The 56,799-nt window shown below is 49.0% G+C and carries 59 protein-coding genes and 1 pseudogene (2 of these 60 only partly in view); 33 read left to right on the forward strand and 27 right to left on the reverse strand.

Annotated elements, in window-relative coordinates; all coding sequences use genetic code 11:
- A protein-coding gene (locus AC0L4K_RS01610) for an efflux RND transporter permease subunit (RefSeq protein WP_473267997.1) crosses the window boundary here: on the reverse strand, positions 1-1,193 show its 5' end (the start). 1,963 nt of this gene lie to the left of the window's left edge; the window shows 1,193 of its 3,156 coding nt (coding positions 1-1,193); its start codon is at positions 1,191-1,193; its stop codon lies off the left edge, out of view.
- Positions 1,194-1,196: 3 nt separating this feature from the next.
- Entirely contained in the window at positions 1,197-2,528 is a 1,332-nt protein-coding gene (locus tag AC0L4K_RS01615; RefSeq protein ID WP_473267998.1) for an efflux RND transporter periplasmic adaptor subunit, read from the reverse strand.
- Positions 2,529-2,633: 105 nt separating this feature from the next.
- Here AC0L4K_RS01615 and AC0L4K_RS01620 point away from each other — a divergent pair, with 105 nt between their 5' ends.
- From AC0L4K_RS01620 to AC0L4K_RS01630, 3 genes are read left to right on the forward strand one after another with little or no spacing between them, the layout of a single operon-like run.
- A complete protein-coding gene (locus AC0L4K_RS01620; protein ID WP_473267999.1) occupies positions 2,634-3,488 on the forward strand; it encodes an alpha/beta fold hydrolase in 855 nt (284 codons plus the stop codon).
- 11 nt (positions 3,489-3,499) lie between these two features.
- A complete protein-coding gene (locus AC0L4K_RS01625; protein WP_473268000.1) occupies positions 3,500-4,498 on the forward strand; it encodes a hypothetical protein in 999 nt (332 codons plus the stop codon).
- A 19-nt stretch (positions 4,499-4,517) separates the two neighbouring features.
- Positions 4,518-5,162, forward strand: a complete 645-nt coding sequence (locus AC0L4K_RS01630; RefSeq protein ID WP_417225144.1) for a DUF2959 domain-containing protein — start codon at positions 4,518-4,520, stop codon at positions 5,160-5,162.
- Between the two features lie 52 nt (positions 5,163-5,214).
- Here the strand turns inward: AC0L4K_RS01630 and AC0L4K_RS01635 are convergent, their stop codons facing one another.
- From AC0L4K_RS01635 to AC0L4K_RS01650, 4 genes are read right to left on the reverse strand one after another with little or no spacing between them, the layout of a single operon-like run.
- Positions 5,215-5,916: a hypothetical protein gene (locus AC0L4K_RS01635; protein WP_473268001.1), complete on the reverse strand. Its 702-nt coding sequence runs from the start codon at positions 5,914-5,916 to the stop codon at positions 5,215-5,217.
- Positions 5,913-8,555, reverse strand: a complete 2,643-nt coding sequence (locus AC0L4K_RS01640) for a PqiB family protein (RefSeq protein ID WP_417225141.1) — start codon at positions 8,553-8,555, stop codon at positions 5,913-5,915. Before AC0L4K_RS01640 ends, AC0L4K_RS01635 begins: the two co-directional genes overlap by 4 nt.
- The gene (locus tag AC0L4K_RS01645) at positions 8,552-9,214 is read right to left on the reverse strand and encodes a paraquat-inducible protein A (protein WP_417225139.1); all 663 of its coding nucleotides are present in this window, start codon (positions 9,212-9,214) and stop codon (positions 8,552-8,554) included. The genes AC0L4K_RS01640 and AC0L4K_RS01645 overlap by 4 nt, the downstream gene beginning before the upstream one ends.
- The gene (locus tag AC0L4K_RS01650; protein WP_417225137.1) at positions 9,207-9,842 is read right to left on the reverse strand and encodes a paraquat-inducible protein A; all 636 of its coding nucleotides are present in this window, start codon (positions 9,840-9,842) and stop codon (positions 9,207-9,209) included. Before AC0L4K_RS01650 ends, AC0L4K_RS01645 begins: the two co-directional genes overlap by 8 nt.
- A gap of 307 nt (positions 9,843-10,149) precedes the next feature.
- Between AC0L4K_RS01650 and pdxH the strand changes: the two genes are divergently transcribed.
- From pdxH to AC0L4K_RS01670, 4 genes are read left to right on the forward strand one after another with little or no spacing between them, the layout of a single operon-like run.
- Complete coding sequence (gene pdxH, locus AC0L4K_RS01655; protein WP_417225135.1) at positions 10,150-10,803, forward strand: pyridoxamine 5'-phosphate oxidase; 654 nt, start codon at positions 10,150-10,152, stop codon at positions 10,801-10,803.
- A 22-nt stretch (positions 10,804-10,825) separates the two neighbouring features.
- Entirely contained in the window at positions 10,826-11,509 is a 684-nt protein-coding gene (locus tag AC0L4K_RS01660) for an alpha/beta hydrolase (RefSeq protein ID WP_473268002.1), read from the forward strand.
- Positions 11,510-11,971 (forward strand): FKBP-type peptidyl-prolyl cis-trans isomerase, encoded by a 462-nt coding sequence (locus AC0L4K_RS01665; protein ID WP_417225131.1) that lies wholly within the window; start codon positions 11,510-11,512, stop codon positions 11,969-11,971.
- A 40-nt stretch (positions 11,972-12,011) separates the two neighbouring features.
- Entirely contained in the window at positions 12,012-12,203 is a 192-nt protein-coding gene (locus AC0L4K_RS01670; RefSeq protein ID WP_417225129.1) for a YqaE/Pmp3 family membrane protein, read from the forward strand.
- A 166-nt stretch (positions 12,204-12,369) separates the two neighbouring features.
- On the opposite strand, the gene AC0L4K_RS01675 is transcribed toward AC0L4K_RS01670, so the two are convergent.
- A complete protein-coding gene (locus tag AC0L4K_RS01675; RefSeq protein WP_473268003.1) occupies positions 12,370-12,630 on the reverse strand; it encodes a hypothetical protein in 261 nt (86 codons plus the stop codon).
- A gap of 663 nt (positions 12,631-13,293) precedes the next feature.
- On the opposite strand from AC0L4K_RS01675, the gene AC0L4K_RS01680 reads away from it, so the two are divergent.
- From AC0L4K_RS01680 to AC0L4K_RS01700, 5 genes are all read left to right on the forward strand, one after another.
- Entirely contained in the window at positions 13,294-13,416 is a 123-nt protein-coding gene (locus AC0L4K_RS01680) for a hypothetical protein (protein WP_417225126.1), read from the forward strand.
- A 351-nt stretch (positions 13,417-13,767) separates the two neighbouring features.
- Positions 13,768-14,352, forward strand: coding sequence for a TetR/AcrR family transcriptional regulator (locus tag AC0L4K_RS01685; protein WP_417225124.1), 585 nt, complete (start codon positions 13,768-13,770; stop codon positions 14,350-14,352).
- A 67-nt stretch (positions 14,353-14,419) separates the two neighbouring features.
- Positions 14,420-14,956: a hypothetical protein gene (locus AC0L4K_RS01690; RefSeq protein ID WP_417225122.1), complete on the forward strand. Its 537-nt coding sequence runs from the start codon at positions 14,420-14,422 to the stop codon at positions 14,954-14,956.
- A 113-nt stretch (positions 14,957-15,069) separates the two neighbouring features.
- Positions 15,070-15,987 carry an SPFH domain-containing protein gene (locus AC0L4K_RS01695; RefSeq protein WP_417225120.1) on the forward strand — a complete coding sequence of 306 codons (918 nt, stop codon included), beginning with the start codon at positions 15,070-15,072 and terminating at the stop codon, positions 15,985-15,987.
- 2 nt (positions 15,988-15,989) lie between these two features.
- Complete coding sequence (locus AC0L4K_RS01700; protein ID WP_473268004.1) at positions 15,990-16,454, forward strand: NfeD family protein; 465 nt, start codon at positions 15,990-15,992, stop codon at positions 16,452-16,454.
- Positions 16,455-16,536: 82 nt separating this feature from the next.
- On the opposite strand, the gene AC0L4K_RS01705 is transcribed toward AC0L4K_RS01700, so the two are convergent.
- From AC0L4K_RS01705 to bufA2, 3 genes are all read right to left on the reverse strand, one after another.
- The gene (locus AC0L4K_RS01705) at positions 16,537-17,343 is read right to left on the reverse strand and encodes an HvfC/BufC N-terminal domain-containing protein (RefSeq protein ID WP_473268005.1); all 807 of its coding nucleotides are present in this window, start codon (positions 17,341-17,343) and stop codon (positions 16,537-16,539) included.
- Complete coding sequence (bufB, locus tag AC0L4K_RS01710; protein ID WP_473268006.1) at positions 17,343-18,194, reverse strand: MNIO family bufferin maturase; 852 nt, start codon at positions 18,192-18,194, stop codon at positions 17,343-17,345. The genes AC0L4K_RS01705 and bufB overlap by 1 nt, the downstream gene beginning before the upstream one ends.
- 95 nt (positions 18,195-18,289) lie before the next feature.
- Entirely contained in the window at positions 18,290-18,754 is a 465-nt protein-coding gene (bufA2, locus tag AC0L4K_RS01715) for a BufA2 family periplasmic bufferin-type metallophore (protein WP_417225112.1), read from the reverse strand.
- A 330-nt stretch (positions 18,755-19,084) separates the two neighbouring features.
- Between bufA2 and AC0L4K_RS01720 the strand changes: the two genes are divergently transcribed.
- Positions 19,085-20,053: a DUF6635 family protein gene (locus AC0L4K_RS01720; RefSeq protein WP_473268007.1), complete on the forward strand. Its 969-nt coding sequence runs from the start codon at positions 19,085-19,087 to the stop codon at positions 20,051-20,053.
- A 34-nt stretch (positions 20,054-20,087) separates the two neighbouring features.
- Here AC0L4K_RS01720 and AC0L4K_RS01725 read toward each other — a convergent pair whose 3' ends face one another.
- On the reverse strand, positions 20,088-20,459 hold the full coding sequence (locus AC0L4K_RS01725) for a YacL family protein (RefSeq protein ID WP_417225108.1): 372 nt from the start codon (positions 20,457-20,459) through the stop codon (positions 20,088-20,090).
- A gap of 373 nt (positions 20,460-20,832) precedes the next feature.
- Between AC0L4K_RS01725 and AC0L4K_RS01730 the strand changes: the two genes are divergently transcribed.
- Positions 20,833-21,789 carry a diguanylate cyclase gene (locus tag AC0L4K_RS01730; protein WP_473268008.1) on the forward strand — a complete coding sequence of 319 codons (957 nt, stop codon included), beginning with the start codon at positions 20,833-20,835 and terminating at the stop codon, positions 21,787-21,789.
- A 202-nt stretch (positions 21,790-21,991) separates the two neighbouring features.
- On the opposite strand, the gene AC0L4K_RS01735 is transcribed toward AC0L4K_RS01730, so the two are convergent.
- Both AC0L4K_RS01735 and AC0L4K_RS01740 read right to left on the reverse strand, forming a co-directional pair.
- Positions 21,992-22,579 (reverse strand): CBS domain-containing protein, encoded by a 588-nt coding sequence (locus AC0L4K_RS01735; protein WP_417225104.1) that lies wholly within the window; start codon positions 22,577-22,579, stop codon positions 21,992-21,994.
- 55 nt (positions 22,580-22,634) lie between these two features.
- Positions 22,635-22,970: a hypothetical protein gene (locus tag AC0L4K_RS01740; protein WP_473268009.1), complete on the reverse strand. Its 336-nt coding sequence runs from the start codon at positions 22,968-22,970 to the stop codon at positions 22,635-22,637.
- 387 nt (positions 22,971-23,357) lie between these two features.
- Between AC0L4K_RS01740 and AC0L4K_RS01745 the strand changes: the two genes are divergently transcribed.
- From AC0L4K_RS01745 to AC0L4K_RS01770, 6 genes are all read left to right on the forward strand, one after another.
- A complete protein-coding gene (locus AC0L4K_RS01745; RefSeq protein ID WP_473268010.1) occupies positions 23,358-23,819 on the forward strand; it encodes a hypothetical protein in 462 nt (153 codons plus the stop codon).
- A gap of 381 nt (positions 23,820-24,200) precedes the next feature.
- A complete protein-coding gene (locus AC0L4K_RS01750; protein ID WP_473268011.1) occupies positions 24,201-25,835 on the forward strand; it encodes a methyl-accepting chemotaxis protein in 1,635 nt (544 codons plus the stop codon).
- Between the two features lie 236 nt (positions 25,836-26,071).
- On the forward strand, positions 26,072-26,686 hold the full coding sequence (locus AC0L4K_RS01755) for a hypothetical protein (RefSeq protein ID WP_473268012.1): 615 nt from the start codon (positions 26,072-26,074) through the stop codon (positions 26,684-26,686).
- 172 nt (positions 26,687-26,858) lie between these two features.
- Positions 26,859-27,443 carry a DUF2726 domain-containing protein gene (locus tag AC0L4K_RS01760; RefSeq protein ID WP_473268013.1) on the forward strand — a complete coding sequence of 195 codons (585 nt, stop codon included), beginning with the start codon at positions 26,859-26,861 and terminating at the stop codon, positions 27,441-27,443.
- Between the two features lie 53 nt (positions 27,444-27,496).
- Positions 27,497-27,712 (forward strand): hypothetical protein, encoded by a 216-nt coding sequence (locus tag AC0L4K_RS01765; RefSeq protein WP_473268014.1) that lies wholly within the window; start codon positions 27,497-27,499, stop codon positions 27,710-27,712.
- 165 nt (positions 27,713-27,877) lie between these two features.
- Positions 27,878-29,335 (forward strand): hypothetical protein, encoded by a 1,458-nt coding sequence (locus AC0L4K_RS01770; RefSeq protein ID WP_473268015.1) that lies wholly within the window; start codon positions 27,878-27,880, stop codon positions 29,333-29,335.
- Positions 29,336-29,465: 130 nt separating this feature from the next.
- Here AC0L4K_RS01770 and AC0L4K_RS01775 read toward each other — a convergent pair whose 3' ends face one another.
- The 3 genes from AC0L4K_RS01775 to AC0L4K_RS01785 all read right to left on the reverse strand — a co-directional run bounded on the left by AC0L4K_RS01775 (position 29,466) and on the right by AC0L4K_RS01785 (position 34,664).
- Positions 29,466-32,321, reverse strand: coding sequence for a valine--tRNA ligase (locus AC0L4K_RS01775; RefSeq protein WP_473268016.1), 2,856 nt, complete (start codon positions 32,319-32,321; stop codon positions 29,466-29,468).
- A gap of 294 nt (positions 32,322-32,615) precedes the next feature.
- Complete coding sequence (locus tag AC0L4K_RS01780) at positions 32,616-33,047, reverse strand: DNA polymerase III subunit chi (protein WP_417225089.1); 432 nt, start codon at positions 33,045-33,047, stop codon at positions 32,616-32,618.
- A 120-nt stretch (positions 33,048-33,167) separates the two neighbouring features.
- Positions 33,168-34,664 (reverse strand): leucyl aminopeptidase, encoded by a 1,497-nt coding sequence (locus tag AC0L4K_RS01785; protein WP_473268017.1) that lies wholly within the window; start codon positions 34,662-34,664, stop codon positions 33,168-33,170.
- Between the two features lie 178 nt (positions 34,665-34,842).
- On the opposite strand from AC0L4K_RS01785, the gene lptF reads away from it, so the two are divergent.
- A complete protein-coding gene (gene lptF, locus AC0L4K_RS01790) occupies positions 34,843-35,946 on the forward strand; it encodes an LPS export ABC transporter permease LptF (protein WP_417225085.1) in 1,104 nt (367 codons plus the stop codon).
- Positions 35,936-36,997 (forward strand): LPS export ABC transporter permease LptG, encoded by a 1,062-nt coding sequence (gene lptG, locus AC0L4K_RS01795; protein WP_417225084.1) that lies wholly within the window; start codon positions 35,936-35,938, stop codon positions 36,995-36,997. The genes lptF and lptG overlap by 11 nt, the downstream gene beginning before the upstream one ends.
- A 142-nt stretch (positions 36,998-37,139) precedes the next feature.
- Here the strand turns inward: lptG and AC0L4K_RS01800 are convergent, their stop codons facing one another.
- The 3 genes from AC0L4K_RS01800 to gloA all read right to left on the reverse strand — a co-directional run bounded on the left by AC0L4K_RS01800 (position 37,140) and on the right by gloA (position 39,280).
- Positions 37,140-37,577, reverse strand: a complete 438-nt coding sequence (locus AC0L4K_RS01800; RefSeq protein WP_417225082.1) for an RDD family protein — start codon at positions 37,575-37,577, stop codon at positions 37,140-37,142.
- Positions 37,578-37,763: 186 nt separating this feature from the next.
- Positions 37,764-38,570: a tetratricopeptide repeat protein gene (locus AC0L4K_RS01805; protein ID WP_417225080.1), complete on the reverse strand. Its 807-nt coding sequence runs from the start codon at positions 38,568-38,570 to the stop codon at positions 37,764-37,766.
- A gap of 329 nt (positions 38,571-38,899) precedes the next feature.
- Positions 38,900-39,280, reverse strand: coding sequence for a lactoylglutathione lyase (gene gloA / locus AC0L4K_RS01810; RefSeq protein WP_473268018.1), 381 nt, complete (start codon positions 39,278-39,280; stop codon positions 38,900-38,902).
- A gap of 147 nt (positions 39,281-39,427) precedes the next feature.
- Here gloA and AC0L4K_RS01815 point away from each other — a divergent pair, with 147 nt between their 5' ends.
- Together AC0L4K_RS01815 and fldB are read left to right on the forward strand one after the other, a co-directional pair.
- Complete coding sequence (locus tag AC0L4K_RS01815) at positions 39,428-39,754, forward strand: phasin family protein (protein ID WP_417225076.1); 327 nt, start codon at positions 39,428-39,430, stop codon at positions 39,752-39,754.
- Positions 39,755-39,788: 34 nt separating this feature from the next.
- Entirely contained in the window at positions 39,789-40,307 is a 519-nt protein-coding gene (gene fldB / locus AC0L4K_RS01820) for a flavodoxin FldB (RefSeq protein WP_417225074.1), read from the forward strand.
- 23 nt (positions 40,308-40,330) lie between these two features.
- Here fldB and nhaD read toward each other — a convergent pair whose 3' ends face one another.
- Positions 40,331-41,791: a sodium:proton antiporter NhaD gene (nhaD, locus tag AC0L4K_RS01825; protein WP_473268019.1), complete on the reverse strand. Its 1,461-nt coding sequence runs from the start codon at positions 41,789-41,791 to the stop codon at positions 40,331-40,333.
- Positions 41,792-42,003: 212 nt separating this feature from the next.
- Between nhaD and prfB the strand changes: the two genes are divergently transcribed.
- From prfB to AC0L4K_RS01860, 7 genes are all read left to right on the forward strand, one after another.
- Positions 42,004-43,098, forward strand: coding sequence for a peptide chain release factor 2 (gene prfB, locus AC0L4K_RS01830; RefSeq protein WP_417225070.1), 1,095 nt, complete (start codon positions 42,004-42,006; stop codon positions 43,096-43,098).
- A 165-nt stretch (positions 43,099-43,263) separates the two neighbouring features.
- Complete coding sequence (gene lysS / locus AC0L4K_RS01835) at positions 43,264-44,766, forward strand: lysine--tRNA ligase (RefSeq protein WP_417225068.1); 1,503 nt, start codon at positions 43,264-43,266, stop codon at positions 44,764-44,766.
- Between the two features lie 252 nt (positions 44,767-45,018).
- A complete protein-coding gene (locus AC0L4K_RS01840) occupies positions 45,019-45,180 on the forward strand; it encodes a hypothetical protein (protein ID WP_417225066.1) in 162 nt (53 codons plus the stop codon).
- Positions 45,177-45,626, forward strand: coding sequence for a hypothetical protein (locus AC0L4K_RS01845; protein WP_417225065.1), 450 nt, complete (start codon positions 45,177-45,179; stop codon positions 45,624-45,626). Before AC0L4K_RS01840 ends, AC0L4K_RS01845 begins: the two co-directional genes overlap by 4 nt.
- A 28-nt stretch (positions 45,627-45,654) precedes the next feature.
- The gene (gene ung, locus AC0L4K_RS01850) at positions 45,655-46,341 is read left to right on the forward strand and encodes a uracil-DNA glycosylase (RefSeq protein WP_473269192.1); all 687 of its coding nucleotides are present in this window, start codon (positions 45,655-45,657) and stop codon (positions 46,339-46,341) included.
- A gap of 50 nt (positions 46,342-46,391) precedes the next feature.
- A complete protein-coding gene (locus tag AC0L4K_RS01855) occupies positions 46,392-46,946 on the forward strand; it encodes a hypothetical protein (RefSeq protein WP_417225063.1) in 555 nt (184 codons plus the stop codon).
- A 120-nt stretch (positions 46,947-47,066) separates the two neighbouring features.
- Complete coding sequence (locus tag AC0L4K_RS01860; RefSeq protein WP_473268020.1) at positions 47,067-47,993, forward strand: alpha/beta hydrolase fold domain-containing protein; 927 nt, start codon at positions 47,067-47,069, stop codon at positions 47,991-47,993.
- A 3-nt stretch (positions 47,994-47,996) separates the two neighbouring features.
- Here the strand turns inward: AC0L4K_RS01860 and efpL are convergent, their stop codons facing one another.
- The 7 genes and pseudogenes from efpL to rsgA form a co-directional block, all read right to left on the reverse strand.
- On the reverse strand, positions 47,997-48,563 hold the full coding sequence (gene efpL, locus AC0L4K_RS01865) for an elongation factor P-like protein EfpL (protein ID WP_417225059.1): 567 nt from the start codon (positions 48,561-48,563) through the stop codon (positions 47,997-47,999).
- A 97-nt stretch (positions 48,564-48,660) separates the two neighbouring features.
- Positions 48,661-49,698, reverse strand: a complete 1,038-nt coding sequence (gene ygfZ / locus AC0L4K_RS01870; protein WP_473268021.1) for a CAF17-like 4Fe-4S cluster assembly/insertion protein YgfZ — start codon at positions 49,696-49,698, stop codon at positions 48,661-48,663.
- Between the two features lie 82 nt (positions 49,699-49,780).
- Positions 49,781-50,623 (reverse strand): archaetidylserine decarboxylase, encoded by an 843-nt coding sequence (gene asd, locus AC0L4K_RS01875; RefSeq protein WP_417225055.1) that lies wholly within the window; start codon positions 50,621-50,623, stop codon positions 49,781-49,783.
- 136 nt (positions 50,624-50,759) lie between these two features.
- Entirely contained in the window at positions 50,760-51,569 is an 810-nt protein-coding gene (locus AC0L4K_RS01880) for a sulfurtransferase (protein WP_417225054.1), read from the reverse strand.
- Positions 51,566-53,137: an HDOD domain-containing protein gene (locus AC0L4K_RS01885; protein WP_473268022.1), complete on the reverse strand. Its 1,572-nt coding sequence runs from the start codon at positions 53,135-53,137 to the stop codon at positions 51,566-51,568. The genes AC0L4K_RS01880 and AC0L4K_RS01885 overlap by 4 nt, the downstream gene beginning before the upstream one ends.
- On the reverse strand, positions 53,026-53,304 hold the full coding sequence (locus AC0L4K_RS01890; RefSeq protein WP_473269261.1) for a hypothetical protein: 279 nt from the start codon (positions 53,302-53,304) through the stop codon (positions 53,026-53,028). Before AC0L4K_RS01890 ends, AC0L4K_RS01885 begins: the two co-directional genes overlap by 112 nt.
- A gap of 18 nt (positions 53,305-53,322) precedes the next feature.
- Positions 53,323-54,344: pseudogene (gene rsgA, locus AC0L4K_RS01895) on the reverse strand (small ribosomal subunit biogenesis GTPase RsgA).
- 97 nt (positions 54,345-54,441) lie between these two features.
- On the opposite strand from rsgA, the gene orn reads away from it, so the two are divergent.
- Positions 54,442-54,987, forward strand: a complete 546-nt coding sequence (gene orn, locus AC0L4K_RS01900; protein ID WP_473268023.1) for an oligoribonuclease — start codon at positions 54,442-54,444, stop codon at positions 54,985-54,987.
- A 174-nt stretch (positions 54,988-55,161) separates the two neighbouring features.
- Positions 55,162-56,799 carry the 5' portion of an EAL domain-containing protein gene (locus tag AC0L4K_RS01905; RefSeq protein WP_473268024.1) on the forward strand. 195 nt of this gene lie beyond the right edge of the window, so 1,638 of the gene's 1,833 nt are visible here — the first part of the coding sequence; the start codon lies at positions 55,162-55,164; its stop codon lies off the right edge, out of view.

Here is a 56,799-nt window from a genome sequence, read left to right on the forward strand (position 1 = left end):
ATGCCGAATAGACTGATCATATTGATACTGCCACCGATCCCGTAAAGTACCGCCAGAGTGGCCATAAAGGAGACGGGAATGCCGATGGTAACCCAGAAGGCCACACGGGCATTGAGGAAGAGAAAGAGAATGGCGATCACCAGAATCAGGCCACTTACCCCGTTTTTGACGAGAAGATTAATACGATCCTGAATCGCTTCATAACCCTCATCGAAGGCGATCAGCTGAATGTCCGGTGGCAAGGTTGGCGTCCGTTCTGTTAGCCACTCGCGCATAATGGCGGCGGCTTCTAGGGTGTCATCGTTTTCAGTACGGCGCAGCAGCAGTTGAATCGCAGGCTGGCCTTGGTAGCTCAGATAGGTCTGGTTGTCCTGATTACGCCAATCGATGCTGGCAATATCTCCTAGCCGGAGCAACTGGCCGTTGCTATCGGTGATCAAAGGTAACTGCTTGAAGCCGGTCACATCCCGTTGCTGGCTAAGGCTACGGATCTGCCGAGAACCATCTCCTTGCGCCGCAGTGCCGGCGGGTAGGTCAACGCTGCGTTGATTGATAATCTGGGCCACGTCACTCAGACTGAGATTTAGCTCATGGAGGCTGCTGGAGCCGATTTGAATGGCAATCTCTTCTTCTGGCAGACCGACAAAGTCGATTTTGCGAATGCCACGCTGCAGTAGTTCTCGCTCATATTCGCGGGCCAATGTTCGTAGTTCTTGTTGGCTGGCGGTGGGGCTGGTGATGAGTATGCGGGCAATATTGTCATAACGGATCACCTGCTGCACGATCGGTTTTTCTGCATCGGCGGGCAAGTTTGTGATGCCGTCGACCTTTTGTTTTACCTCATCGAGGATGTAAGCGACATCGCTATCCTCTTCCAGTTCGATACGAATCGAGGCTGAACTTTGCGTGGCGGTTGAGTAGAGGGCATCGATACCGTTAACCGATTTTAATTCCCGCTCGATGGGCAAAATGATAGAACTTTCGACATCTTCGGCCGCTGCGCCACTCCAGGGGACGGCGATGGTGATAATGTCTAGCTCAAAGGTGGGGAAAAACTGGGTGTTCAGTTTTTTTAATCCCCAGATACCGGCCAAAATCATTAGCATCATCAATAGGTTGGCGGCGACCCGGTGTTCGGTAAACAGGGTGATTAGATTTTTGAAAGGCCCTTGATTCCCTTGATTGATCGACATCGCTTACTCCGTCGCTGCCGCTTGGGGCTTATTGCTGGCGACTTCGACTAGGAGGCCGGTGATCGCATTGGGTAACTGGGTCGCTAAGATCAGGTCGCCGGCTTGTAGTTGGTCGCTCCGGACTAATACCTTGGCTTTACCTTCATTGTCACGCATATCGCCCACGCGGGTAATCTTGTTCGCCTGTAATCGGTTGTCCTCCACGGTATAGATTCGATCGGTGCCGAAAATCGCCTGTGGTGGCAGTGCTAGTAAATTGTCCTGAATCGGCATGGTCAGATCGAGGGAGATTGAACGGCCCGGCTCGCCGCGATAACTGTCGGCATTGATCCGAAATAGCGCATCGACACCGGCGCTGCCACTAGTGACCGCAGCGGCAAAACGTTCAAGGGTCAAGTCGAGGGTTTGGCCATCGAGCCATGCGGTGGCGCTAATGAGTTGGCCGTTATTGAGTTGTTGGTGTAGTTGTGGCAGATAGCGGCTAGGGATCTGTGCTCGTACTTCTAGCGAGCGGGTGTTGTAGAGGGTTAACAGTGTATCGCCGCTGCGAACTCGTTCACCCGCCGCAACACTGATATCGGCAATACGTCCGGTAAAGGGGGCGCGGATTTGACTGCGCTCTAAATCGAGGGCGGCACTATCACGCAGGGCAATAGCCTGATTTAACTGGGCGTGGAGCTGGGCTTGTTGATTGGGGTGATCATCGATCGCCTGTTGCCGGCTGTTGAGGGATAGCGCTTGTTGCTGTTTGGTGCGACGAGCATCATCTAACTGGGTCTGGCTGGCGAGACTACGCTGGCTCAGGTCCTGATAGCGATCGAGAGTACGCTGGGTAAGGTTGACGAGTTCCTGTTCAATTTTTAACGCTTTAATATTGGCTTGATAGCTGACTTTTTCGGCGGCAATCAGGGCGGTAATACGATCTACATCGGCTTGTTTCTGAGCCAGCAGCAGTGATGCGTCGCGGTTATCCAATTGTACTAACAGCTGCCCAGCGGTGACGTTTTCGCCCTCGGCGACTAGGCGTTTTTCGACAAAGGCATTAATCGACGAGGATAGTGTGCTGCTGGAGGGCGATTCGATCCGGCCATAGAGGGATAACTGGGGGGCATAACGAGCCGGTTCGGCGGGGAGAACCCTGACTGTCCAGACTTTCTCTTTAGCGGGTCGGGCGGGCGCTGTCGGTTTAGTCATTTTCAGTATCACAAAGATTGCCACGGCCGCTGCTAAAATGACCAGCGGTAGTAACCAGCGCTTGTTATGCTGATACCAAGATAAAGGTTGCTGTTCCGCCATGACGTGTCCATCGGTAATCTTTGGTGAGAGATTGATCATAATACATCTGGTTTAGACAGTAAGCAGAATTGTTCTCCTCTTTACAATTCTTTAGTAGATGTTAGCTTTACAGCTTAGCTGCGTTTCAGATAACAGGAGAGAGTGATGCGAACCCGATCGGTAATGGCGCTTAACCCTTTAGGGCTTCACCGGGTGGTTTATCACGAGTGGGGCAGTGCGGATAACGAACGTGTGTTGGTCTGTGTGCATGGCTTGGCGCGCAATAGCCGTGATTTTGATGCCTTGGCCCGGGCTCTATCGCGAGATTACCGGGTCGTTTGTCCAGATATGCCCGGCCGTGGGGAAAGTGATTGGCTGCCGGATGGTGTGGCTTATGATATTCCTCGTTATATGAGTGATATGGTCACATTACTGGCGCGGCTAGATGTCGAACAGGTCGATTGGGTCGGCACCTCAATGGGCGGCATTATCGGTATGTGTTTGGCGGCCCTACCCAATTCACCGATCCGTTCCTTGGTGCTAAATGATATCGGCTGCTTTATCGATAAAGCAGCCTTACAGCGCATCGCCCAGTATTTAGGCGATCACCGGTTTAGCTCGGTGGCTGAGGTCGAACAATATATGCGCCGTACTTATAGCGCCTATCAAGGGTTGGATGACGAGCAATGGCAACATCTGGCGAAATATGGCCATCGGCGTATCGCGGAAGATCAATATGGATTGCATTATGACCCGCGGATCGCAGAGCAGAGCGCCGCGATACAGGATCAGGATATTGACCTAGAGCCGTTTTGGCGACAGGTGAGTTGTCCACAGATGTTGATTTGGGCAGATCAGTCGGATGTGCTCCGTGAGGCTACGGTGACGCGGATGCAGCAGATACGTCCGGATATGGATCTCTACCGTATTCCGGGTATGACTCATGCTCCCTCGTTGATGGAAGCTGAACAGATCAATGCAATACAGCAGTGGCTGCGAGATAATCGGGTCAATAATTAGGAGACCGTATCATGAGTGCACTGTGTCAATGGCCATCGGATCAGCTTTGTCTGACGAAGGATGCACGTGAGGAAGCGATCCGCCGGGTTGAACGTGCTTTTGCCTCAACCCTAGAATCTTTGAAAGTCGATATTGGGCTAGTGGAGTTGCTGGAATCGATCTATGTGCCTTTAGGTGCTTGGTTGGTGGCACGAAAAGATCAGCAGCAAGGGCCGTTGGTGGTGGGTATCAATGGTGCTCAGGGCGCCGGTAAATCAACCCTGTTTAATCTGTTGGAAGTGATTCTCGAAGAGGGTTTTAATCTTAAGGTGGTGGGGTTGTCGATTGATGATCTCTATAAAACCCGTGAATCTCGTGAAGGGTTAGCGCACTCTATTCACCCGTTACTCAGTACTCGCGGAGTGCCAGGCACCCATGATGTTGAACTGGGCATTGAACTGATCCGCGGCTTGAAAGGCGAATTCGGCGAAGAGGGACGTAATGTCAAAATCCCGGTGTTTGATAAGTCGATCGATGATCGCTGCCCTCCGGTGTTATGGCAGGAATGGCACGGTGAAGCGGATGTGATTGTGTTGGAGGGTTGGTGTGTTGGCGCATCGGCTCAACCGGAGGCGATGTTGGCCGAATCGGTTAATGATCTGGAGCGTAGCGAAGATCCGTTGGGCTTCTGGCGAAGCTATGTTAACCAGCAACTTGATGGTCGCTATAAAGAGTTATTCGATATGATTGATGTGTTGATTATGCTCAAAGTGCCAAGCATGGAGTCGGTGTTTGAGTGGCGTTCTCAGCAGGAGAAAAAACTGGCTGAGCGCGTGCGTTATTTTTATGATACTCAGCAACCCACCCAGCACCTGCGGATTATGAATGAACGGGAAATTAGGCGATTTATTCAGCATTATGAACGGCTAACCCGTAATATGCTCGAAGAGATGCCGGGCCGGGCGGATGTCTGTCTCGAGCTGAATGAAAATCATAAAATCAGTCATATCCGTATTAATAAGCCGCTGTAAATCGATGTAAGGGAAATAGATGAAACGTTTAATGCTTGTTGGTGTGTTGTCGCTGCCATTGGTGTTGAGTGGTTGCCAGAGTGCTTACTACTCCGCGATGGAGCAAGTAGGGATTCATAAAAGAGATATTTTGGTGGATCGAGTTGAAGACACCCGCAGTGCACAGGATGACGCCCAGCAGGAGTTTGTTTCGGCGTTGGAACAGTTTCGCCAAGTAGTTAACTTCGATGGCGGTGAACTGGAGTCGGTGTATAACGATATGCAGTCGGCCTATGATGATAGTGAGGCGGCGGCTGAATCGGTGAGTCATAATATTCGTCAGGTTGAAGAGGTGGCCGCGGCACTGTTTGAGGAGTGGCAGGAGGAGTTGGATCAATACACTAGTCGCAAGCTACGTAATCAAAGTGCGCAATCCTTAAAAGAGACTAAAGCCCGCTATAACAGCCTACATACCCGCCTTAAACGCTCTGAATCGAAGATGCAGCCGGTGCTCGCAGCATTAAAGGACAATACGCTGTTCCTCAAACATAACCTGAATGCGCGGGCGATAGGCTCATTGAAAGGTGAGTTTGGGGGCATCAAACGGGATATCGATCGCTTGCTGGTGGAGATGCAGCGCTCCATACAGGCATCGGATCAGTTTATTAAAGAGATGCGCCAGTAGGGTAACTCATGCCGTTGTGCTGGCTCAAATGAGCCCGCCCCGGCGATTAGCGTCAGATGGGCAAGAAGGTCATCGAGGCAGCGCTTTGCACCACCCGGGTGATATTACGGTTGGTTGTATCGGCAATGAGCAGGGCCATCATATCCTGCAGGCTGATCATCTTACCAAATAGTCGTTCATAACTGAGGTTGCGGATGCCGTTTGTGCCTAAGCCATTACTAAGAATATAACGTTCGCCGCGATCATCTTTACGGTTATTCAGCTGCCAAGAGACGGTCTCTAAATTGCGGGCGCTGTTATACAGTTTCTGCTGATCGATCTCATCGAGTAGGTAAAACTCGTCCTGATAGTTATAGGCGGCATACAGCATACTGCTGATCCCCGCCATTAAAGCAAACACTCGGTCACCCTCAAATGCCTCATTAAAACTCAGTGAGATGGCGGCGGTGCTTTTAGCACCGTTGAGTTCGCCAAAGCCTTTAATGCGCTGATCACTGAAAATTTGATCTAAACGTTTTTCTACCGTGGTGCCTGGTGGTGCTTTGGCCAGCTCCCGAGGGTTACGTTTATACAGTTTTATGGTTAGTTGGCGACAGAGTTTGCTAACCTCTTGGATATGCATATCGGTGACACTGTCGATATCACTTTTAGCCAGATGGCTCAGTTTGAAGTTATTCGCCGAGTTAGTGGCGCAGCCGGCTTGTAATAGGCATACCGTTACTAGGCTGAGCTGTAGTAATTTAATGGGCTTCACTGGTCAGGGTCCTGCTCATAAAGCTCAAATTGAAAGCCAGAACTGACGGGCTGATTGTTTTTGGCTGGGGTGCTAAAGGCGATGCCTCCCTGTACCAAGCTTTCCAAATTGGTTGTTTCCACTTTTAATCCTTTAAAAATGCCAAATTCTGCATCAATACCGCCGATGTTCCAGAATTTACTGTTTTTGCTGACCAGCGATTGATAGCGCGGTTTGATATTAACAAACAGTTTTACGCTCTGGTTATCGTCGCTGAGTTCATATCCCGAAACATAACCGACCGGCATCCCACGGAAGTAAATATTACTATTAATATCAATAGAACCGAGCTGCTGTGTTTGCAAGACAATATTGAGTCCGGGTAAGTTTCGGGTCGCGGGGGCTTCGGCTAGTCCGGTAAAGCTGAGTTGTTGATCGCCATCACCGGGCAGGGCTTCGATATGGTTACCGGCGATCAATGTTTCGGGATAATCGATACCCGAGAGGTTTATGCGTGGCGCGGCAACCCAGAAACGCGTGCCTTGCCGGGCCAGTAAACGGCCTTCCTCGGTAAGGGCGATACGGGTTTCAGCGCGGCCTTGGCTATCAAGCAGTCGTACCTGCTCGACAGTCCCGAGGATCACTCCTTTAAAATAGACCTTGGCGTCGACGGTGATATTGGGGCCGGGTGGGAAGGTGACGGTGATATCTGGCCCCCCTTGTAGAGCCTTATGTTGTTGATTATAAAGTTTAAAGAGTTGGCGAGGCTTGGCTGTATGGCCACCGTCGCTGAGATTAGCGAAGGCGATACCGCCGCGTAGTAATGTCTGTACCGATTCACTGTGAATTTTAACGCCATTGCGGCTGAGGCTAGCGTCAATGCCACTGGCATTCCAGAAACGACTCTGATCGGTGACTAGGTGGCGATAGGGTTTATCGATCAGTAGGTGGATGATGACACTGTCATCCTTAGCGAGAGCGTAATGGCTGACGGTACCCACAGGTAGCTGCTTATACAGCACCGGTGCGCCGCTGCTAATTGAGCCGAGACTATCGGCCTTGACCCTCAGGGGGAGTTTATCGGCGTTTTCCCGATATAACAGACGGCCCTGTTGGCTGGCATTATCGAAGTTACGGAACAGGTGGAAAGGGTGTTCCTGCTTGACGGCTTTCTGGTCTTCGGTATCGGGGGTGAAAAATGCAATGCCGCCGTTAATGACGCTGCTGAGCGAGCCGCTATCGAGTTCCACGCCATCGACCCCGGCAGAGACTTTAATACCACTCTCTTCCCAGAAGCGGCTGTTGTGTTTGATCAGTGAGGCGTACTGTTCTTTGATGGTGGCATAGATCATAACGTGATGACCATCGTCGCTCAGCTCATAGCCGCTCACTTCACCCACCGGAATTTGGCGATACATCACTGGAGAGCCGTAATCCAACGAGCCTAAGCGGTCGCTTTCTAGGCGAATATTCAATCCGTCAATCCCTGGCCGATAGGCGGGTGGGCTGTTGAGGGCGGTGAAATCAAACTGCGTTTCACCACTACCCGGTTGCAGAACAATCGCCGCGCCTTGAATGAGATCGCCAATGTTTTGTAAACGATTCAGCGACAGCTTCGGTGTGGGCAACCAGAACTGGCTACCGGCGCGTAACAGTGGCCGGGCTCGTGGATCGATAAGCAGGCGGGCGTTGAGGGTTTGCAAGTCTTCGCTCAGCTGCAGATGTTGTACGCGACCGATACGAATGCCTTCACTGATGACTCGAGTGCCTTTGCGTATATCGGTGCGGGCTGGAAACTTCACATTGACCACGATGCCATCTTCCGCCGCTTCAAAGTCAGGAAATAGGTGGAACTGATGCTCTGGCGTGAGTTTGCTCTCATCCCCCGGTGGGGTATAGAAACTGATGCCCCCGGCGATAATGGCGGCTAATGAGCCAAAGCGTAGGTCGATACGGGATAGGTTAGCCTTCAGGCTAATACCACTGGCATTCCAAAAGCGCGTACTATCGGTGATCAAGTGGCGGTAGGCTGGCTCTATAAACAGCTCAATGCGAATCCCTTCGGAGTTGTTAGCTAGACCGAAGTTAATCACTTCACCGACCTCAACCTGACGGTAATAGACTTTTGCGCCGCGCTGAATCGATTGCGCCGAATCGGCCAACAGAGATAGGTAAAGCCCCTGTCGGTTCTTCAGCGGTGGCGGTGGCTCATTGTCAGCAATAAAACTGTAGCGCTCATTGCCTTTGCCGGGCTGTAGTTCAATGTAATAACCCGATAGTAGGGTATCCAGCCCTTTTACGCCGCTGAGGGATATCTGTGGTTTGACCAACCAAAAGCGGCTGCCTTCCACTAGAATCTCTGCCGCTTCTTTCTCCATTTCGATCATGGCGGTGACGCTCTTCAGATCTTCATTGAGCTTCAGCGTTTTGATCATGCCCGCTGGGAGGCCGCGATACATGACCCGGGTGACGCCGGCTTCCAACCCTTCTGCGGTTTCAAACTGAACCTCGATCATGATCCCGGCATCTTGGTAGCTTTTGACCACTAGCCAGCCGGCAATAACGGCGGCGAGAAAGGGTAACAGCCAGACCACAGAAGGCGCGCGATGGCGTTTGACCAACGGCGTCGCGGGGGTGTTATCAGTTTGAGAGGTGCTCATGGTGTGTCCTTTTGATCGTCGTTAGCGGGTAGATCCGTAACGCCGTTATCCCAAATCAATCGTGTGTCAAAGACGATAGCAGAAAACATCGTTAGCAACACGACCACCGCAAAAGCGGTGGCCCCATCGTTGCCTTCGATGTGGGCAATATTACCCAGTTGTACCAGCGCCACCAAGATGCCGATGACAAAAATATCCAGCATTGACCAGCGTCCGATCCACTCAACGATGCGAAACATCAGGGTTTTCTGTCGTAAGTTGGTTTGCAAGCGAAACTGCACCGTGCACAGCAAAATAGTCATGGCGATGATTTTTAATACCGGCACCACAATACTGGCGATCAATACAATCAGGCCAATCAACAGCATATCTTGATCTAGTAGATGGAGAATGCCGCTCAGAATGGTGCTCGGCTCGCCCTGACCAAAGGATTTAAAGGTCATAATGGGCAACAGGTTGGCCGGCAGGAATAGTAAAACTGCAGCAATGAGGCTCGCCCAGCTCAGGTTCATCGAATTAGGTACTCTACTGTGCAGTCGGGCACCGCAGCGATCGCAATGCTCGCCCTCTAAGCTGAGTGGGTGGAGTTTTTCACAATCAATACAGAGCAGATAACCGCTCTCTCGGGCGCTCCTAAATTGCGGTCGTTGATCACTCATTAGACGCTGCCTTTTGCCGGTATAGGTCGATCTCGTGCCAGATCTGGTGAGGGTTAAAAAACACACTGCTGAGGGTGGTGATAACAATCAACGCAGCCAAGCTGTAAAGTCCTAGGCCAATTTCAAGATCGGCAATATCTTTCAATTTGATAATCGATATCAATACGCCGAGCAGAAAGATCTCCAGCATGCCCCAGCCGCGTAGATGTTGATAACCATGCATCGCTTGACGTAGCAGCCCGCCACTCCGGTGATAGTGCAGGGAAAAGCTGATATAAAACAAAATCACTAGCTGAAATAGCGGCACCACAATAGCGAACAGTAAAATCAGCAGCGCCACCAATACCAGTCCGCCATCGAAGAGGGATAAGGCGCTTTGAAAGATAATTTCACTCTGGCTCTGACCAAACACCTGTAAGCTCAAAATAGGAAAAATATTGGCAGGAATAAATAAAATCAGGCCGGCGATTGATAGTGCTAATAGGCGCTCAATGCTGTTGATGGTGGTGTAATAGATACGGGCATGGCAGCGGGGACAGATAATATCCTCGTTGGGTTGGTTTGCGACCCGTTCCATCAGCAGATCACATTCGTGACAAGCGATCAGTTGTTCAGGTGTGCCATGCATTGCGATATAAACCGTTGCCGAAAAACAGAACTCAGAGTATGCCAGATTTGTGGCTGCAACCCATAGTCAAATGGTGGCAGCGTTGAATCGTTAAATTAACTGTCTCAAATCGCGGCGTTAGGGTTCGCTATGCTGTGGCTAAGAGCGAGTCGCCTTGAGTTTTTACGGTGATGTCTTACGGGGCGGATCTCCGTGATGTTGGCGCCATTGTGCAGTATTATAACGGCTAAAGGGTCTGCGGTTGTGTTGTGATATCCGCCCGCTAGCGCAGATGATCCATTCGTATGAATTAATTGTCAGGTTATCTATGAGTCAATCCGATCAGGGTGATTTTAAAGCCCTGCGCCGTGAATATGTGGCGCACCCTCTTAACCGGTCAGATTTGGCGGCCGATCCGGTACAGCAATTTGCAGACTGGATGCAGACGGCCACCGAATATCGTCCCGATGATGCGACTTCCATGACGCTGGCGACCGCCGGTGCGTCAGGGATGCCTTCGGCGCGTATTGTGTTGCTGAAACATTTTGGTGCGGACGGCTTTGCTTGGTATACCGATTATCGTAGCCATAAAGGCCAGCATCTCGCAGAAAACCCTCAAGCGGAGCTGATGTTCTACTGGTATGGTCTTGAGCGGCAGATCCGTATCCAGGGGCGGGTAGAGAAACTGTCACCTGAACAGGGTCGTAAATATTTCAATGAGCGCCCCGTCGGCAGTCGCCTGAGTGCCGCTATCTCCCATCAAAGCTCGGTGATCGACAGTCGAGAAAGCCTTGAACAAGCGGTCGTTGAACTGCAGCAGCAACATCCCGATGGTGATATTCCTTACCCTGAATGTTGGGGAGGTTATCGTTTAATACCCAGTCGTTTTGAATTCTGGCAGGGGCGGGAAAGCCGCTTACATGATCGCTTCAGCTACACGCTGATGGATGGTCAGTGGCAGATCGATCGACTCGCCCCTTAAGTGCTAACGGAATATTAATAACATGACTGAACAATTCTTATCCTGCGTTGAAGTTGAACCGCCCCAGCCGCCGGTTGCCAGTGTTATCTGGTTACATGGGCTGGGCGCCGATGGCCATGATTTTGAGCCGGTAATTCCGGCACTCAAGCTGCCGGCAAACCTGCCGGTGCGCTTTGTCTTCCCCAATGCCCCGGTGCAGCCGGTTACCGTCAATGGAGGCTGGGAGATGCCTGCTTGGTACGATATTCTGGAAATGAAGCTGGAGCGCAAGATCGATGTTGATGGCTTGTTGCAGTCTGTCAGTCAGATAAACCGTCTAATTGAGCGGGAAATTGCCCGGAGTATTCCGGCGAATAAGATCGTCCTCGCTGGTTTTTCTCAGGGCGGAGCCGTGGCCTATCATACCGCGCTCTGTTTTCCACAGCGGTTGGCGGGCTTGCTCACTCTCTCAACCTATGTCGCAACGGCGGAATTAATAGCACAGCATCGCAGTACGGCTAACCAAGGGATCGCCATTGCGATTCATCACGGTACGGCTGACGATGTTGTGCCGATGGTGCTTGGCCAACAAGCCAATGAATTATTGCAACAGTTAGACTATAAGCCCCAGTGGCATAGCTGGCCGGTTGATCACGGTCTGTGTGTGGCCGAGATTGAATCGATCGGTGCGTGGCTGACTGGACTATTAACGATGGAAACTATTTAAATGAATATCAGTAACAACTGCTATGTCGAGATTCACTATGCCCTGTATAACGCTGCCAAAGAGGTGGTTGATAGCTCCCGTGATGGCGAACCTTTGCCGTATATTCAGGGCAGGGGGAAAATTATCCCTGGCTTAGAAACGGCGTTGGAAGGCCGCGCTGTTGGGGATAAGTTTAGTGTCACCATCGCCCCTGAACAGGGTTACGGCGAGCGGGATGAAGAGCGAGTGAGCATTATCGATGCCGAATCTTTTGCCGGATTTGATGACATCCATGAAGGCATGCTGTGTCAGGTTGAGGGCGAAGATGGCGAGCCGCAACTGGTGACCATTATGCAGATCGACGCTGAAGAAGGCGAAGTGACGATTGATGCCAATCACCCTTTTGCTGGCCAGACACTGGACTTTGAAGTCGAGGTTATCTCTGTACGTGATGCGACAGAGGCCGAGCTGCAAGCCAGCTGATACGCTTTCCCCTAGTTAATAGATAAGAGGAACATAGACTATGCGACTACTGTTAGCGCTGCTGTTACCTTGGTTACAATTTTTTACCATTGGCAGACCCTTTGCTGGCATTATCTGCCTGCTGCTACAAATAACGATTGTTGGTTGGCTGCCCGCCGCTATTTGGTCTGTTTATGCTCTGAGCCAATATAAAACAGATCAGAAAATAGACGCTGCCTTAGGTGGCAAATAACCTCGCCATCGTTATCTCGATGCATTAATGCACCGGTGCTTCTTTCGATCATCGACTGAAGTGCCGCGCACCATCCCGCCTGTCATCATCCTTTTGGCATTATATGCTGAGATCATTACTACGCCGATGCTTCTGTCTCGGTGATCTGGGCTGTTATCTGTCTTACTTATACCTTTTCTTGCCATTCCATATCGCCAATTTGAACATTCAGCCATTCAAAGCCGATACGTCGAGCCACCGCCGCCGCGCCATCGAGGCTCTTAAATTCCCGTTCTTTACGTGAACGTTGCAGATCCAGCGTTAGCACTTCGTTCTGTTTTGTAATGAATTTTAGACGCCAACCCCGAGCAATAGAGACCGGTGCCGCCTGGCAGGAATCAAACACGCCCGCTTTAAATAGGAGCTTAATTTCTCTTTCTTGCATCATCAATACCTTCTTTAGTGATGTTAAAAATAGATTAAGTTAATTATATAATAATTTTTGATTTATCAAAAGTTTATAAGGATATTCGTTAGTTTTTAACTCATTGTTTATTAAGGATTTTTTTGTGATTTTGTGATAGCTTTCCAGGATGGTATTTTTGTTGTTTAAGTTGCTGATTTTAAAAGATATTTTTATTTTTTTTCGTGATTGTATTTATCAATACCTACAGCGTAAATGGATGGTTTTAACTATCGTAAGAGAATTATGATTATTCATTATCTATTTAAGCGTCTTCTATACTCTGTATTGTTATCTGGAGGATTGGTTTCTCACGAGGAAGAAGGATGGGCCTAGCACCTGCACCAAGGGATTGGCTGTTTTACCGGGGTAGAACTCAGCCTGGTGTGGTGCTATTAAGTATTGATATCAGTCTTGGTGTAAGTACTGCTGGCCTAGCGGTTATATAGCTGTGAGGTGATGGTTCTAAAGAAATACTGTATAGGCTCGGCATCAGATAATTATGTCGGCGCAGTGTGGGACGGCGTTAAAGGTATAGATGATCGGTAAAATCAGTTATGAGAGTACTTATTGAGTTATATCAATATTCTCTTCGGATATCAGGAGTAATATCAGTCTTAAGGTTGAAACACAAAAAAGGTAACTGTTATGGATCCGTATACGTTCGAAACGCTGTGGCCTAGTTTGCTAGGAGTTGCCGCAATGGCTGGCACCATGATCTGGGCGTTTATCAAAATTCGCAAACTCATGAACGAAGACGGCAAGAAGTAATTGCTGGTCTGAACAGCATGATTGAATCACAAAGGGGCCGCATAGCGCGGCCTTTTTAGTGCCTGAAATAAGCGCATTGTTGGTAGCCTCAGGCTGGTAATCATCAACGGGCAATGGTTGCCTCTTTCTTTATTCCCCATAAAGAGCTCTACTTGTCGTGCATTTAATGCTTGTACTTCACAACTATCCACTCAATGGTTATGGCAACGATTGTATTGTCTCGACCTGTTGTTAAGGTAGGAGCTGATCCCTATCGGCTGATTTAAGGGGGCACGGGTTAGGGATAAAGATTGATTTTGAACAACTGTTCAGATTAATATCTGATCACAGGTCCAGTTTAAAGGTGCCGCGATGGCAAATGTAGCAAAATACAATCGAGAAGACGTGATTCATAAGGCAATGTTGCTGTTTTGGGAGCGAGGCTATAATGGCACCTCTACTCGAGATCTGCAGCAGGCGATCGATATGCGACCGGGCAGTATCTATGCTGCGTTTGGTAGTAAGGAGCAACTCTATCGCGAAGCGTTAGTCTGTTATTCCAAAGAGATGGCCGATGTATTAGCACAGCGGATCGCTAGTACGGGTTCCCCTTTGGCGGGCCTTGAGATGTTTTTCCGCAATGTGGTGATCGACCAGTGCAATACAAACCCCAGTGAAGTCTGTATGTTGGTTAAGACGCTGACGGAGGTGGGTGATGATCACCCGGAGCTGATGGCCTTATCACGGGAACTGCTTAAACGTACCGAGGATCGTTTTGCTGATATTCTGCAGCAAGCGAAAGATCAAAACGAGATTGCTGAACATGCGAATCCACGTATTTTGGCCAGGCATCTGCAAGTACAGATGATCGGTTTGCGGATCTATATGAAAACCAGCCGTAACCCCGAGAGTCTTAGCGAACAGATCACGACCATTTTTTCTCATTTGAAACGTTAATGATTCAGGGTTTGGTTTATTAAACGATAGTGGGCACATTAAGTTAGCTCAAGGTTGAAAGGCACAGATGAAACGTATCAATAGGCGATGGATCGCAGCCCTTATGGCGCTGTTACTCAGTAGTTCGGTGTTACTGTTATCCGGTTGTAATGACGCTGAGCCCGAGCAAAAGAAGCCAGTATTGCTGATTGATGCGGCAGACCCTCAAGTATTTGTACGTCATATCGTCGGTGAGTATCTGACGATTAGCGATGAGCTTGTGACTCAGTATCAGCAGTTTAAAGCGGCGCAAGATTCTAATGGTTTTGTTCTCTTTCGTAACCGTCATTGGACGCCTGCTTATATCGAGAGCAAAGAGAGCTACGGTAAAACACTGTTCAATCAAAAGGCTTACATCTACCGACATCAGCTCAATGGATTATTTGATCTGTTTTTTGAGCTGCAAAAATTGTCGCTGTTGCTCAAACATAGCTTATTAGATGAAGATTGGGCGCTGGAACAGGAAGCGATGGCGCGTATTGCCGAAGATCGTATATTGATGATGCAATATCTTAAAGCGGAAAATACAGGCAAACGTGCGTCTGGTGTTCCTGCCGATGGCTAAAATCTTAGCCAAGACAAACATCGCTGTCAGCATATGAATCGCGTATATTAAGGGTGTTTTGGCTGCTGTTTGTTTAAAGGCCTACTTCTGTGTGAATGTAAGGAAGAATACTGATGTATGGATTTGAAATTTCAATTGTTGTGATTGTGATTTTTGCGTTGGCGTTGATTTTTGCCGGCGTGAAAATGGTTCCCCAAGGTCATTGTTGGACGGTTGAGCGGTTTGGTCGCTTTACCCGGTCATTACATCCGGGTTTGCACCTGTTGATTCCGATTGTTGATGCGGTAGGCTCAAAACAAAACATGATGGAGCAGGTGTTGGATGTTCCACCACAGGAAGTGATCAGTTCTGATAACGCAATGGTTACGACTGATGCGGTGTGCTTTTTTCAGGTACTTGATGCCGGTAAGGCCGCTTATGAGGTGAATGATCTGCCTCGGGCGATGCGTAACCTGGTGATGACGAATATCCGTGCAGTGTTAGGCTCAATGGAACTTGATGAGATGTTATCTAATCGGGATGCCATCAATATTAAGTTGCTAGGTAAGGTCGATGAAGCGACCGACCCTTGGGGTATTAAGGTGACGCGTATCGAAATTCGCGATATTTCACCGCCTCAGGACTTGGTTGATTCCATGGGTAACCAGATGAAAGCCGAGCGGGATAAACGGGCGACGATTCTGGTGGCCGAAGGTCAGCGGGAAGCGGCAATTAAAGTGGCCGAAGGCCAGAAGCAGGCGGAGATTTTACGGGCAGAAGGTGACCTTCAGGCGGCAATTTTGAATGCTGAGGCACGGGAGCGTGAAGCGCAAGCAGAAGCCTTGGCTACTAAGGTGGTCTCTGAAGCGATCAGTGAAGGTAATCAGCAAGCGATCAATTACTTTGTGGCGCAAAAATATACCCAAGCGTTACAAGCGATTGGCGAAGGCGAGAATAGCAAAGTGGTCATGATGCCGTTGGAAGCTAGCAGTTTGATCGGCTCTATTGGCGGAATTTCTGAATTGCTCAAACCCACCAAAGCGAAAGATTAACGATGGCTGATTGGTTTAATACCTTGACCCAATGGCACTGGCTGATTCTTGGCACGGTATTATTGATTCTGGAAATGCTCGGGGCCTCCGGTTTTTTGATCGGTTTGGCCGTGGCGAGCTTAGTGGTGGCGGGGACGGTTGCGCTGGGTATGATCGATAGCTGGTCATATCAGTTGCTATTGTTTGCCCTACTGGGCATCGGCTTTACGGTACTCTATTGGCGTGTGTTTCGCTCCTTTAACCGGCACACTGATGAGCCGTTGTTGAATGATCGGGCGGCGCAGTTGATAGGGCGTAAGTTTGTCTTGGCGCAAAACCTAGATAACGGTCAAGGACGAGTGCAGGTCGGCGATACGCTATGGAAAGCGGAAGCTGAGGCCACACTCGTTGCTGGAACTCAGGTTGAGGTTTACGCCAGTGAAGGGATGGTCATTAAGATCCGTCCGTTAGGCAGTGCTAACGGTTAATGGCTTCACTTAAAGGTTCAAGTTAACAGCAGATTCTCTCATATACAGCGTAACCCTTTATTGGGGGTACGCTGATCTCCCTTCAAACAATATCTAAATGTGGTGTTTGGCCGTGATTCAGTTGATGTATCCAGCCTAGTTCGAGCCAGCGAAACAATATCGTTAATAGTTCCGCGGCTGCGGCGTTTTCATTCACCTGGGCGGCAACCAGTTCTGCCGCTTGTGAAAAATCACCACCATGCAGAAAGCAATTCAACAATGCCTGCTCTAACGGTTCAGCGGAACGAAACTCTGTGAGTCTTTCGTGGTTGCGCCAAACGACCCAGCATTCAGGCTGTGGCAATGGATCCGGGGGTTGTCGTTCCATTTTCAGGGCTTGCCAAATCTCGACGACATTGAACGGGGTGTTAAACAGTTGCAGGCTTGGATGAAATCGCAGTTGCAGCGTGGGCCAGTGTTCCTGTGGCGTCTGCTGCAGCGTGGTTGCCGTCACTGTATCGCGGTCGGCGGCATCAAAGGCGGTTAGTAAGCAGCGTTCAAATCGTGCTAATTCGGCAATCTGGGGATGCTGACTAAAAAACGCATCATGGCGTAGATAATCTGGTAGGGGATCACAATAGTAGCGCAATGACCGATAGGCGCTAGGCGCGGCATCGATGTAACCTTGGCTTAGTTGATCAAACAGTTCATCCCCGAGATAACGACCTAACACGGGGTGATCATTATCGATCACTTCCCGTAGGCGGATACGATAACCGCTTTGATAGATCGACAAGCGTTGCTCGGCATTGAGTTGATCATCGCTATGGATGTACTGAGTAATCTCATCGCTGCCGTTAAGTAGTGCCTGCATCATCTGCTGCTGGCGTTGATGTAGGGATGATGTCATCAGCCGGCAACCTCGCGTATTGGTGGTTGAAAATCGAGGGTTTCAGCGGCGATTTGACGGGCAATATTCAGCTCGTCAAGCAGCTCATTGAGTGGGGGAATATTATCATCCCGTTCGATCATGGTGCTAACGGGGCCAAAACGTTGCAGTGCTTGGCGGTAAAGCTGCCAAACGGGGTCACAAATATCGTGATCGTGGGTGTCGATAACATGGGTGCCGTAATCGCTGTGTCCGGCTAAATGAAACTGTCTAACCCGTGCGGGGTTGATCGAATCAAGGTAGGCCTCAGCATCAAAATGGTGGTTACGGCTGCTGACATAGACATTGTTTATATCCAGCAACATAAGGCAGTCGGCTCGCTCGACAATTTCGTTATAGAACGCCCATTCACTCATGGCCGAATCGGTGTAGCTTAGATAGCTGGAGACATTTTCCAGTAATAACTGTCGACCAAGGTTGTCCTGCACTTGCATAATGCGTTCGGCAATATGATTGATGGCCTCTTCGGTATAGGGCATGGGCAGTAGATCATGGCTATTGATGCCATCGAGTCCGGTCCAGCAGAGGTGATCTGATATCCATTCCGGCTGTACTTCATTGGCTAATTGTTTCAGCCGTTGTAGGTAATCTTTATCCAAGGGTTCGGTAGAGCCAATCGACAGGGATACCCCATGCATAACCATCGGGTAGCGTTCACGGATGGCTTGTAAGTAATACTTGGGCTTACCGCCGGCGACCATAAAATTTTCTGAGATGATTTCAAACCAATCTACCTCGGGGTGAGTATCCAGCACATCCTGAAAATGTGGGGTTCTTAAGCCCAGTCCGAAACCTAAATAATGGTTGGTCATGAGATCTCCTGCAGAGAAAGTCGAACGCCCCGGAGGGCGTTCATACTGATAGTACTGGTTTAGCGGTGAGTCACTGTGTGAGTGATAGGCTTAACTTACTTGGTTGTACCGCCGATATCGTCACAAGATTTTTCGGTGGTCATAACAAAGCCGGTGCCTTTACAAGAACCCTGTCCTTTACAGGCATTTTCCGCTGTTTTACAGTCATTATGGCCTTTACAGACATTAATACCAAAACACTGAGTGAGTTCTGCTTTAGCAATTTGATCGCGCCAGTCATCACGCACGGTTCCGCCGGCATCAGTACAGGCTTTTAATGGCATAGAAACAAAGCCCTGACCTTTACAGGCGGATTGTCCTTTACAGGCATTGTTCGCCGTTTTGCAGTCATTGTGACCCTGGCAGGAGTTAACACCATAGCAATGTCCAAGTTCAACGGTATCACCGCTGGTCATTGGGGCGGTGCTGGTGGCGGCAGTTGCGCCCATGCAGCCTGCTAGGCCTGCGGCTGCAACGGCGATAGCCGCACCGGATAAACCACTTTTCAGATTGGAGTTCATTATTGTTTTTCCTCTGGTTGAGTAGCCACTCTTTTGGCTCAAAGTTAATGAGAGTGGGTAATTAAATTGCTAATGAGTGTGCTCGTAAGGTCTTTATTAAACGCACTGCTAAGGTGCTGGAATAAGAAAATCCTTATCGAATGCAGGGCCAGTATTGATGACTAACTTGAAATGAACCTGAAAGTGGCTGTGTTTTTGTCATCTTAAGTCGTTAAACTACTCAAATTGATATAAAGCGGGGAAACCTTTGTGTTTTTTCTCGGTCTTAACTGCTCGGTTTGGGCCGTGTGCGTGAATAAGATGTGTCAGGTTTCTAGATGTTAGGGCGATATGCAACTTCCAAAGATTGTGGCTGAAAGCCAGGCTCAACGACAGCAAGCTATTCAGCAAGCGGTACTGAAAGGGATTCGCGCCTACTTCAGCGATTGTCGTAGCCGCGTGCCGAGCTTTGTTGCTACACACTTTCGATATCCAGCGGCGCTGGAAACCAATCGGGTGGCGTTTGGCTTGGATATTCTGCGCGCCCCGATTAATCTTTTTTGGGCCCCATTGTTTGCCTTGGTTAGCCTGCTGCGTTTCTTGGTCGGGCGTTCTGCGCGGTTGGGCTGGCTACACCGTTTGTTCGGGCGTTTTCCCGCTGGCTTTACCACTCAGGTGCAAACCCATATCAGTGAATTAGTGCTGCGTGATTTACTGCAGCATAACCAGCCGGATGCCTCGTTGAGTTGGTATATTGCGGAGGCGTTACGTGAGTTATATCAGCAGCAGAGTGATGTCTGTGTCGATATTGCTCACTTTCATCGTCAGGCGGAGCCCATTATTGAGGATGCCTTGGCACAGTATCGGGTGACCCGCACCGCTTCGGCGGATATTACTAACACATTGTCATGCACGGTATTGGGGGCGTTCGCGTTTCAGAAGTTTACCCCCGGTGGTATAGGTATCGGTTTGATGCTGGCGAGTATGATCAGTACCCAGCTAGCCAGTCGAGACTTTCTTTTGGGTGAAACCCTAGGCAACCTCTATTACAGTGTTTTTCCCCCTTCGCCGTCGCTGACTATTACTTTGGCAACGATCGCAGGCGTTTTGGCGGTGTTGTCGGCGGGGGCTGCTTTGAGTGGGGTGATCTCCGACCCAGTGCAGGCCGCATTGGGGCTGCACCGTTATCGTCTGAATAAGATGCTTCGGCATATGGAGCAGGATATGCTCCAGCAAAGTAGCAATAGCTTCCGCCCTAAAGATCAGTATCTGGCGCGAATTATGGAATGCTTTGATCTGATTCGCGCCGGGTTGCTATAACGGGTTTTATTGGCCTGGCTTTGTCAGCATCCGGTTAGGCCGGCGCGGTAAACTGCTGCCAGCCTTGTAAGATCTCGATAAAGTCATCGAGTCCGCAGCAGGCAGTCGATTCTTGATCGTAGTACACCAGATTGTCTTCCGGTTCTTCGGTGTCATCGTATGCATCCAGCGCATGGGCACGGACGATGGCTTCATCTTGATTGAGTACCAGATTATATTCCGACCCTTCCATTAGATATTCGCGCCGTTGCTGCTGTTGCAGCTCGGTGGTGATACGTAATAATTCGGCAATAACGGGCTGGCGGCTTCTGAGTTCATAGGTCAGCCAGTAACCTAGGGCTTCATGGCCCATCGAAAACTCAGCACAGTATGCGCCATAAATATCGTGGGTGAAATCGTAGTCCACAATCGTGCTCCGTAGATAGTGAAGGTTAACCTTAATCGCATAGTTTAACCGGGTTGGGAGAATAGCACAGGCGGCCTGAATAGCGCAGCGATCAGCGTGTTGCTGATGAGAGGAACATCAGTTTGAGTGTGTGAGCTGCTGTTATTGTCAGACTGCAGTATCGCTTACGGGCGAATCGTCGCTAATTAGCATCATTATTGTTTTCGGCATTTAGTTTATATGGATACATTTATCAGATTGGTTAATGAATAGTGGAATCTTGATATCAGTACGTTATATTTAACGGCTAGCATGGTCGTAAAATAAGTTTGTTGCTTATGCTAGGGGTGGATAATAGCCCTTTAGATTCATACGCTTCAAGGAGTTAGATAGCGTGAATGACCAACAAGATGATATCTACAAAACGTTACTGGAGTCGACTAAGGCGATTCCTTGGCGGGTATGCTGGGAAACAAAAACCTTTGAATACATTGGGCCGCAGATCGAGGCCCTGTTAGGTTGGCCTCAAGACAGTTGGGTCACCGAGAATGATTGGCTTAATCGTATCCATGAAGATGACCGAGAAAAGTGCATCAACGACTGTATCGCATCGAGCCGTTTTGATGACTATGAACTGGATTATCGGGCTCTAACCGCAACGGGTGAGAGTGTCTGGGTGCGGGATGTTGTGCATGTTGTGCGCGAAGACGATGGTGCGATCAAAGCACTTATCGGGTTTGTATTTGATATTTCAGATCGAAAAGCGTTAGAGGATGACCTTCAGCGAGCGAATAAAAAGCTGGAGGTGCTGTCGTTTCAAGATGGTTTGACCGGTGTTGCCAATTGGCGTTTGTATGATCAGACGTTAGCGCGGGAATGGGCTCATGCGGTACGTAATGATGCGCCTTTATCGCTGATTGTTGTCGATATTGATCAATTCAAAGATTATAACGACCGCTTCGGTCACCTCTTAGGTGATGAAGGTCTCAAGTCAGTGGCTAAAGCCTTGCAGGGTGTTGCTACCCGTTCAACCGACTTTATTGCTCGCTATGGGGGCGAAGAGTTCGTCTTATTGCTGCCCGATACCGGGCGAGAATCAGCCTATGATATTGCCCAATATTGTTTGCGTGCAGTACTCGACCTTTCAATTACCCATCCGGGGGCTGAAGCGGGGCACTTTCTCTCGATCAGCGCCGGGGTTGCCTGTGTACAGCCCCGTCTTAATGGTGATCGCAGTTGTTTATTTGAGACCGCTGATAGGATGTTGTATGAAGCGAAACGTAGTGGCCGTAACAAGGTTGTTTGTAGTTGGCCGCAAGAGATAGCTCGCCAAGGGCGTGAGCTAAGCTAGATATTAGCGAACGACTGGTGACTAAGATTAACTGAGGTTGTGCTAAATCGATAATAAAAAGCCCGGTATCAGAACCGGGCTTTGATAGGCAAGCCATTCACTTCAGTTGGTCGTGGCTTGCTTTACTACTATTCGGACATCACCCCGAACAGTAGCCCCTTCAACTGGTGTTTTTTGGCTTTATTGATTGTCTCGGCTTTTCTCAAGTATCTCGGCCCGCAAACAATACATCGACAACCTCACGGAAATGCGCCGCCCGCTTGGAAATTTCGACCGGTATCTTCAGGCGACGAGCGATATCACTGGATGAAATGACACCGCGTATCTGATGCTTCGCGCTATCCACTACCAGCATATGTGGGGTGCCGGTGTGTTGTAAGGTACGCATCAGGTCGCCGATAGAGGCATGGTTTACTTCCGATAGCGGTATGGCATGTAAGCGATCACGGGGAGTCATTACCTCTTTAATAGAGATATCGTGCCGCTTCAGTCCTGCGGAGGTGGCGATACTCATGGCCGAACGGCTTTCCAGATCGGCAATGGTGAGCAGTCCGCGAAAGTTTTCATCTTTATCGATGACCAATACCGAGCGAACATGCACTTTACGCATCATCTGTCGGGCTTCATCGATTGAGACATCCTGCTCCATCATCAGTGGTTGTACTTTCTCGAAATCAGTTACCACTTCGATGGCTGGGGTGTCGAGTGTGTATTCGTGCAGTTCCTTTGGACTAGCGATATGGTCGGAAGCATTGAGTAGAATCGTTTTTAATTCATTGTAATTATTCATAGCATCATCCTGCCTTAATGGCGGTCATCAATTAGATAAAATAGTGATGTGAAAATTAGCTAAAAACGGGTGGGGCTCTTGTGCTGGGGGCTATCCAACGAGGGTTGGAGGGGTGAAACGGGTTTTCTTGCTGTTCTGTGGGGGGATTGAACCGTAACGTATGATTAGTGGTTGAAACTAGCAGGCAGGGTTGATCGTTATCGCCGTTGGTGGCGGGTAATAACATCTGCTCGGAAATACTTTCATTGACGGATAATAGCTGAGAGGCAAGGGGTTCGAGTGCCAGTCCACGGCTTTGCATCGCTATCAACACCAACAACAGCATCAGCGCGAAGCCATATTGGCTCGTGCGGGTGGGTTGAGGTGAGGTGATGCTGTCAATGTGCTTCATGAATTCCAGTGTAGGCTAAAATTAACAGCGGGGGAATCCTGAAACGGAAAGTTTGTCGATCGTTAGGTTTATTGAATCGCTTTATAGGCTGCCTAAAGGAAATTATGTGCCACATCTGTTGCGATATTGATCAATATCAAGCGGCAAATAATGGCCGCTGAGTTTGTGCCAATATGGGGCTATCGCCCGATTTTAAAGGGTTTGTTCGCTGTTTGAGGCGTGCCGATAAGGCATGAATGTTAAGTTTTGTTAAGTTAGGTTAAGTCGTTGTTAAGAAGTGCAAAGTCGCCATAGAAGTAAGGATAAATCAGCGCCAAGTGTTTTTTCCGGTATATCCTTTGCAAATTCCGATAGCTTTAAATCATATTAATCGGCAAGGAGAACGCTATGAGTATTACCGGTATTCAGGCGGGCGGTACTTCAATGATGGAGATGAGAAAACCTCCTTCACCTGAAGATCTCGCCCAACAAATGGTAAACGCTGTCGAAGAAGGTAGTGTCGATGCGGAAACACTGGTCGCTAATTTGACCTCGCGTTTTGGCGACGATGCCTCTTCGGTACTGGCTGAGGACGGCTCTATTGATGTTGATGAATTAACGTCATTGTTAGCCAACAATGCCCCAGGCAACGGAGGTGAAGCCCAGGGTATGGCTCCGCCACCGCCGCCACCTCCTCAGGGGATGATATCCAGTGAAGAGTTGCAGTTAAAGTTGACCGAAGAGTTTGGTGAAGAAGCGGTTGCTTCGATTTTTGATGAAGATGGCTCAGTTAATTTTGATGAGCTGATTTCACTGTTTCAGAGCCAAGAGAGTTCTACCACCGGTATCCTGCTGGATACCTCGGCCTGAGCCTAAATTTGAAGAGCGCTGTTTGTACCGTTCGCCCCTAATCATTGGGTCTTAACGTCGTTAATCGATGGTATCTTTTGCGATCTATCCAAACCCGGCCTTTGTGCCGGGTTTTTGCTGTAAGGTCTTTATTAGCTTATTGATTTTAATGGATTTTAGCCAGAAATTAGAGCTAGGGGGGAGCCATGGGTGATTCCGTCTGTCCTATAACATCAAATTGGGTAAATCATTGATTGTAGTGGCAAGGAAACATTATATGATACCTATCAGGGAGTTCGACACCGATAGGGAATATCTTAGCTATTGAATTTAGGGTTTGTTGGAATCCGAGCCCGTCTTAAGTCAGGCCTTCTGGTATAGGTTGGGTCTGCGGAGCTGTCTATGCTTTTAAAGGGTCTATCTATTCGCCGTAAGCTCATGCTTACCACCATTCTTCCGGTGCTTGGTATTGTTATTATCATCGCCACCTCACTCAGTCAACTCCAAAGCGCCAACGATGGCGTTGATCGTATCTATGAAGAGCGTGTACTACCGCTGAAAGATTTAAAAGTGATTGCCGATGAGTATGCGGTGTTGGTGATTGATGCGGTTAATAAGGCAAATGCCGGTATTTTAACCGGTGCTGAAGCCTTGCAGGGGATTCAGACTGCGCGAAAAACCATTACTGGGAAATGGCAGGATTATCGGGCGCACACTCTAACCGATGACGAGCTACAGATGGCAAATGATGCGGAGCAACTCTTTGTGGTGGCTGATCGCTCATTAGATAAGCTTGAAATGGGCATCAAACAGGTTGGTTTAGGCAATATTAAGGGCCAGTTAGATGCTTATGATGGCCCGTTGTATAAAGATATCGATCCGATCAGTGATAAAATTTCGACGCTCATTAATCTGCAATTACAGATTGCGGCCGAAGAGCGAAGTAACGTGCAAGCGGTGTATAAAACCTCATTAACTATTATGTTGGTGTTGGGCGCCTGCTTAATGGTGCTCTTAGCGTTGCTCGGATTGTTGGTGTATCGTTCAATCCGGCAGCCGCTGGATGCACTCCGTTTTGCTATGAATGAGGTTGCTCAAAAGTCCGATCTTACCGCCACAGTTGAGGTGAACAGTTCAGATGAGCTGGGCAAAATGTCTGAAAATTTCAATCAAATGCTGGCCCATCAGCGTCTGTTAATTGGTGGTATCAGTAGTGCAGCGCTGCAACTGGCCTCCGCCGCCGAAGAGATGTCATCAATCAGCGATCAGACTAATAAAAGCATCGGTAGCCAGCGGATGGAAATTGAGCAGGTTGCGAGTGCCATGAACCAAATGGTATCAACTTCCCAAGAGGTGGCAAAAAGTGCAGAACAGGCGGATAGTCAGACGAAACTAATGCAGGAACAGGCTTATCAGGGCAATGGGATTGTCTCGGCGGCAGTTGCCTCTACCAACAGTTTGATTGGCAATGTCGCACAGGTGTCCCAACGTATTTGCGCGGTGGAAAAGAATAGCGAAAATATCGATTCAATCATCAATGTGATTAAAGAGATAGCTGATCAGACCAACCTGCTAGCGCTTAATGCCGCCATTGAAGCAGCCCGAGCTGGTGATCAAGGTCGGGGTTTTTCGGTGGTTGCTGATGAAGTTCGTACCTTAGCCCTGCGTACTCAACAATCAACAACAGAGATTCAGACCGCGATTGAACGTTTACAGGTGGATACCCGCTCGGCAGTCAATGCGATGGAACAGAGCCAGGCAGAAGCAGAGCAGACCGGTGGGAAAGCGGCAGAGGCGGGCAATGCGTTGCAGGGTATATCTGCTGCGGTATGTATGATTACCGATATGAATACCCATATCGCCTCGGCCAGTGAAGAACAAACCAGTGTAGCCGAAGCCATCAACCGTTCACTGGTAGCGATTAACGATTCTGCCCAAGGCTCATCGGAAGGCGCCCAGCAATTGTCGATCGCCAGCGATGAGCTGTCAAAACTGGCGGCAGAGTTAAACACCAAGGTTGGCCAGTTTAAAACCTAGGGACGCGTTGCGATTCGCTAGAGGCTTCGGCGCTTGTGAGTCGCTCGCAAACGCCAGTAAGCGGCATACATAGGTGCCAGTTATCGGCCTTAATTTTGCCTCAGGGTTGAGAGAAGAGTACTAGCAGAGTACATTCAGGGTTTGTACAACATAACTCGTCACCAGATTGCCTGTGCAATCATGTAGTTGGTCAGGACGGCCAAGCAGCGCATCGCGCCTATGCAAATGGATATAACATGGATGCTTTTTTTGAGAGCCGGTGTACGTGGCTCATCGTTCGTTATCTGAAAATCCCCATCGCTGTTTATCGCAAACGTCATTGTGTTTTGTTGTTACTTGTCGGTAGTTTGTTGCTGCCGGGTATCGCTGGTGCGGATGTGTTGAGCGATTCCTATGAGCGCTTCATCCTGTCACTAGGCAAACTTATCTCTCAGCCTCTCTCGGATGGTGTTGGGACAGAACTTAAATCGATCGTTGTCGAATACCGTAATCAACCGGTGAGTTTCCAATATCAACTATGGCGGCTGCGGCCTAATAGCGTCTGCCTGCCACTGAAAGGTGATCTATTAGATTATTCTGCGTGTACTGAGGCGGCGAGTCAGTTCTTTAGAGAAACCTGCCAAACATTAGCACAGCACCCCAACCGGACACCCGATTACTCAAATTATAAGCGCCTTTACTGCGATGCTGCTGCTAGCTATCAGCCGGTTGTCGCAAAAGTTAATCGTGCAACCGAGATCGATGAAGAGGCTAAACAGCGGCAACGCTGTGCCATGCTCACTATTAAAGCCGCCCGTACCCATAAAAATATTGATGTCTATGAACGAGATAAAGTCTGTGGAGGCCCATAGCATAGATATTTTGTTCCAGGTGTTGCGTTGCGCGCAAGCGCCTTAAATAAGAGTGTATTCAAGTCAGATCAGGGTAGCGAAATGGTTAATGTCAGTATAAAGGTGGCCGGGTCATGATGTTTGAAGATAATAATACCCCCGTCTCCATGTATAGCTGTAAGGATTGTTAACGATGAAGTTTTTTATCTTATTATTTCTTATTCTCGGCGTGTTTTTGTTTATCGCGATGAGCAAAAAACAGCAGCGAACAGGGCGTAAAGACACGGCTGAGGCGTTGCCCGAGGCTATGGATTTAGTACCCTCCGCGACGTTGGGTATACCCGAAGCGCTAGGCTATCGTCAATGCGGCCCGTTGTTCACCCCCGCGGAGCGTTCCTTCTATGGTGTGTTATTAAAAGCCATCGATAGTGATCAACATCAGGTGTTCGGCAAAGTTCGTGTTGCAGACGTGTTGGAGCCGCAGCCGAGCCGTAACCGTAGTCAGTGGCAGAAAGCCTTTAATGCTATCAGTGCTAAACATTTCGACTTTGTTATTTGCAAAACTGACGATCTAACTCCTGTCGCTGCCATCGAACTCGACGATAAAAGCCACAACCAGAAACATCGGCAGAAACGCGACGAGCTGCTGATGAAAATCTGCAAACAATCAAAGCTCCCGCTCCTGCGAATCCCTGCGCAATACGCCTATAAAACGGACGTACTGAAGATGATGTTGGCGAAGGAAATAGATGGGAATTCAAAAGTTATTAGTCACTAAGGGGTAATATTTCATCCAATTATTAAATTGACGTGTCACATATGGAGATCGGCATGAAATTAAGTCAAGTATTATCTCAAATTAATCAAGTAGAACGATCAAAATTTGTGAGCTGTTTAGATAGAATACGTACTGAGGTAATAAAGGAGGATGACGCACTTGAACATCAGTTAACGACTGATGGGCAATTAAAAAGTGCATCAGGTAGTGAAATAACTGAATTATTCAATGCGGTTTCTGATTATTTTTGTGACTATATTCGGGAATAAATCTCATTAGGTGGACCTCAGGTTTCTCTTTTAGTAAATATTCTTTCTCGAGATGGAAATAGTATTGCTCGGCAATCATGGATCGAGTCCTTATATATTAAGGAACATAATAGGCTGGCTAAAATTGCTGAAGATATATCAACTGAAATTGACGAGTCAGAAGGTGTGGATGAGTATACTCGAGGTCAGCGCTTTTCTATATATCGGGATTGTTTTAAAACGGCCTATGAAAATGATCTTCGTTTAAATAGAGAAGCAAAAGTGACTGATGATGAACGTACTATTTTGAATGTTCTGTCAGACCGGTTGGGAATGTCTAAAAATGAAGCTTTTGCTGTTGAGCATATTCAAGTACCAGTGCCTAACAATAATGTTCAAGAAGCATTAAATAGTTTGAGAGAGCTTGGCGTTATTTTTATAGATAAGCGTAAATCAGAGGTGCTGGTTGCAGATGAAATTGTCGAGTTGCTCCGAGTGATTCAAAATAAAGAAATTGCCGACAAATATGCAATGAGAGTGCTACGTTCACTTTCAGATGCTGAATTATCCATGGTTTTGCGTAAGCATGGTGAAAAATCACGAGGTACGGCTAGACAAGACAAAATAAAGTGGATTTCTCATCCAGGTATATCTATTAGAAATATTTTAGCTAGGGATATATTTAATGAAGAGAAAGTGAACGAGAGAAAAGAACGATTAAAAGTTTTAATTGAAGAGTTAAATCTTCCTGTTGATAAGCTTGGAAGTAAGCTAGGTGAAAGGATAGATGTACTAATATCTGCATTTAAAAATAATGCTGATGCTGAGTTTAATTTATTAAGTGCCAGTGGATTTGGCGAATTAATAACAGCGTTGAAAGAAACAGAGCCTAGTGCTCTTGAGCGTATTCGTGAAGAATTTGAAATTGAATCGACAGAGTCTTTAGATCCTGAACGCCTTCGATCATTAGGTGTTTCTCCTTTAGATATTTTATATCTTTATACTAATGATGAAATTAGAGCTATTCGTGATGGTATGAAACTTTCAAAGCGTGGTAATCCGCGTGTAGTTATTCTGGAAAGCTATGCTAGCGCAAATGATAAATTGATTGAATATTATGAGTTATTGGCTTCTCGTGATCTGGCTGGGTTATCCTCAGTGGGTATTGATATTAAGGAGGCGGAATTAGGGCTTAAATTTGAAGAGATAACACGAACAAATCTTGAAATTCTTGGATTGATTGTTGATGAAGAGTTGCGAAAACAAATCAATACAGCTAAAGATAAGGCTGATATTATCGTATCCTTAGGTGGAGATGATGTCATTGTATGTGAAGTTAAGTCACATAAAAATGGAGATTTTTCAAAATATTCTACAACTTCTAGACAAGTTAAGTCTTATGTTAATCGTTGTGAGTCGAATGGAAAGCGTGTGGCTCAAGTTTTAATTGTTGCACCTAGTTTCTCCGATGATTTTGTACTTGCAGCGGAAATGGATACAGATATAAATATATCACTGTTGGAAGCAAAAGGGTTAAAGGCGATTGTATCTGCCTATAAAGCGAGAAGAAATCCTAACTTTTCAGCAAAACTCCTTACAAAGGGAGGGCTTCTTAAGGCCGATTTGATAGCTAAAACAATCTGAATTTATTATGAGAAAAGGCAGTTGCCCATAACCAAAAAAAGCCCAGCATCTCTGCTGGGCTTTTTTCTTTTTCGGACTACGAACGACGAGCAAGTCGCGAAGCGACGTTCGAACGACGGCCCTTTGGCGCTTACAGCACCTCGATCTTGCTGTACTGCTCGCTCAATTGACCAAGAGAGGCTTTGTATTCCGCTAGCTTCTCCCGCTCTTTAGCCACAACGGCTTCCGGTGCATTCGCAACAAATTTATCGTTGTTTAGCTTGCCTTCCAGACGACCGGCTTCTTTCTGTAGCTTATCCATTTCTTTCTTCAGACGGGCCAGTTCGGCGTCTTTGTCGATCAGGCCAGCCATCGGTACAAGCACCTGCATATCGCCGACCAGTTGAACGGCAGACATCGGTGCTTCTTCACCCGCTTCCAGCCAAGTGATCGAGCTGAGAGAGGCCAGTTTCGCAAGGAAAGAACGGTTGGCATCGAGACGGGTTTTATCGTCGGCGGTGCCTTTTTGGATCAGGATGTCCAGCTCTTTAGCGGGGGAGATACCCATCTCACCACGGATATTACGCACCCCAGTGATGACCCCTTTCAGCCAGTTGATATCGGCTTCTGCGGCAGCATCATGCTGCGCTTCATTGGCAATCGGGAAAGGTTGCAGCATGATGGTTTCACCTTCAACACCGGCAATCTCTTTAATTGATTGCCAGATCTCTTCGGTGATGTACGGCATGATCGGGTGAGTTAATCGGAGGATCACTTCCAGTGCGCGTACCAGTGTGCGGCGAGTGCCGCGCTTGGCTTCAGCCGAGGCGTTGTCATCCCACAGTACCGGTTTGGAAAGTTCTAGATACCAACCACAGTATTCGTTCCAGATGAAGTCGTACAGCGTCTGAGAGGCCAGATCAAAACGGTATTCATCCAGATGTTTGGTGACTTCGGCTTCGACTTTCTGCAGTTCGCTGGCGATCCAGCGGTCGGCCAATGACAACTCAACGTCGCCACCGTTCTGACCACAGTCTTCACCGTCGGTGTTCATCTGCACATAACGGGCGGCGTTCCAGATTTTGTTACAGAAGTTACGGTAACCTTCCAGTCGTTTCACATCCCAGTTGATATCCCGGCCGGTAGAGGCCAAGGCGGCGAGGGTGAAGCGCATCGCATCGGTACCGTGGGCGGAGATCCCTTCGGGGAACTGCTTTTCGGTACGTTTACCAATTTTCTCAGCCAGTTGCGGCTGCATCATGTTGCCGGTACGTTTTTCCAGCAGGTCTGGTAGGCTGATGCCGTCGATCATATCCAGTGGGTCAAGCACGTTGCCCTTGGATTTAGACATCTTGTCGCCGTTTTCATCGCGGATTAGACCGGTGACATAAACGGTTTTAAAGGGGACTTGCGGTTTGTCGTTCTCATCTTTGATGAGGTGCATGGTCATCATCATCATCCGGGCAACCCAGAAGAAGATGATATCGAAGCCGGTAACCAGTACATCGGTCGGATGGAAAGTTTGCAGACGTTCGGTGTTTTCAGGCCAACCTAAGGTGCCAAAGGTCCATAGACCGGAGCTGAACCAAGTATCGAGCACATCATCGTCTTGACGCAGTTCGGTTTCCAAGTCTAGACCATATTTTTCACGGGCCGCCGCAGCATCCTTCGCCACGTAGACATTGCCTTCGTTATCGTAGAATGCCGGGATACGGTGGCCCCACCACAGTTGACGGGAGATACACCAATCTTGGATATCCCGCATCCAGGCGAAGAACATGTTTTCGTACTGTTTAGGAACGAACTTGATATCGCCATCTTCAACGGCTTTGATGGCTGGGCCAGAAAGGGTTTTCGCATCGGCAAACCACTGATCGGTTAGCATAGGCTCGATGACTACGCCACCGCGGTCACCGTAAGGGATGGTCATATCGTTTTCTTCGATTTTAACCAGCAGCCCAGCGGCTTCCATATCGGCAACGATCGCTTTGCGGGCAGCAAAGCGTTCCATGCCACGGTATTTTTCCGGCAGAGTGGTGTCTATGTCGTGGTTTTCACTGCCATCGGTATTAAAGGTTTCTGCTGCCTCACGGATATCACCGTTGAGGGTGAGAATATTGATCATGGGGAGCTGGCAACGCTTGCCGACTTCATTGTCGTTAAAGTCGTGGGCAGGGGTGATTTTTACACAACCGGTGCCTTTTTCCATATCGGCGTGTTCATCGCCGACGATGGGGATACGACGGCCAACCAATGGCAGAATAATCTCTTTGCCGATCAGGTCTTGATAGCGTTCATCATCGGGGTTAACCGCAACACCGGTATCGCCGAGCAGGGTTTCTGGACGGGTTGTACCCACTACCAGATAGTCTTCGCCAGCGGCGGTTTTAACACCGTCAGCCAGTGGGTAGCGCAGATACCACATCTTGCCTTTTACATCGCGGTTTTCCACTTCGAGATCGGAAATCGCGGTGTGTAGTTTTGGATCCCAGTTAACCAGACGTTTACCACGGTAGATCAGGCCTTCGTCATAGAGACGGATAAACACTTCTTGCACGGCGGTATAAAAACCAGAATCCATGGTGAAGCGTTCGCTTGGCCAGTCAACTGAATCACCTAAACGGCGCATCTGGTTGGTGATCATGCCGCCGGATTCGGCTTTCCATTCCCAGATCTTCTCGATAAAGGCATCACGGCCAAGATCGTGACGGGTTTTCTGCTCTTCAGCCGCCAGTTTACGTTCGACCACCATCTGGGTGGCGATACCGGCATGGTCGGTACCAACCTGCCAAAGGGTGTTTTTACCCTTCATGCGCTGATAGCGAACCAGCGCATCCATGATGGTGTGCTGGAAAGCATGACCCATATGCAGGCTGCCGGTGACATTCGGCGGCGGGATCATAATGCTGTAGGCCTCGCCTTCACCGGAAGGGGTGAAGTAACCTTTTTCTTCCCAGGTTTTGTACCAGGATTTCTCGATCTCGTGCGGCTGGTAGGTGGTATCCATTAATAGACCGTGCTCTCAAAGCTAGAATTAGTGCAAAAAATAGTCGGATATTATAGCGCTCGCAAGGCGGTTAAGCGAGGGGTAAAAACCGTTGCTCGCGGCCCAAAGATAATGCTTCCCATGACTTGTTGGTTGTTCGTAAAGCCTTATATATTGGCGGAAAGGTTTGAATGGGTACAGAAAGGTGAGCGGCTGTTTCTTTCTCTGGGTAACGCTATCGTTGCGGGACACAGCTCTCAGATGATTGGTTTTGTGGTTAAGCTAGCGCTTTGTTTAATTAGCGCTCTGGTTTAGTTAGCCCTTAGGTCGCATATCATGCATCTTGGGGCTGATACCGTTTTGTTTGTATAACGCGAAATTTTTACGAGTGGCGCTGAGGATATCGGGTTGCTGAATCACAATTTCGAGAATACGTTCAAATTTGAGGGTTTCTTCCGCGGCTTCTAAGCCTAGGTTGATGTACACATCGCGATGGGTCGGCAGTTGATCTCCCCAACCGATCTGTACCGGGGCGGCGGGCTTTTGATTGAGAATGCCGTGGGGAATAAACGCATCGGCGCGGTAGTCCCAGAGCAGTTGGTCGAGACGTTGGGCCTCGTGTTCATCGGAGACATGAATAAATACGTTGAGTCCTCGGCCCAAAACCTTGTCCGCTAACCGACAGAGAAATGCGGTGCGGCTTTCCGGTTCAGCATTCGGCAGAACATAGAAATCAGCCTGACTCATAGGTGCTCACTCTTTACAGCAAAAAGTTTAACCGGCTGGCGCAATGGTGAATGCTGAAGGTGCAGCACCTGTAGGGTGCAGCACCTTGTAGATCATGACCAGACTAACCGGTTGACTGACTTACTCTTCCGTCAGATCGTCAACTTGGGCGATCAAATGTTGACACAACAGGGGGACGCAGCGGCCGGTAGCGCCTTTCGCTTTACCATTGCTGTTCCACGCCACGCCGGCGATATCCAAATGCGCCCAACGATACTTCTTAGTGTAACGGGACAGGAAGCAAGCGGCAGTCACGGTACCCGCAGCTGGGCCACCGATATTGGCCATATCGGCAAAGTTGCTGTCCAGTTGTTCCTGATACTCATCCCACAACGGTAGACGCCATGCTTTATCCGCGGCGAATTCGCCGGCGGCCAATAGGTCATCCGCTAGCAGGTCATCATTGGAGAGCAGGCCGGTTGCATGGTTACCCAGTGCGACGATGCAAGCACCGGTCAGGGTAGCGACATCAACGACGGTTTCAGGTTCGAAACGTTCGGCGTAAGTCAGGGCATCACAGAGTACCAAACGGCCTTCGGCGTCGGTATTAAGGATTTCAACTGTTTGGCCAGACATAGTCGTGACGATATCGCCCGGTTTAGAGGCGTTGCCAGCCGGCATGTTTTCCGCTGAGGCGATAATACCAACCACGTTTAGGTCGAGTCCGAGTTGAGTCAGTGCTTCCATCGCGCCCATCACACTAGCAGCACCACACATATCAAACTTCATCTCATCCATCTTGGCACCCGGTTTCAGGCTGATGCCGCCGGTGTCGAAGGTGATCCCTTTACCTACAAGCACGTGGGGATGTTGATCTGGTTCGCCGCCTTTGTACTCCATCACGATGAGTTTAGAGGCTTCTGAGCTGCCTTTACCCACGGATAGCAGGGAATGCATTCCCAGTTGTTCCATTTCGGCTTCATCGAGAATGGTGGTGGTGAGATCGTCGCACTCTTGCGCCAACGTCAGGGCTTTTTCTGCCAAATAGGTTGGGGTGCAGATATTGCCGGGCAGGTTGCCTAGTTCGCGAGCCGTGTCGATACCGTTAGCAATCGCAGAACCATCGCTAATGGAAAATTCACCGAGCTCGGCATTGTCGTGGCTCAGCAGGAAAGCGATGCTTTCGAGGCTGAGGGCATCGGCTTTCTTGCTCTTGGTGGCATCATATTGATACAGCTCAGCGCTGGCCCATTCGGTGTTGTGGCGCAGTTGACGATAAAGATCTTGATCCGCGCTTTCGAGGCCGTCCAGTGCAATCACAATGGATTTGCAGCGAATTGCTTTCACCTGCCCCATGATACTTTGAATAATTTTAAGCTGGTTGCGGTCGCTACGCTCATCGGCCTTGCCCAGACCGACTAACAATACACGCTTAGCACTGATGCCTGGTACTTTATGCAGCAGTAAGGCTTCACCGCATTTACCTTGGTGATCAGCAACCACATCTTTCAGATAACCGGCAGATGCTTTATTGATTAGATCTGCAGAGGGTGCCAGTTCGCCATCAGGGGCAACGCCGACGATTAAACAGTCAGTTTCAAGGGACTCTACTGACCCGGTAACTATTTCAAATTCCATGCTTTCTCCACACAAGACATCGTGCCTGGTTTATAAGATAATGACGTACCGGTTCAGGTGTTGATGTTGAACCGGCTTTAAATTGATACCCGGATTTTATCCTAATGCCGCAGAAACAAAACCCCGTTTTCGGTATCAGTGAGAATTCTTTACCGGCAATAATACAGGATATGGCAGTTTGATTATCTTTCGCTACCTGGCCAAAGAGGTATTGATCAGTATGGCCGCAGTTACATTAGTACTGCTGCTGATCATAATGAGTGGTCGTTTTATCAGTTACTTAAGTATCGCTGCAGCCGGAGAAATTCCGATGGAAGCGGTATTTTACTACCTTTTGTTTCGTCTGCCAGGGTTTCTTGAGCTGATTTTGCCGCTGGGCTTGTTTCTGGGCATTTTGCTGTCTTATGGCCGCTTATATCTCGAAAGTGAGATGGTGGTGCTGCAGGCAACCGGTATGAGTCAGCGCCGCCTGACCATGTATACCTTGGGGCCTGCTGTACTGACCGGGTTGCTGGTGGCATTTATGAGCCTGTACCTATCGCCTTTGGGGGCGAATCAGACCGAACTAATGTTGCAAAAACAGCGTAATATCGCTGAGTTTGATGTCATTAGTGAAGGTCGCTTTCAGGCGATGTCCCGTGGCAACCGAGTTACCTATATCGAGAAGATTGATAAAACCAGTGGCTCGATGAATGGCGTGTTTATCTCGGAAAAAGTGATCATTGGCGATCGCGAGCAAGCGGTGATGGTGGTGGCAGAGAAAGGCCGCAGCTATACCAATCCGGAAACCGGTATTCGTTATCTGGTGTTGGATAATGGCTATCGCTATGAGGGTAACCCCGGTGAAGCCGATTATCGGCAGATCGCCTTTGAAGAGTACGGGATTCGTTTGCCGGATCAACAGCCGATACAGGAGGTTAATAAGCTTTATTCGCTGCCCTCCGGTGATTTAATTAATGGCTCGGCGGCTGAACGGGCGCAACTACATTGGCGTTTATCGCTGCCGATGCTGACCTTGATTGTCGCTTTGCTAGCAGTGCCTCTGAGTAAGACGAACCCGCGTCAGGGGCGCTATGCCAAACTGATTCCGTCGATTTTGTTGTATATGACCTATCTGATGTTGTTAACCAACGTGCGTAAATATATTGAAAAGGATGGCGGCGCGGTGATGCTGCTTTGGTTGGTACATTTGTTGTATTTTGGTTTGGCGATGTTGTTGTTATACCTCGATGGCTCGTGGAAAAAACTCTGGCAACGACGGGAGGCTGATCATGCTGCTTAAGCTAGATCGCTATATCGGCCAGCAGGTGCTAATTAGCATACTGGTGGTGATGTTGATCGTCGTCGGTCTGGATTTCTTATTCAAGGTGATTGACGAGATGTCCGAACTCAACGAGGGTTATACTCTGCTGATTATGTTGGGTTATTCCGCCTTAAACATGCCTGCTGCTTTCTATGAGTATCTGCCCTTAGGTTGTTTGGTGGGTTGTTTACTGGGGCTGGGTGGGTTGGCCAGTGGCAGTGAATTAACCATTATGCGGGCTGCCGGGATCTCCATCTGGCGGTTGGTGAGGATGGTATTAAAGCCGATTATTTTACTCTCGTTGTTGGCATTGGTGATGGGCGAGTACATCGCCCCCTATACTGGCGCATTGTCTGAGAGTATTCGTGCTCAGCATCTTAATCGTGGCACGATTTCCGCCCGTACCGGTGTCTGGCACCGGGAAGGTGGCGAATATATCCATATCAATGTGGTCACTCCAGATGGCGATATTCAGGGAGTCACTCGCTTCTCGCTGGCGGAGGATAGTCATCTTACTTTCAGTAGTTATGCTCAGTCAGGTCATTATGAGAATGGTGTTTGGTTATTGAATAGCGTGGTGGAAACCCGCTTCTTGGATGATCAGACCAAGACGAGTTTTTATGACACCCTGCCGTGGTCTATCGAGCTGACGCCGCAGCGTTTGAAGGTTCTGATGGTTAAACCCAAAGAGATGTCTACCAGTGAGCTGTATCGCTATAGCCAATATCTGGCGGAGCAGGAACTGGATAATGACCGTTATATGCAGAGCTTCTGGCGCAAGGTGTTTCAGCCGCTGGCAATTATCGGTCTGGTGCTGGTGGCGGTGTCGTTTATTTTTGGTTCACTGCGCAGTGTGTCCACCGGACAACGCATTATCACCGGTGTGGTCGTCGGCATGGTATTTAAGATCAGTCAGGATATTCTTGCCCCGGTGAGCAGTCTGTACAGCATTGATCCAGTATGGGCGGCCTTGGTGCCGATAGTGGTTTGCATATCACTGGGTGGTTGGTTGATTAAGCGGGCGGGGTGAGCGAAGAGCACCGTTGCTGGTAACTTGACGGTCACAAAAAGTTCGACGATCACCCATAGCGTCACTTATTCAAAAAAGAAAAAGCCAGCGACGCTGTAAGTCTGGCGTAGCTTGGGGCTGATAATCCTGCCCCAAGCCGTGTTTATTTCGGTAACAGAACGATCTGGCTATCGGAAAAACTATCGTGCCAAGTGGCTTTGTTGGCGGAGAATAGCATCCAGAAGAAGCCTAGGCCGAAGCAGGCGAGCGAGACAATCGCGGTCATAAAGCGGATAAGGGCTTGGCGTAGGCTGATATGACAGCCATCGAGAGTCTGTACTCTGAGTTTCCATGCTTGCATCCCCAGTGTTTGCCCTAAGCGTACCCAAAAATAAGCGTAAAAGGCGAAGGTGAGCAGAAATAGCGCGGTTTGGAATAGAGGGCCGCCCACCGCTTCACCGTTATTCAATCCTACCGCCGCAAAACCGGCACACATCCAGATAGCGACAATCAAAAAACCATCATAGATCATCGCAGCAAAACGGCGCATCAAACTTGGCTGGCGTAGTTCACCATCAACTTCGGGGAAAGGTATACTCATGTTGATTGTTACTGTCTCTTGCTAAGGTTTATGTCTGGGCCTGACATACGCGGGTCATGTGATTGAAATCGCTTACTGGGTCAGGCTAATGGAGCTGACTATAGCATCAAAATATCGCTTGATGTTACCGTCGCCGACATAAAAAAACCGGACCTAAGGCCCGGCTTATCGATTAATCCTATTGGATTATTTAAACGGTGTTACAAACTTTTCTTTGTACTCTGTGGCCAGCGATTTCGCTTGTTCTAGTTCGCTTGGAGATAGTTTCATCACGATGCGAGACTGAATAGCGGTAGCGGTTTGGTTGCCAAGTTCCAGCGCGTTTTGTAGCCAGGCGTAAGCGGTAATGTTGGTTTGCTGATTTTCATCGCCACCGTGGTCGTTGGAGTAGAGTGCGCCGAGGAAGAACATCGCGTCCATATAGCCCTGTTCGGCGGCATTGCGGTACCATTTTTCAGCTAGCGCGAAATCCTGCTGAACACCGGTGCCAAAGTTATACGCCCGGCCGAGGTTATATTGTGCGGCGACTAGCCCCTGATCGGCGGCCAGTTGGTACCATTGAATCGCTTGTGCAGCATCACGCTTAACACCGTAACCAAATTCATACATCTCGCCCAGACGGTTTTGGGCAGTCGCATCACCACCGTCAGCAGCAGGCTGAACTGTTTTTAGTTCAACTTTATAACCTTTATCTTTATACGCCCGCAGACTGTTTACGCAGTCTAGATGGCCTTGAGCGCTACAGCGGTCGTACAGTTTTACGGCTTCCGCTTCATTAACATCAATGCCTAGACCGAATTCATACATCTGACCGACCAGATTCATCGCATCTAAGTTGTTGTCGCTGATTAGTGGCTTCAGCTCACTCATCGCCGTGCTGTAGTCTTTGGCTTCAAAGGCTTTCATGCCTTTCGCGAGGCTGGCGGCATAGGCAGAGGCTGTGTTGAGAGTCAGTAGCAGGCCGGTCATGGCCAGTAGTAGTTTCTTACTCATCGAGTTGCGCCCGTATAGTTAAAAGTAAAAATTTGGCGCCTATTATAGGCCTGTCTGCCGTTGTTGATAGGGACAAAACGGATCTTTTTGGCAGGCCCTGTTGGCGCAGATCAGTGAAATTATTCATTAGCAGGGTCTAATGTTGGCGGCATTCTACATTATCAGCGGCGAAAAATCATGATTTTGATCATGGGAGGTGGTACTGGAGGTTGAAATAGGGGTAAAAACCGTGCCACGAGCATTAAAACGCGCGTTGATGCGGCTGTTGCAATCCGGCACCTGATAACGAGGTGCCGTTCTAGCGTGCCGGTGCTGATTAAGCGGAAGGTTTAGCCCCCGAGCAGTTCGATCATATAGCCGTCTGGATCGCGTACAAAAGCCAGAATCGTTGAACCATGCTTCATGGGACCGGCTTCTCTAACGACTTCGCCGCCTTTCGCTTTGATTTTATCGCATGCGGCATAGACATCATCCACTTCGACCGCGATATGGCCATAGGCATTACCCATGTCATAGCTGTCGGTGTCCCAGTTATGAGTTAGCTCTAGTACGGTGGAATTCGACTCGTCACCATAGCCTAGGAAGGCGAGAGTAAACTTGCCGTCAGGAAAATCTGTGCTGCGTAACAGTTTCATATCGAGCATCTCAGTATAGAAAGCGATCGATTTCTGTAGATCAGTCACTCTGAGCATAGTGTGTAATAAGCGCATTTTACGTTCTCCTGTTTGTGGCCTGACAGTAATTCATCGTAAACTATCCCTCTGCCAGAGCAAATTAATCCATAGGTGGCTTTTTATGGCGCCTAATCCATGGGCAATCTTTCATCAGTTGGCAGAATGGCGAGCAAGGATACTGTTATGTTTCAAGATATGTCAAAAGCTGTGAACCAATCCATCGGCCCTTTTAAAGAGTTGGTCAATATTCAAACTAAAATGCTGGAAGAATTGACCCGCCAGCAGATGATATGCACCAAGGCGTGTATTGATGCCACGATTGCGCAAACTCGGCAGATGCAAAACTGTGCCTCTACTGACGATTTGATTAAATCGCAACAGGAGTATGCAATGCAGCTTGAGGAAACCTTAAAGCAAGCGAATGACCGTAATATTACTGCGCTGAAAAATGCTCGCGAATCAGTTGAACAGCTGGCGAACGACGCCTTTGATGCATTTGCGCCAAAATAATAGTTTTTAGTTCTGATGAATTAAGTGAGAAGTAATGAGTAAGGAAATTGGTCTTTTTTACGGATCAACAACGGGCAATACCGAAAGTTGTGCCGAACTGATCGCTGCGAGTATTGGTTTTGATCGTGTCGATCTACACGAATTAGCGGCTGATGGACTCGAGGGTATCGCTGATTATCGTTATCTGATCTTAGGTATCCCTACCTGGGATTATGGTGAGCTACAGGAAGATTGGTCGGATGTTTGGGCGGAGTTGGATGAACTCGATCTCAATGGCGTTAAATGTGCGTTGTTTGGCTTGGGCGATCAAGTTGGCTACGGTGAATGGTTCCTTGATGCGATGGGCGCCTTGCACGATAAGTTAGTCAGTCGTGGTGCGGTAATGTGCGGTTATTTCCCTATCGATGGTTATCAATTCGAGGCTTCTAAAGCCCTGACCGAAGGGCAGGACTGTTTTGTTGGCTTAGCTTTGGATGAAGATTGTCAAAATGAGCTGACCGCTGATCGCATCGCCCGTTGGGTACCAACGGTATTGGCCGCCTTCGATAATTAGTTGTCACTTGTTTACGGCTTCGCTCAATAACCGTTGATCCAGAGGTGGGCGGCAATACTGAGTAGATAGCCGAGGGCGATAGCCCAACTCCATTTTAGGTGGCTATAGAAGGTGTACACTCCCTGTGCTTGGCCCATTAAGGCGATGCCTGCGGCTGAACCGATGGAGAGTAATGAACCGCCGATACCGGTGGTGAGGGTGATGAGTAGCCATTGGTTGATGGACATATCCGGTTGCATGGTCAAGACTGCAAACATCACCGGGATATTATCGATCAATGATGACACTACGCCGATTAAACTATTGGCAAGGGTTGGCCCTAGGTGGTCATACACCAGATCTGACAGCAGCCCGAGATAACCGAGCGCGGCAAGCCCGCCGACCGACAACACCACGCCATAGAAAAACATCAGGGTATCCCAGGACGACCGTTCGACCACCTGAAAAATATCAAAACGGCGGATAACGTCGGTGTGATCCCCCTTCATCTGGCTGATATCGGAGAGGTTGTCGATATGGTGGTTATGAATATGGCCGGTATCGCGAATATTGGTTTCATGCCGACTGAGATAATAACCATAGAGCTTTAAAATGCCCAAACCGGTCATCATACCCAGCACCGACGGCAGGTTAAGCAGGCTGTTACTGGTGACAGCTAGCAGAATCGTGAGTAGAAAGAGTACTAGAATTGGCCAAGCCCCGGCTTTCATTTGCCGTTTCTGTTGCCGCTTTTCTGGCGTTGGGTGGGCCTTTTCGATGGCGAACATCATGATGATGGCGGGGGTTAGCCAGCTGACCAGCGCCGGAATAAAGAGGTGGAAGAAATCCGCAAAAGGGATGATGCCTTTCTGCCAGACCATTAGCGTTGTGATATCGCCAAAGGGGCTGAAGGCTCCGCCAGCGTTGGCTGCCACCACCACATTAATACAGCCTACCGCGACAAATTTTACACTCTGTTGGCCGATGGCCATCACGACGGCACCCATTAACAGAGCGGTCGAAAGGTTATCGGCAATCGGTGATAAGAAAAAGGCGAGGGCGCCGGTCACCCAGTAAATCTGTAACAGGCTCAGTTCGCAGGCGATCAACCAAGCGCGTAATGCGGCAAACACTTGGCGCTCTTCTAGGGTGGTGATAAAGGACATGGCCGCCAACAAAAAGAAAAACAGTTCGGCATATTCCAGTAGGTTGTGGCGGAAGGCAATGGCGGCGGTTTCGTTATCCCCTTCAAGGGTATAGGCCAGGCCGACGAGTAGCCAGATCAGACCGGCGGCGACGATGACTGGTTTGGATTTACGTAGGTGGAAAAACTCTTCACCGAGAACGAATAGATAACTGATCAGAAAAATGGCGACGCAGGTGATGCCGATAAAACTATCGGTGTGCTGCGTACCGCTCGGCATCGCCGCACTGATCTCGGCGGCGATTAAAGGGGCGGGAGCGAGGGCTAAAACGGTGCCGAGCAGTATGAGTAAGCGATACATTTTGTTTCTCGTTATCCCTTGGTTAACCATAGCAACCCCAATTCTTGCTGATTAAGGGAGGTAAAGTCGAGTTTTTTTAAGTCCATTGGATACACAGCTGCCGGCTAATCGGGTAAAATATGCTGCTTTTTTAAACGGCCATTTCACTCCGGCGTACAACCCGGGGGCAGATATAAGCTCCCCGTGCAGATAGAGAGAGTTAAGCGAATACGATGGAAATCAATCCGATCACCAATAGCTTGAAAGATATTACCGAACGTACCGAGGTTTTGCGCGCTTATTTGGAATACCCAGAAAAGCAGGAACGCCTAGAAGAGGTAAATCGGGAGCTGGAAGATTCTGCTGTCTGGAGTGAGCCTGAACGTGCACAGGCATTGGGTAAAGAGCGTGCGATGCTGGAAGGGGTGGTCAAAACTATTGATGATCTGACTAGTGGAGTTACCGATGCCCGTGATCTGCTGGATATGGCGGTTGAAGAGGATGATGAGGATACCGTTGAGGAAGTCCGCACGGAAGTCGCCAACCTTGAAGCAATGCTGAATCAGTTAGAGTTTCGTCGGATGTTCTCCGGTGAAGCCGATGGCAATAACGCTTATCTCGATATTCAAGCCGGTTCCGGTGGTACAGAAGCGCAGGATTGGGCCGAAATGATGCTGCGGATGTACCTGCGTTGGGGTGAAGATAAAGGTTTTAAAACCGAGCTGGTGGAATGTTCAGCCGGTGATGTTGCGGGTATTAAGTCGGCGACCATCAGTTTTCAGGGGCCTTATGCCTTTGGTTGGCTGCGGACCGAGACCGGTGTTCACCGGTTAGTGCGTAAATCGCCTTTTGACTCCGGCGGCCGTCGCCACACCTCCTTTTCGTCGGTGTTTGTGTCCCCCGAAATTGACGACAATATTGATATCGATATCAACCCTGCTGATTTGCGGGTGGATGTCTACCGAGCTTCCGGCGCGGGTGGTCAGCACGTTAACCGGACCGAGTCCGCGGTACGTATTACCCACGGTCCTTCCGGCATTGTCGTGCAGAGCCAGAGTCAGCGTTCACAGCACCAGAACAAAGACACCTGTATGAAGCAGCTGCGAGCAAAACTCTACGAGATGGAGATGCTTAAACGCTCGGAAGCGGCGCAAGAGCAAGAAGATAATAAGGCGGATATTGGCTGGGGCAGTCAGATCCGTTCTTATGTGTTGGATGACCAGCGCATTAAAGATCTGCGTACCGGCATTCAAAGCAGTAACTGCGATAAAGTGCTGGACGGCGATCTGGATCAATTTATCGAAGCGAGTCTTAAGGCCGGTCTGTAAGCGTCGGTAAAGCGACTGAGTGGCCGTTATGGTCTTCACACTGGTCTATGGTTGCTGATTCGCTTTCACCACGCTTAATTTTTTAGAGCACTGTGCATATATGCAGAGATCGCGACTGAGCGGTCCCTTGAATTAAAGATTTAACCATTGAAGGTTCAACATAAAATGTCTGATAACACTCAGCAGCAAGATGAAAACCGCCTGATAGCAGAGCGTCGTGAAAAACTGAACACGCTGCGTGAAGCGGGTAACGCTTTCCCTAATGCTTTCCGTCGTGATAGTTATGCTCAAGATCTGCAAGATCAGCATGGTGATAAAACGAAGGAAGAGATTGCTGAAGAAGGGATCACGGTCAGTATTGCTGGTCGGGTGATGCTGAACCGTGGCGCTTTCGGTGTTATTCAGGACATGACGGGCCGGATTCAGTTTTATGTTAATAAAGAAGCGCGTCCTTTTGCTAAATCACTGGATTTAGGCGACATCATTGGTGTGACCGGTGTGCTGCATAAATCCGGTAAAGGTGATCTGTATGTTGACCTCGGTGAGTATCAACTGCTGACCAAAAACCTGCATCCGCTGCCAGACAAGCATAAGGGCCTGCAGGATACCGAGACCCGCTATCGTCAGCGTTATGTTGACCTGATTATGAATGAGCAATCGCGGAAGGTTTTTGAGGCGCGCTCTAAAATTGTGGCCGGTATTCGTAACTACCTGACTGAAAAACGCTTCATCGAAGCTGAAACACCGATGTTGCAGGTTATTCCGGGTGGCGCAACTGCACGTCCTTTTGTTACCCATCACAATGCCTTGGATCGAGATATGTATTTGCGTATCGCACCAGAGCTGTATCTGAAGCGTTTGGTTGTCGGTGGTTTTGAGCGAGTCTTTGAAATCAACCGTAACTTCCGTAACGAAGGTCTGTCGACCCGCCATAACCCAGAATTCACCATGATTGAGTTCTATCAGGCCTATGCGGACTACAAAGACCTCATGGATCTGACCGAAGATATGTTGCGCACCGTGGCGCAGAACGTATTGGGTACGACCACTATCGTTAACACCATCCGTAACGATGATGGTGAAGTACTGGAAACCTTTGAGTACGATCTAGAGAAACCATTCACCCGTCTAAGCGTGTTTGATTCTATCCTGCACTATAACGATGATATTACCGCTGAAGCGCTGGCTGATGATCACGCTGCGCGTCAAATCGCTGAGCGTCTGGATATCGATGTGAAAGATATCTGGGGTCTAGGTAAGGTGCAGATTGAGATCTTCGAGAAAACCGTTGAACACCGTCTGCAGCAACCGACCTTTATCACAGAGTATCCAACCGAAGTGTCACCGTTGGCCCGTCGCAGTGATAGTAACCCGTTTGTGACCGATCGTTTTGAGTTCTTTGTCGGTGGTCGTGAACTGGCGAATGGTTTCTCCGAGTTGAATGATTCTGAAGACCAAGCGGAGCGTTTCAGTGCTCAGGTAGCCGAGAAAGATGCCGGTGATGATGAAGCAATGCATTACGATGCTGACTATATCAACGCACTGGAATACGGCTTGCCACCCACCGCTGGTGAAGGTATTGGTATCGACCGTTTGGTGATGCTATTCACCGATTCAGCCTCCATTCGGGATGTTATCCTCTTCCCTGCGATGCGTCCTCGGGGCTAAACACCCCGCATACCAAGGCTGCCCAAGGGCAGCCTTTTTTATGTACAGGACGTACGGTATGCCGCGGGCGCAGGGATGCGCAGGAGCGGCGATGGATAGGACTCTTGAGCAGTTGCCGCGGGCGCAGGGATGCGCAGGAGCGGCGATGGATAGGACTCTTGAGCAGTTGCCGCGGGCGCAGGGATGCGCAGGAGCGGCGATGGATAGGACTCTTGGGCAGTTCCGCGGGCGCAGGGATGCGCAGGAGCGGCGATGGATAGGACTCTTGAGCAGTTGCCGCGGGCGCAGGGATGCGCAGGAGCGGCGATGGACAGGATTCTTGAGCAGTTCCGCGAGCGCAGTGCTAGGGCTCGTTTGAATCGCTGTATACCGCAAATATCTACTCTCAAACCGCGTAATGAGGAGCCAGTATGAGTTGGTTAATACCGCAACATAAACGACACCTGCCCGGTAAGCGTTGGCTCAGTATTGTGCTGCGTTCCTTGCACTTGGTGGGTATAGCCGGTTTAGCCGGGGCATACCTGTTTCATCAGCCGCAGTCAGCTTGGTGGCCCTTTATGCTATTGGGGATCGGCAGCGGTGTACTGATGGCGGCTAAAGAGCTGTATATTGATTCGATCTGGTTATATCAGCTGCGTGGGCAACTGGTGGTGTTTAAAGTATTGATACTAATCGGTGGTTTTTACTGGTTTGAACGCCCGGAAGCCTGGCTCTATATTCTGGTGATTCTGATATCAGGGGTCATTTCACATGCGCCGGGTAAAGTACGCTATTACTCGCTGATCTACGGCAAAACACTTACGCGAGATATATGGCAGGGTGATACGCATGCGAAAATTCGTGATAGCGGTGATAATTAGGGATAACTGAATGAGTGGTAATGTGGTGATGACGTTAGACAGTGCCCCTAGTTGGCAGCCGTGGCTAGAGGCTGAGTTTGAAAAGCCCTATATGCAGCAACTTAAAACCTTTTTACAGCAGCAAAAGGCGGCAGGGAAGGTTATCTATCCACCGGAGAGTGATTGGTTTCATGCGCTAGAAGCAACGCCATTGAATCAGGTGAAAGTCGTGATTATCGGGCAGGACCCCTACCATCAGCCTAATCAAGCCCACGGCCTCTGTTTTTCCGTACGTCCGGGTATCAAAACACCTCCTTCATTGGTCAATATTTATAAAGAATTGCAGAGCGATCTGGGTGTTACGCCGGTTAATCACGGCTATTTGGAAAGCTGGGCGCAGCAAGGGGTGTTGATGTTAAATGCGGTGCTTACGGTAGAGGATTCCCTAGCGGCATCCCATCAGGGTAAAGGCTGGGAGCGTTTCACGGACCGAGTGATTGCCACGGTGAATGAGCAGTGTGAGCATGTGGTGTTTCTACTCTGGGGTAGTTATGCACAGAAAAAAGGGGCTATGATTGATACTCAGCGACATTGCGTATTGACCACGGCTCACCCTTCGCCTTTGGCTGCTTATCGAGGTTTCTTTGGCTGCCAGCATTTTAGTCAAACTAATGATTATCTTGCCGAGCAGGGTAAAGGTTTGATTGAGTGGCAGTTACCTACGGTGATTGAATAACCGTACCGGTGTGTTTTTTCTAATTCGTATCGGTGACAAGGAGAGATTGAATGACCGAGACTGTTCGTTTGAAAGTTTTTCATCTCGACGCTGAGGCACAGGCCTGTCTCTCGGAGCTGTTCGAGCTACGCTTAGATGAGATCTGGGCCGGTGGTTTACATACCTGTTTAGGACAGGATATGAATCGCGCCTGCTGGCTGCGCTTTCGCTTAGATGATGAGCATTGGATCGAGGTGAGTGTCGCTCGACATCCTTTTAGTGATGGTTTTAGTGTCGGTTGCTTGGCAGTGGCCGAGGTGGAGGCCCTGGTACCAAAGCCGGATCAATGTAGTTGGATTAGCTTGCCGCTGGCCGCACGGTTGGTATCGATTGATATTTATGAGCAGCGAGAGTTAATCGATATTATCGCGCCGGATTTAAATGTGCCCTCAGAATCACTTAATTACGATGCGTTGTTAGTGCTGCATCTCGATAATGGTTCGGCCATTATGCTGGGGATGGAGCAGGATTTTGTTGATGGTGAGTTGGTTATATTGCAAACCGATCAGGCCGATACTCAGATTGGCCCTAGTCTGCATTTACGCCGCACACTGGAGCCTCATTAAGCGAAATGCTTTAGGCTTTTTCGGGCTTTACGAAAGATTTAACACGGACTTAATGATCGTAAGGGAGCGAAAGGTATGTTGGTTGCTGACAGGGAGAGATGTCTAAGGTTTTTCGCCAGAGTGTTGCAGCTTGGGTGTTTGTTGTTCTCCATGCAAGCCTTCGCGGGGAACATTCAACTGGCTGAAGATATTGTTTATGGCAAGGATGCTCAGCAAACCTTTGATGTTTATTACCCGGTAAATGCACAACAGGCACCGGTTATCTTTATGATCCATGGCGGTGCGTGGAAAATAGGCGATAAAGCATCAAAAGCGGTTTATTACAATAAAGCTGAGCGTTGGGTGACTCAGGGTTTTGTGTTGATCTCGGTGAATTATCGTTTATTGCCTCAGGCCGACCCCGTTAGCCAAGCGAAGGATGTGATGCGGGCTTTATTGTATGCGCAGCATCATGCGTCTCGCTGGGGTGCTGATCCCGCTAAATTTATCTTAATGGGACATTCCTCAGGGGCGCATTTAGTCTCTTTACTGGCGACAAAACCGGCATTTGCGATGCAAGCATTAGCGAACAAGGATAACTCGAGCGCGCGTTGGCTCGGCACCATCGCGTTGGATTCCGCCGTCTATGATGTCGAGGCGATTATGCAGGGTGGCGCTGCACGACGTTTTTATCATAAGGCGTTTGGCGAAAAGCCGGCTTATTGGCAACAAGCCTCACCGATGTTTCAGCTGCGGCAAAAAATCGCGCCTTTTTTAGCGGTATGCTCAGAAAAGCGTAAAGATGCACCCTGCCAGCAAGCCCAACTGTTTGTTCAAAAAGCTAAATCGTTGGGTGCCCGTGCTGAGGTGTTGAAGATTGATTTATCTCACCGGGCTATTAATGTTGAGCTGGGCCTGCCGAACCGCTATACCGCATCGGTTGAGACTTTTATGGCGTCACTGGATACCTCGGTTGAGACACTGTTAAGGATGTCATCAGTAGTAATGAGCAGAGATTGCAGGCTGCAAAAAACCGCTACAATGAGCGGTTTTTTGCAGCCTTGTTAGGCATTAAGCACGGCCGGTGAATTTGCGCTCTTCGACATTTACCTTAATACGGTCACCGGTAGAGATATGTTCAGGCACCTGAATTACCAGTCCGGTGGACAGTGTTGCTGGTTTAGTCCGGGCGGTTGCAGAACCCCCTTTGATGGATGGATCGGTTTCGGTGATTTCCAGTTCGACGATGCCCGGTAGGTCGAGCGCTACCGGTGCATCATTAACGATCATAACGTGCAGACCTTGCAGGTCATCGGTGATAAACATCAGTTCGTCTTCGATGTTTTCTTTGTTCATACTGTATGAGGAGTAATCTTCACTGTCCATGAAGACATACTCATCGCCATCTGAGTAGGAGAATGTCACTGCACGACGGGTTAGGTCGGCCAGTGTCAGCATATCTGAATCTTTAAAGGTTTCATCGATCTTTGCGTTGGTCGCAACATTGTACATACGCATGCGATAGAGACTGCCGCCAGCACGTCCTTGAGGGACTGAGCGCTCGATATCGCGAACAATGTAAGCTTCACCATTAATGTCGATTGCTGCATTTCTTTTTATTTCACTAGCTTTTGGCATGGTAACGGGTTCCAGAATGAAAATGTATGGGTAGTATAATCAGGTCCATCGTTGGAAAAAATGGGGCGGCGAAAATTATTCCTGCCGCGCCTGATTATTAGTGTGTTTTTCGTTCAAACAGTTCAGGGTCGAGGCTGTAAGGCAGTTCAAGTCGTGTTAGCGGTTGCTCAACCCCTTCGACTAATAACGGGGTTTGGTTATCATCAACGCTGGTCTTGAGTATCACGGCCAGCAGCTCACCGCCGTTTTCAGAAGCCATTGCGGCGCTCACTACCGTGCCAACACCAGCCCGATCTGGGGTGTTAATGCTACTACCGGCGAAGGGTGGTTGGTCGGCACTGAAGGCTAGGCGGAACATTGGTCGGTTCAGTTTGCCCCGGTGCTGTAAGCGAGTCACCACTTCCTGACCGGTATAGCAGCCTTTAGTAAAGCTGACACCGTCGAATACCTGTAGGTTGGTCATCTGTGGAATAAAGGTTTCAACGGTTTCCTGCTGTAGAGCGGGAATGCCAGCACGGATATCGGCTAACATCCAAGCATTGGTGTCCGTTAATGTGGCTTCTTCTGCGCAGGAGGTTAGCAGCGCTGTAGCTTGGCCAAGGGGTAACCAGAGTTCAAATCGGTCTCCGGGGATGCGGGTCAGTAGGCCACTAAAGCCGCTGCTGATATCACCGTCTTCTGCCGGTACATGGAAGCCTTTGGCGCTGAGCAGTGCAGTGGCCTGTGCACCGCTAAAACCGAGTCCGACAATCTCGTCTGTACGGTTTTGACTCTCAGCCTTAGAGAAGATCATATATTTCTTCAGGTTAGTCATGGCAGTATCGAGAATCGCCCTTTCGGTACGCAGCCAGAAACCGTTGTCTACCGGCATTAGGCGGCTGAGACTTACCATGCTGCCTTTGATATTACAGTGAGCTCCGAGCAGGCTTTTGCCCGCGCTGACGCTACTGATATCACAAGATAGTTGTCCTTGAAGGAATTTTTCCGCATCAGGGCCTAGGACATCAAACAGACCTAAATGTGTCAATGGCGTAATCGTTACGTCGGTGGCGGTATTATTGGCCTCGGAAACCTGACAGTTTCCCTGCTCATCAACCTGAACACCCAGCGTATTAAGCGTATCTAACCAGCTCATAATAAAACCTGAAACAATTGTGTATGTAAGTACCCGCTAACGCGGAATCTCTTTAAATTCATAATGCTAAGCTTCTTGGCTTTTAATCACTGAGTTGTTGGCCGAGCCGTACTGGATCATCAGCCTGCAGTGATGTTGACCATTCGATGGCATCTTTACCAAATAACAGTATCACGGTTGAGCCGAGTTTAAAGCGGCCCATCTCTTCGCCTTGCTGCAATACAACCGGCTCGATAGGTTTTTGATGATCAATGCGCCAGCTGTTTTTCAGTACGGGAGCCACTTGACCACCCCAGACCGTTTCTATGCCGGCCACTATCATGGCGCCAACGAGGATCATAGCCATTGGCCCCTGCTCGGTGTCAAAAATGGCGATCAATCGTTCATTGCGGGCAAAGAGGTTGTCGACGCCTTTGGCGGTGGTTTGATTAACCGAGTACAGATCGCCTGGGACATAGATACTTTCCCGTAGGGTGCCGGTGACTGGCATATGCACCCGATGGTAGTCGCTGGGTGATAGATAAATCGTGGTAAAGCGGCCATGGATAAACTGCTCGGCTAGGTCGGCATGACCACCTAGCAGGGTGCTGAGGCCATAGCCTCGGCCTTTGGCTTGGAGAATGCGGCCATAGTCGATGGTGCCTATTTGGCTGATTTCACCGTCCGCGGGAGACACGACACTGGCGTCATCCAGTGGGCGAACATCCGGTTTTAGTGCGCGGGTGAAGAAGGCGTTGAAGTTTTCAAATTGATCGAGATCTTCAATCAGTGCTTCAGACATATTCACTTGGTAACGCTTGGCGAAGGTCTTGATAAAGGTGCGCTTGATCCAGTTGCAGCGGCTTTCGGCTAGGTAACCTACCGCGCGGGACAGCAGGTGTTGCGGCAGCAGGTGTTGCAGCAGAATAAAGAGGGAGTCTTTCACTGTTAGGCTTCCGAAAAAAACGTTGTTATAAAGTCGTTATAAAAGTGCCGGTATTGATCGTCTGTTCGATCTTGCGGGCTGAGGTACTCAAGCGCACATAGTCGACATTGTTTAGGCAAATTCAGGTTAGCGTATATTAGGATTCGATGGGGAGATCTTCTCGATTGCCCCATTCAAACCAAGAACCATCGTAGCAGCGTACCTTATCGAACCCAAGGTGTTTTGTGAACACATAGCTAAGGCCAGAGCGGCGATGGGTTTGGCAATGGGTGATGATGGTTTTATCTTGGGTGACACCTAGCGCGGCTAAATCGGCTTGAATCTCATCCGCGGGGCGCAGTTGACCTTGGTCAGATACCAGTGCACGGGTCCATTCATAATTCACCGCACCGGGGATATGCCCTCCGCGCTTGGCGTTAATGACTTTCTCGCCACTATATTCCGCCGCGGAGCGAACATCGAGGACAATATGGTCGCTGTCTTCTAGATGATGGGTAATGTAGTCAACATCCGCTAAATAGTCGTTATTGAGTGTCGCGCTATAGTCGCTGTCGGTGGCTACATTGGCGGTGGTTTGTAGGGCAAAGCCGGCGTTGGCCCATGCATTGAGGTGGCCATTAAGGAATGAACAGTGTTGATGGCCGATGCTGTGCAGTGTCCAGATCATACGACCGGCCCAAGGTCCCATTTGGTCATCATAGACGATCACATGGCGCTCGGCGGTGAGGCCGATTTCGCTGAATAGGGCGCTCAGTTGATCCGCATGAGGGATTTTGTTGGGCACATCTCCTTGACCGCATAATAGCCGGGTAGCGTCGACATGAATCGCGCCGGGGATATGGCCTCTGAGGTAGTTGTCTGTTGCGGATAGATCAATAATCAGCAGTGTTTCATCTGCTAATACGTCATGTAGTTGTGATGGGGTGATAACCAGTGGCAGATTCATTTTTTGACTCCGGCGCGTGATATATAAAGTTGATCCAAACAGCGCCCAGCTGCGAGACACAGTTCTTTAAATTTTTGATGGTGAACAGGCTCAACCCCGTTGGGTTGGCCTTCTCTGTCGGCATAGATAATGATTACCGATTTATTGGCGGCGACCAATGACATAAACAGGTAGTTTTGTTCGCTCACTGAACGCTTGAAGGTATCAGGCAGTGCCGCGGCGACCCGTTGCCGATTTTCTTGAGTAATCATTAAGCAGGCGGGCTTCTGGCTGAGTCGGTAGAACAGACTGTTGGGCGTTAGCTGGTGGCTTGAATGAGGCATTGGATGGCCGTCTTCGAAGCCCGTCGCTTTAATAACTTTTAGGGTATCGCTGTTGGGCGGTAGAATATTTAGGGCAACCCGCTGCATGCCGACACCACTGACCAGACCTTTGATAAGGTCAGTTAAAATCTGTGGACCATGGCTGTAAGCGCTCCCGAGGTCGTTGAATTTTTTGAGATAAGTTTGATAAAGGTCTTGGTTTTGCAGTGCCTCATTGGCCTTGAAGATCGGCTTTGAATCTGTGTTTTGGCCGAGCTCGGCCTTTTTGATACTGGCAGGCGGCGTTTGTTGTTCCTCTGGCGATCGTACTGAACTGATGGTCAGACTCTCTGCTGAGTATTTTGCGGCTGTTTTTTCTTGCTTGGGCAGTAGGCCCGGTTTTAGCGGCGGTAGATCGAAGAGTTTGACATCGGTAGGCGTCAGTCGATAAGCCGGTGCTAGGTCACTTTCTAACATCAGCATTTCAGCGGCAGGAGATAGTGTGCCGGGGACATGGTACAGCCGTGCTGCCATGGCGCAGTTTTTGTGTAGAAAGGCTGAGGTATGATCTAACTCGGCACGTAGATAGTCATTAATGATATCCATCAGCTGCAGGGTCGCTTCACTTGCCCAGCTAAAGTTGGATGAGAATGTTAGCCAATTACTGAGTTTCACCGGAAAAAATTTTTGTTGCGTTAAATGGTTAAGCTGTCGCAGTTGATCGCCCTGTAAACGAGGGTCCCCTAAGGCCCGCTGATGTAACTGTAGAACCATCTGTTTATTGAGCGGTGAGCTGGTTTCTAGGGTGATCCGAGCTAATGGAGAGACCGGCCAATGGGTTAGGAGTCGTTTGGATATCGCATCAATGGTGCTGCCGAGGATACGGGCTTCGGCGAGCTCCGGACTTACCTGTTTTTCCCGCACTAGAATCTGAATCTTAGACATATGTACCGGTGCGAAATACCACAGCAGCCAATGACCGATGTTGTAAAACAGCGCCGCCTGATAGCTCTCTTCGGCAAACATGCCGCCACGACACTGGATCAACCACTGTTGCGCCTGTATAGCGGCATGGTGGCTGTTAGCCACCGAGCGGAAGTACATTTTTTGGGCTGTACTGGACGGGTTGAGGCGAGTAGTTGGCAGGCTATTGATCAACTTTTCGAGCTTTTGTATTCCCAGCGAACCGATGGCGTGATCAATACTGGTGATTTCCGATTTTTTTCGCCATGGAGTTTGCCTGCCGTGAGAGCCACATAAAAGCACAGCAGAGGGTCTGTTTTAATAAAACGACTCAGCAGAATGACTGAGCAGTTTTTATCCCTCAGCATGCGTTGAAATCGTTTCACGATGCTGGCTCTGACCGGCGGTTGCTGGTCGATCAGAAAACGGTACCACTGCTCAGCATTTTGTGGATTCTGTTGTTCGGTCATCCGCCCGTACTGTCCCCGTTAATTCTGATTCAGGGTATTCAGAATATGTTTGTAACTGTTTACCCGTTGAGCACTGATTTTACCCTCTTCAATGGCATGTTTGATAGCGCAACCGGGTTCTTGCTCGTGATTACAGTCGCGGAACTTACAATAGCCGATAAAGGGGGAGAACTCGCGAAAGCCGTCGAGTAGGTTGTGTTCATTGATGTGCCATAGCGCAAACTCCCGGATTCCGGGGAGTCGATTAGATCGCCGCCATCGGGGAAGTGAAACAGCCGGGCGGTTGTTGTGGTGTGAGTACCCTTGCGGGTGGCTTCGGATAATGCTCCCACTTTGAGGTCTATGCCCGGTAGTAGCGCATTAATGAGGGATGATTTACCCACCCCCGATTGACCGACAAATACGCTGATACGGTCGTTTAGTTGCGCTTGCAGTGGGGCAAGGCCCTCTTTATCCACTGATGATACCGTCATAACCTGATAACCGATTGAGCGGTAAAGCTCGATCATGGTATTGATGCGCTCACGGTTGTCATCATTAATCAGGTCGGTTTTGTTGAGCAGGATAATCGGTTCAATACCGCTTAGTTCTGAGGCAACTAGGTAACGGTCAATCAGGTTGTAATGGGCCAGCGGTTCGACGGCGATGGTAATGATGATCTGGTCGATATTGGCGGCAACGGGTTTTAACTCACCATGATTGTTAGGCCGTTGCAGAATAGTGGTACGTGGTTGGGTGGCGACCACGACACCATATTCAACCCCAGCCCGCCAAATAACGCGATCACCGGTTACCAATGCATCGAGGTTGGTACGCATATGACAGCGGAAGATTTGCCCAGCGGCTTCGCCTTCTTGGGCTTCAACATCTACTTGGCGGCCAAAGTGAGAGATAATCTGGCCGTGTTGTTCCGGCCCTAGATCGCCACCCTCTAACTGCTGGTCGATATCGGAATCTTTGCGGGCCGCGCGTTGGGCGCGTTCGTCTTGAATCTTTTGTACACGCCATGTTTGGCGGCGGTTGAGTTTTCGTTTCGACATTTATCAGCTAATTCTGGTGTAGGGGTGAATTTTTACAGCCTGCTAAGGTATTCTATTCAGTCATAAATATATAGTACTGATACTAAGGAATACCACTATGTCACGGCAGAATAACCTGATCTGGATCGATCTTGAGATGACCGGCTTAGATCCGGAGCATGACAGGATCATTGAGATTGCTACCATCGTAACAGATTCACAGCTGAATATTCTGGCCGAAGGGCCAAATCTGGTGATCCATCAGTCGGATGCGCTGTTGGATGGCATGGATGAATGGTGTACCAATCAGCATGGTCAATCAGGATTGACGCAGAGGGTTCGGGATTCGCAGATCAGCGAGCGACAGGCAGAACTCGATACCATCGCTTTTATGGCTAAGTATGTTGATCAAGGTGCATCGCCTATCTGTGGTAATTCTATTGGTCAGGATCGGCGCTTTTTGGTTAAATACATGCCTGAATTAGAGGGTTGGTTTCATTATCGAAATCTGGATGTCAGCACAATTAAAGAGTTGGCCCGCCGCTGGGCACCTGAAGTGCTTGATGGGGTCGTTAAAAAGGGTTCACACCTAGCGCTGGATGATATTGTCGACTCGATTAATGAGCTGGCCCATTATCGTAAAACCTTTTTAAATGATGTCTGAGTAGCCGTTAATGTTGAGCTTTGATACCCGTTTTCCGTCCATTTTTTGTTAATTCGTCGCTAACGGAGTATAGATGTAGGGACTGATGTATAAAAGAGGTTGTTTATTGCACAGGATATGTATGCATAAGTGTTTATCTGAATATCACCGATTTGAGTGTTTAGGCGCCCTTGTATGATCAATAAAATCGATACCTTCAATCGGTTTGGCTCTGAGCAACTCTCTGAAGAACAATTGCCCATGTCGGCCGAGGATCTGGATAAAATCCTCCGTCTGCAGCAGGCGATTTTTACTCAGGTTGCTGATAATGCACCCTCACTCGATATTCTTAATGCCTTATGTCGTATGGCCGAACAACTACTGCCTAATTCAGTTGCGACGGTTATGTTGCTGGATAAACAGACGGGTTTTCTCAATGTTTTAGTTGCACCGAGTGTACCGGCCAACGGTGTTAATGCACTCTGTGGTTTGTCGCCGGGGCCGGGTGGTGGTTCCTGCGGTAATGCAGTGATGCGCAATGAGCCAGTATTTGTTAAAGATACCTTTAGTGACCCTCGTTGGGCCGATCTTCAACCACTGGCCCGTGATTTTAATTTGTGTGCCTGCTGGTCGATGCCCGTGCGTGAGCAAGATGGCGGCGTGATTGGCTCCTTTGCTTTATCTTCCTTTGAACACCGCTCTCCGGCGGGATTTCATACTCGTCTACTGGATGTTGCCGCGTCAATGGTTAGTATTGTGCTGACTAAACAGGCGCAAGAGCAGGCACTTGAAGCGCAGCGACAGCAACTACTGATCGCTCTTGAATATGACAGCCTAACCGGACTACCAAATCAGTCAAAGTTAAAGATGAAACTGAACAGTTATATTGGCAGGCAGTCACTACTGTTGCTCAATCTGGATAACTTTCGTTTTATTAATACCGCCTACGGGCCTGAATTCGGTGATCGTTTCTTGTGTGAAGTGGCAGAGCTTTTGGCGCAACAGTTTCCTGATGCCGAGCTCTACCGTATTAATGCCGATGAGTTTGCGCTCTATTATTCATCACCGGTGTATTTGCAACAGCGGATTGAGCGGTTCAGAGACTATCTGTTTTCACACTCGTTGGGGATCGATAATCAGATGTTCAGTATTACGTTCACGGCGGGTGGCGCAACCGGACAAAATGGTGTGTTCGAACAGGCTATTCAGGCTATGAGTCAGGCGAAAGGGTTGGGGAAAAATCGTTTTCATCTCTATAACGCCGAACAGGATGAGCCGGATCAAGCGCTACGCCGCAACTATATTCACTGGAATGGTTTGTTACATCGGGCATTGAATAGCAATCGTGTAATGCCCTATTTCCAAGGTATTCGCGATAATGTCAGCGGGAAAATTGTCAGTTATGAGGCGCTAGTGCGTCTTGAGGATAACGGCACTATCTATACGCCGTATCACTTTTTGAATGCGGTGAAGTTATCTGGGTTATTTCCGACCATTACTCGTTTAATGATTGATAAAGGTCTGGCTAAGATCGCCGGCACCAATTTGATGCTATCGATTAACATCACTGAAGATGACCTGTTAATGGAGTATCTGGAAGATTACTTAAGTGAAAAGACCCGTCAATATGCTGTGCCGCCGAAGCAGTTGGTGCTTGAAATTTTGGAAGGCATCAGTGCAACCGGTAAAAAGAATCATATTGCCCAGTTGCGTCGCCTTAAAGCCTTGGGCTTTGTGTTAGCGATTGATGATTTCGGCACCGAGTATTCTAATTTTGAGCGGATTCTTGAGCTACATGTTGATGTGGTGAAGATCGATGCCAAATATATTAAA

The sequence above is a fragment of the Amphritea sp. GJ51-11 genome, from assembly GCF_055808735.1.

Excerpts from the sequence above, each read along its gene's own strand:
- AC0L4K_RS01615 (WP_473267998.1), bottom strand. The coding sequence starts at position 2,528 with ATGATCAATCTCTCACCAAAGATTACCGATGGACACGTCATGGCGGAA.
- AC0L4K_RS01620 (WP_473267999.1), top strand. The coding sequence starts at position 2,634 with ATGCGAACCCGATCGGTAATGGCGCTTAACCCTTTAGGGCTTCACCGG.
- AC0L4K_RS01625 (WP_473268000.1), top strand. The coding sequence starts at position 3,500 with ATGAGTGCACTGTGTCAATGGCCATCGGATCAGCTTTGTCTGACGAAG.
- AC0L4K_RS01630 (WP_417225144.1), top strand. The coding sequence starts at position 4,518 with ATGAAACGTTTAATGCTTGTTGGTGTGTTGTCGCTGCCATTGGTGTTG.
- AC0L4K_RS01640 (WP_417225141.1), bottom strand. The coding sequence starts at position 8,555 with ATGAGCACCTCTCAAACTGATAACACCCCCGCGACGCCGTTGGTCAAA.
- AC0L4K_RS01645 (WP_417225139.1), bottom strand. The coding sequence starts at position 9,214 with ATGAGTGATCAACGACCGCAATTTAGGAGCGCCCGAGAGAGCGGTTAT.
- AC0L4K_RS01650 (WP_417225137.1), bottom strand. The coding sequence starts at position 9,842 with ATGCATGGCACACCTGAACAACTGATCGCTTGTCACGAATGTGATCTG.
- pdxH (WP_417225135.1), top strand. The coding sequence starts at position 10,150 with ATGAGTCAATCCGATCAGGGTGATTTTAAAGCCCTGCGCCGTGAATAT.
- AC0L4K_RS01660 (WP_473268002.1), top strand. The coding sequence starts at position 10,826 with ATGACTGAACAATTCTTATCCTGCGTTGAAGTTGAACCGCCCCAGCCG.
- AC0L4K_RS01665 (WP_417225131.1), top strand. The coding sequence starts at position 11,510 with ATGAATATCAGTAACAACTGCTATGTCGAGATTCACTATGCCCTGTAT.
- AC0L4K_RS01670 (WP_417225129.1), top strand. The coding sequence starts at position 12,012 with ATGCGACTACTGTTAGCGCTGCTGTTACCTTGGTTACAATTTTTTACC.
- AC0L4K_RS01675 (WP_473268003.1), bottom strand. The coding sequence starts at position 12,630 with ATGATGCAAGAAAGAGAAATTAAGCTCCTATTTAAAGCGGGCGTGTTT.
- AC0L4K_RS01680 (WP_417225126.1), top strand. The coding sequence starts at position 13,294 with ATGGATCCGTATACGTTCGAAACGCTGTGGCCTAGTTTGCTAGGAGTT.
- AC0L4K_RS01685 (WP_417225124.1), top strand. The coding sequence starts at position 13,768 with ATGGCAAATGTAGCAAAATACAATCGAGAAGACGTGATTCATAAGGCA.
- AC0L4K_RS01690 (WP_417225122.1), top strand. The coding sequence starts at position 14,420 with ATGAAACGTATCAATAGGCGATGGATCGCAGCCCTTATGGCGCTGTTA.
- AC0L4K_RS01695 (WP_417225120.1), top strand. The coding sequence starts at position 15,070 with ATGTATGGATTTGAAATTTCAATTGTTGTGATTGTGATTTTTGCGTTG.
- AC0L4K_RS01700 (WP_473268004.1), top strand. The coding sequence starts at position 15,990 with ATGGCTGATTGGTTTAATACCTTGACCCAATGGCACTGGCTGATTCTT.
- AC0L4K_RS01705 (WP_473268005.1), bottom strand. The coding sequence starts at position 17,343 with ATGACATCATCCCTACATCAACGCCAGCAGCAGATGATGCAGGCACTA.
- bufB (WP_473268006.1), bottom strand. The coding sequence starts at position 18,194 with ATGACCAACCATTATTTAGGTTTCGGACTGGGCTTAAGAACCCCACAT.
- bufA2 (WP_417225112.1), bottom strand. The coding sequence starts at position 18,754 with ATGAACTCCAATCTGAAAAGTGGTTTATCCGGTGCGGCTATCGCCGTT.
- AC0L4K_RS01720 (WP_473268007.1), top strand. The coding sequence starts at position 19,085 with ATGCAACTTCCAAAGATTGTGGCTGAAAGCCAGGCTCAACGACAGCAA.
- AC0L4K_RS01735 (WP_417225104.1), bottom strand. The coding sequence starts at position 22,579 with ATGAATAATTACAATGAATTAAAAACGATTCTACTCAATGCTTCCGAC.
- AC0L4K_RS01740 (WP_473268009.1), bottom strand. The coding sequence starts at position 22,970 with ATGAAGCACATTGACAGCATCACCTCACCTCAACCCACCCGCACGAGC.
- AC0L4K_RS01745 (WP_473268010.1), top strand. The coding sequence starts at position 23,358 with ATGAGTATTACCGGTATTCAGGCGGGCGGTACTTCAATGATGGAGATG.
- AC0L4K_RS01750 (WP_473268011.1), top strand. The coding sequence starts at position 24,201 with ATGCTTTTAAAGGGTCTATCTATTCGCCGTAAGCTCATGCTTACCACC.
- AC0L4K_RS01755 (WP_473268012.1), top strand. The coding sequence starts at position 26,072 with ATGGATGCTTTTTTTGAGAGCCGGTGTACGTGGCTCATCGTTCGTTAT.
- AC0L4K_RS01760 (WP_473268013.1), top strand. The coding sequence starts at position 26,859 with ATGAAGTTTTTTATCTTATTATTTCTTATTCTCGGCGTGTTTTTGTTT.
- AC0L4K_RS01765 (WP_473268014.1), top strand. The coding sequence starts at position 27,497 with ATGAAATTAAGTCAAGTATTATCTCAAATTAATCAAGTAGAACGATCA.
- AC0L4K_RS01775 (WP_473268016.1), bottom strand. The coding sequence starts at position 32,321 with ATGGATACCACCTACCAGCCGCACGAGATCGAGAAATCCTGGTACAAA.
- AC0L4K_RS01780 (WP_417225089.1), bottom strand. The coding sequence starts at position 33,047 with ATGAGTCAGGCTGATTTCTATGTTCTGCCGAATGCTGAACCGGAAAGC.
- AC0L4K_RS01785 (WP_473268017.1), bottom strand. The coding sequence starts at position 34,664 with ATGGAATTTGAAATAGTTACCGGGTCAGTAGAGTCCCTTGAAACTGAC.
- lptG (WP_417225084.1), top strand. The coding sequence starts at position 35,936 with ATGCTGCTTAAGCTAGATCGCTATATCGGCCAGCAGGTGCTAATTAGC.
- AC0L4K_RS01800 (WP_417225082.1), bottom strand. The coding sequence starts at position 37,577 with ATGAGTATACCTTTCCCCGAAGTTGATGGTGAACTACGCCAGCCAAGT.
- AC0L4K_RS01805 (WP_417225080.1), bottom strand. The coding sequence starts at position 38,570 with ATGAGTAAGAAACTACTACTGGCCATGACCGGCCTGCTACTGACTCTC.
- gloA (WP_473268018.1), bottom strand. The coding sequence starts at position 39,280 with ATGCGCTTATTACACACTATGCTCAGAGTGACTGATCTACAGAAATCG.
- AC0L4K_RS01815 (WP_417225076.1), top strand. The coding sequence starts at position 39,428 with ATGTTTCAAGATATGTCAAAAGCTGTGAACCAATCCATCGGCCCTTTT.
- fldB (WP_417225074.1), top strand. The coding sequence starts at position 39,789 with ATGAGTAAGGAAATTGGTCTTTTTTACGGATCAACAACGGGCAATACC.
- nhaD (WP_473268019.1), bottom strand. The coding sequence starts at position 41,791 with ATGTATCGCTTACTCATACTGCTCGGCACCGTTTTAGCCCTCGCTCCC.
- prfB (WP_417225070.1), top strand. The coding sequence starts at position 42,004 with ATGGAAATCAATCCGATCACCAATAGCTTGAAAGATATTACCGAACGT.
- lysS (WP_417225068.1), top strand. The coding sequence starts at position 43,264 with ATGTCTGATAACACTCAGCAGCAAGATGAAAACCGCCTGATAGCAGAG.
- AC0L4K_RS01840 (WP_417225066.1), top strand. The coding sequence starts at position 45,019 with ATGGATAGGACTCTTGAGCAGTTGCCGCGGGCGCAGGGATGCGCAGGA.
- AC0L4K_RS01845 (WP_417225065.1), top strand. The coding sequence starts at position 45,177 with ATGAGTTGGTTAATACCGCAACATAAACGACACCTGCCCGGTAAGCGT.
- ung (WP_473269192.1), top strand. The coding sequence starts at position 45,655 with ATGACGTTAGACAGTGCCCCTAGTTGGCAGCCGTGGCTAGAGGCTGAG.
- AC0L4K_RS01855 (WP_417225063.1), top strand. The coding sequence starts at position 46,392 with ATGACCGAGACTGTTCGTTTGAAAGTTTTTCATCTCGACGCTGAGGCA.
- efpL (WP_417225059.1), bottom strand. The coding sequence starts at position 48,563 with ATGCCAAAAGCTAGTGAAATAAAAAGAAATGCAGCAATCGACATTAAT.
- ygfZ (WP_473268021.1), bottom strand. The coding sequence starts at position 49,698 with ATGAGCTGGTTAGATACGCTTAATACGCTGGGTGTTCAGGTTGATGAG.
- AC0L4K_RS01880 (WP_417225054.1), bottom strand. The coding sequence starts at position 51,569 with ATGAATCTGCCACTGGTTATCACCCCATCACAACTACATGACGTATTA.
- AC0L4K_RS01890 (WP_473269261.1), bottom strand. The coding sequence starts at position 53,304 with ATGACCGAACAACAGAATCCACAAAATGCTGAGCAGTGGTACCGTTTT.
- orn (WP_473268023.1), top strand. The coding sequence starts at position 54,442 with ATGTCACGGCAGAATAACCTGATCTGGATCGATCTTGAGATGACCGGC.